This window comes from Streptomyces sp. CB02366, assembly GCF_001905905.1.
Taxonomy (GTDB): domain Bacteria; phylum Actinomycetota; class Actinomycetes; order Streptomycetales; family Streptomycetaceae; genus Streptomyces.
In genome coordinates, this window is record NZ_LIVT01000012.1 from 56,228 (window position 1) to 111,778 (window position 55,551).

The following is a 55,551-nucleotide window of genomic DNA, read 5'->3' on the forward strand; positions in this document are numbered from 1 at the left end:
ATCGCGGACCAGGCGGCCGGCGAGGCGGCGATCGCCCAGCTTCCGGCCGGTACGGCGCACGGCGCGACGGTCCCGCCGGTGCCCGCGCCGGTACGGTCCGCCAAGGGGCGCGCGGCAGGCCCCGGGGGGTCGGGCGACAGCGCGAAGGGGAGGAGCGCCGGGGGCGCGTCCCGGGGCGGGCGGTCCACCGGCACGATCAAGGCCCGCTTCGCCGGGCGCTGCCACTGCGGTCGGCCGTACGCGGCCAAGGAGCCGATCGCGAAGAATCCGAACGGCTGGGGCCACCCGGAGTGCCGTACCGCCTCCGCCTGATCACGCGACCGCCGGGGGCGGACCGCGGCTGCGCCCGGGGGAGGCCGGGGCCGCTCGGAAAGCGGCGGGGCAGGGAAGGTCCGGGCGCCCCGGGAGGTCCGCAGGGGCCGGAGAGCCCCGGGCGCGGCGAAGACCCCGAAGACCTCAGAGATCGGCCCAGACGAGCCGGCCCGTCAGCGCGGCCCGTGTGCCCCAGCGGGCCGCCAGCGCGTCGACGAGCAGGAGCCCCCGGCCGTCCTCGGTGAGGCGGTCGAGCGCGTCGTCGGCTTCGAGGTCGGCCGCCGCCGGGGCCTTCCCGACCGGCAGGCCGGCGGAGTCGGCCGGGGACGCCGGGGCCGGAATCCGGGCCCGGCCGCGGTTCCACACGCAGATGCGCACCCCCTCGGCGGAGCGCAGGAGGCGGCAGCGGATGCGCCGGGTGCTGGTGTGCCGCACGGCGTTGGCGACCAGTTCGGTCACTATCAGAGCCGCCGCATCGACCCGGTCGGCTGGTTCCCCCCAGTCCCGCATGGCTTCCTGAACCCGGTGCCGGGCCTCGGGGACGCCCCCGGGAAGACGGGGAACCCACCAGCTGTGCGCCCCCGGGGCGTCTTGGGCGCTTCCGTCATCGGGAGCGCGTTCCGCGCAACTGCCTATTTCCGACATGTATGCACTCTCGACGCAAAACGCATACTTTGCAAGCGACAGAGTGTGCAGTGCCCCGTCCCGGGGCCCGACGAAGAAGGTTTCCGCATGCGAGCCCGGTCCGGCCCCACCGTGGAACACCGCGTCCTCGCGGTCCGCCTCCGCCGGCTGCGCGAGCGCGCCGGGGTCAGCCTGCGCGCCGCCGCCGAGGCGCTGGACGCCCACCCCGCCACCGTCCGGCGCATCGAACGCGCCGAGACCGGACTCGACGCCCGGCAGGTCCGCGAACTGCTGCGCTGCTACGGCGTACCGCCCGCCGTGGCCGAGCCCATCATGACCGGCCTCACCGCCGCGAACCTCCCCGGCTGGTGGCACCGGTGGCGGGACGAGATGGAGGGCTGGCAGCAGGAGACCATCGGCATGGAGTCCTCGGCCGGCCTCGTGCGCACCTGGCACCCGGCCCTGGTCCCCGAACTGCTGCGCACCCCCGCCTACGCTGCCGCCCTCTACCGCACCCAGTACCCGGACGACGGTCCCGCCCGCCGGGAGCGCCGCGTGGAACTGCTGGAGGAGCGCCGACGCCGCCTGGACGAGCGGGGGGCCGCCCTGTGGGCCCTGTTCCCCGCGGCGGCCCTCCACACCCGGGTGGGCGACCGGGGGACCATGGACGGACAGCGGGCCGCCCTGGCCGAAGCGATGGAGGAACGGCACATCACCGTCCAGGTGGTACCGCTGGATCATCCGCCGCACCCCCTGACCGGGGTGCCGCCCCTGCACATCCTGCGGGTGCCCGTGCCCGAGATCGGCGACCTGGCGGTGCTGGAGACGCCGGGCGTGCGGGTCGACCTCGTCGACGACCCCGACGCCGTCACGGCCCACCGCATCCGGCTGGACGCCGCCTGCGCCGCCGCCCCCGGCCCCGGAACCCCGCTGCCGCCATGAGCCGGGACGGAGCCCGCCCGCCCCGCCGCACGCGGTCCGTCCCGGCCGTCGGGATGCGGACCCTCCCGGTTCCGTCCAGCGTGGGGGAGTGGTGCAGCCGAGCAGAGCCAAGTGGATCCCGTCGGGGATCATCGTGCTGGGCGTCGTCCTGGACCTGGTGACACCGGAAGGGGTCACCTCCGCCCCCCTCCTGGTGGCCGCCCCCGTCGCCGCCGCGCCCCTGCTCGCTCCGCGCGGCATCATCGCGATCGGCGCGCTCGCCATGGCCGCCCACGCGTTCCTCGCCTGGTTCGACGGCGCCTTCGGCTGGCAACGCGATGTCGTCGACCAGCTCACCCTTCTGGCCGTAACGGTGCTGGCCGTCCTGATCAACCGCGCCCTGGAAGGGCGGGACGCCCGGACCCGGCGGGCCCGGCAGATCGCCGCCGTGGCCCAGAGCGCGGTCCTGCCCCGGCCCCCCTCGCGCATCGGTGAACTGCGGATCGCCGCCCGGTACGTGCCCGCCGAGGACGAGGCCGTGATCGGCGGCGACCTCTACGTCGTCCAGGACACTCCGCACGGGGTCCGCGTGATGGTCGGGGACGTACGCGGCAAGGGCCTGGGCGCGGTGAGCGCGGTCTGCGCGGACCTGGGGGCGTTCCGGTACGCGGCGGACGAGGCGGAGGACCTGCCCGCACTGGTGGCCGCACTGGAGCGGGCGCTGCTGCGCGAGGGAGCCCGGCGCGGCGGCCAGGAGCAGGAGGAGGGGTTCACCACCGCGCTGATCGCCGAGTTCGCCGACGGCCTGGACACCGTTCGGGTGGTCAACCGGGGGCACCCGCCCCCGGTGCTGCTGGACGCCGAGGGGCGGGCGACCCCCCTCGGCCCCTCCGAGGAGTCGCCCCCGCTCGGCATGGGCGCTCTCGGGGCCTGGTCGTCGCCGGTGGACACGTTCCCCTTCCCGCCCGGGGCCACCCTCGTCTGCTACACGGACGGGGTCACCGAGGCCCGCGACGAGTCCGGGGTCTTCTACGACGCGGTCGTCCGGCTGCCGTTGCTCGTCCGGCACCGTGCCCCGGCCACCCCGGCGCGGATCCTCCACCTGCTGATCGAGGACGTCGGACGCCACACCGGCGGCCGGGTCCAGGACGACCAGGCGCTCCTCGCCCTGCACCGCCCGGCACGGAGCGACCGGCCCTCCGGGTCGACGGCGTACGGATGACGGAGGGCCCGGCCTTTCGCACCGGGGCCCCGCCCGGGGCCGGGCGGTGCGGCACAGGGCACGGCCGACCGGAGCATCCCCGGCCGCCCGGCCGGGGTCATGGAGGCGCAAAGAATCTCCGCCGTCCTACGACCCGTACGCCGCTTCGTGTTTGAGGGGCCGCTCGTCGGTCACCCGCACGGAAGACGCATACGGCGACTGACTTACCACATATCGACATCGGGAGTGAGCGGAGATGAGCAGCATGGAGAACTGGCGCATGCACGCCGCCTGCCGCGAGGAGGACCCGGACCTGTTCTTCCCCATCGGGAGCACGGGCCCGGCCCTCGTCCAGACCGAGGAGGCCAAGGCCGTCTGCCGGACCTGCCCCGTCCAGGCCGCCTGCCTGGAATGGGCCCTGGAGAACGGACAGGACTCCGGCGTCTGGGGCGGTCTGTCCGAGAACGAACGGCGCGCCCTGAAGCGCCGCAACCGCCGCCGGGCGGAGGCCCGGGGAGGCGGCGCGGCCTGATCCCCCTCCGCAGGGCATCCCCCCGCGGGGCGGGCGGGGCGCCCGGCTCGGAGCCCGGAGCGGGGACATCACCGCCACGGGTTCTTCATCCGGGAACCAGTGGGTAGACGATGAGCCATGGACTCCACCGTTTGGCTCGGTCTCGCCGCCGTGGCCGCGCTGCTCATGCTGGCCGTGGCCGTCGTCCTCCTCGTGCGGGTCTTCAGAGCCCGGAAGCTGCTGGTCGAGGCCGGAATCCCGCTGCGCAGCAAGGCCCTGGTCTGGGCGGCCGTTCTTTACACCGTGTCGCCGATCGACCTCCTGCCCGATCCGGTCTACCTCGACGACATCGGCTTTCTGCTCGTCGCCCTGCGCTCGCTGCACGCGGCCGCCTCGGCTGCGGGACTGCGTCAAGGCGCGGGCGACCGGGCGAAGACGTCGGCGGAAAGCCGCCCGGACGCGGTGTTCTAAAGCGCTCGTACCACCGCGGCAGCGCTCGTACCGGCTTCCGGCCCGACCGGTCCCACCGGTCCGTCCTCCGGCCTCCGAGGCCGGGTCGTTCTCCGGCAGCGGGAACGGGGTTTCGTCCCCAGCCCCGTGGCCGGATGCCGCCCTCCGGCCGCGGGGACCGCTCCGTTCCGCCGGGGAGGCCGTCGCCGACTTCCCCGGCGCCCCCGACGGACGACACCGGGCGAGTACCCGCGCGGGAAGGCCCCCGGCAGCCGCCGTGCTCCGGGGGCCTTCCCGCGCGCCCGGCCGCATCCGCCCGGCCCTCCTCCTCCCCGCGTCCTCCGGTTCCCGCGTCCTCCGGCGGGGCGGCGTCCGCCGGCCGCCGCGACGGAAGCGCCCCCGGACCTCCGTACCCGGCCCCCGGGGCGGCGGGGGCAGGGCGGAGGTCCGGGGGCGCGGGGTCCCTGGGCGGCGCGGCCTCAGCGGGCCACGGTCGCCAGGATGACCTTCCCCCCGCCGACCGTTTCGCGGATCCGCACCTCCTGCGCCAGCCGCTGGACCATCGGCCAGCCGAACCCACCGGTGCGCCCGGTCAGGTCGGGCGTGCGGTTCCGGGGGCGCGCCGGGCTCGGGTCGGTGACCCGGACATGGACACCCCTGCGGTCGGCGGTCAGCCACAGGGCGGTGACGGCGCCCGCGTGCCGGACGGCGTTGGTGACCAGCTCCGAGACGAGGAGCAGGAGGTTCTGCACCATGTGGGTGGTCGGCGCCGGATGCAGGCGGGCGACGAACGCGCTGACCGCGTCCCGTGCGTCGGCGGCCATCTCCGGGCGGCAGACGAAATCGGTACGGGTCTCACCGTCCGGTGACATGGTCATGAGCATGCGGTCGTTCATAGCGTTCACCCCGTCGCGTGAGCTTTCTGGCTGACGTTCGGGTACCCCGGAACCCGCCGTTCATGGAAGGGGCCCGCGGGGAGCACGTACGTTCCCTCGAACGGCTCAGCCCCCCCGCCGAGCCGGTCGCGCAGGACCCGCCGGGCCGGAACGGTCGGCCCCGCGCTCCTTTCGCCGGCCCGGGGCGGCGGGGGGCGGGGGTCGTCCGCAGCGCGCGCCCCCGGCCTCCGGGGCCCGTCGTCGAACTGCCCTGCCGGGCGACGGCGGCTCGATGGCAGGCCCTGAGGAGACAGCCCTTAGGCTGGACCGATGCGCTCCCCGTCCGCCCCGAGCGGCCCCCGTACGCACGTGAGCGGACCCGCCTCGCGCCCGAGCGGCCCCCGTGCGAACCGGCTCCGCCTGCCGTGACCAGCGAGACCCGGACGCTTCCCGCGCTCGCACCCGGTTCGGTGGAGACCCCGTTCGTCATCCAGGACTACGGCGAGGTCGTCTCCCACGACACGCGGTGGGACGCGCACTCCCACCCCTTCCACGAACTCCTCTGGAACGAGCGCGGCGCCTCCACCGCGGTGGTGGGCGAACGCGTCTGGATGATCACCCCCGCCCTCGGCCTCTGGATGCCCGCCGGCACGCTGCACACCGGCTCGGCGAGCGCCGGCACCCGGCTGCGGGCCAGCTTCTTCGGCTTCCGCACCACCGCGTCGATCTCCGACACCCCGGTCGCCGTCGAGATCACCCCGCTGCTGCGTCTGCTGCTGGAGAGGCTCGGGGAGCCCGCTCTCGCCGCCGCCTCGCGGGCCGCGACCGAGGCGCTGGTGCTCGATGTGCTCATCCCCTCGCCCCGCGAACTCCTCGTGCGCGTCCCCTCCTCGGCCCTGCTCCGTCCGATCGCCGACGCGGTGCGCGAGGACCCGGCCGACCAGCGGACGCTCACGGAGTGGGCCGCGGCGCTCGGCGTCAGCGCCCGTACCGTCACCCGTGCGTTCACCGCCGAGACGGGCGCCGGCTTCGCGCGGTGGGTGGCGGCGGTCCGCGCCCAGCACGCGATCGGCCTGCTGGCCGCCGGATGGGACGTGGAGAGCGTGGCCGAACAGGTCGGCTACCGCTCGGCCAGTGCGTTCGGCGCGGCCTTCCGGCGTACGACGGGACTCACCCCGGGGAGCTTCTGCCCGGAGTGAGCCGGGCGGCGGGTCCGGATCGGGACGCGGTCACCGGGGGGCGCCGCACCGGAGCGACGCCGCCCAGGGGGCGGTGGGGCGGCGCCCGCATGGGCGCACCCGTGGATGTCCGTTCCGCTACACGGGGTGTCCGTAACGCTTGATTGCGACAAGCGTGCCCCTCTCATAAAGTTCCAAGGCAAGCCTTACCTAAGTCGTTCATGCAGTCGTCGTCCAGTGCGTCACGCCGGGTACTCCCCGCCCCCGACGTGCGGGCCGTGGCGCCCCCGACATCCGGAAAGCCGGGTACACACCCATGTCTTCACACCGCCTCCCCCTGCTCATCGTGGCGGCCGCCCTCGTCGGCGTCTCCGCCTGCGGCGGCACCTCCGACGCCGGGACCAAGGGCGAGAGCCGCTCCGACGGCGCCTTCCCCCTGACCGTCGAGCACGCCCTGGGCACGACCACCATCCCGGCCAAGCCGAAGCGCGTTGCGACCGTCAACTGGGCCAACCACGAAGTGCCGCTCGCGCTCGGCGTCGTACCCGTGGGCATGGCGGCGGCCGACTTCGGCGACGACAACGACGACGGCGTGCTGCCCTGGGTCGAGAAGAGGCTCGACGAGCTGAAGGCCAAGACGCCGGTGCTCTTCGACGAGACGGACGGCATCGACTTCGAGGCCGTCGCCGACACGAAGCCGGACGTCATCCTGGCCGCGTACTCGGGTCTGACCAAGAAGGACTACGAGACCCTCAGCGAGATCGCCCCCGTGGTCGCCTACCCGGACGCCGCCTGGGCGACGCCGTGGCGCGAGATCGTCCGGACGAACAGCAAGGCGATCGGGCTGGCCGACGAGGGCGAGAAGCTGATCAAGAAGCTCGACGGGGACATAGCCGAGACCGCCGCCAAGTACCCGCAGCTCAAGGGCAAGTCGGCGATGTTCATGACGCACGTGGACCCGAACGACGTCAGCCAGGTCGGTTTCTACACCGCCCACGACACCCGTACGCAGTTCTTCCAGGACCTCGGCATGAAGATCCCCGGCTCCGTGGCGAAGGCGTCCGAAGGCACCGACAAGTTCGCCCTCACCAAGAGCGCCGAGCAGATCGACGCGTTCGACGACGTCGACATCATCACCGGGTACGGGGACGAGACCGGTGAACTGCTGAAGACGATCACCGAGGACCCGCTGCTCTCGAAGATCCCCGCCGTCGAGCGCGGCTCCACCTACTTCCTGCCCGGCAGCAGCAGCCCGCTGGCCACCGCCGCCAACCCGACGCCGCTGTCCATCGGTTACGTGCTGGACGACTACGCCGCCGCCCTCGCCGAGGCCGCGGACAAGGTCAAGTGACCACGCCCGACACCCGTACCCCGCCGGACGCCGTGACCAGGCGTCCGGCGGGCGTGCGCCTGCTCTGGGTCCTGCTCTCCGTGCTCGCCCTGGCCGCCGTCATGGTGGCCTCCGTCGCCCTCGGCTCCCGCGACGTACCGTGGTCCGACGTCGTCGCGGCCTTCGGCGGAGCCGACGACACCCTGGGCCGGGCGGCGGCGACCAAGCGCATCCCCCGTACGGTCCTCGCCGTCGTCCTCGGAGCGGCGCTCGGCCTCGCCGGCGGGGTGATGCAGGGCGTCACCCGCAACCCGCTGGCCGACCCGGGCATCCTCGGCGTCAACATGGGGGCCTCCCTCGCCGTCGTCACGGGGGTGGCGTTCTTCGGCCTCACCTCGCCGACCGGCTACATCTGGGTCGCCATCGCGGGCGCCGCCCTCTCCGCCCTGTTCGTCTACACGGTCGGCGCCCTCGGCAGGGGAGGGGCCACCCCGCTCAAGCTGGCGCTCGCCGGGGCCGCCACGTCGGCCGCGTTCGCCTCGCTCGTCAGCGCGGTCGTCCTGCCGCGCAACGACATCGCCGGAAGCTTCAAGCTCTGGCAGATCGGCGGAGTCGGCGGGGCGTCCTTCGAACGCGTCGGCCAGGTCGCGCCGTTCCTCGTCGTCGGCTTCGCCGTCTGCCTGCTCTCCGCCCGCGCCCTGAACTCCCTCGCCCTGGGCGACGAGCTGGCGGCCGGACTCGGCGAACGGGTCGCCGTGGCACGCGCCGTGGCCGCCGCCGGGGCCGTCCTGCTGTGCGGAGCGGCCACCGCCGTCGCCGGGCCGATCGGGTTCGTCGGCCTCGTCGTCCCGCACACCTGCCGGCTCCTCGTCGGCGTGGACCACCGCTGGCTCCTGCCGCTGTCGACCGTGCTCGGCGCGGTCCTGCTCACCGCCGCCGACGTCGTCGGCCGCATCGTGGCACGCCCCTCCGAGGTCGACGTCGGCATCGTCACGGCCCTCGTCGGGGCCCCGTTCTTCATCTACATCGTCCGCCGACAGAAGGTACGTGCCCTGTGAGCGCCCCTGTCCTCACCCGGCCCGCCTCCGTCGAGGCCGCCACCCGCCGCCGTGTCCGGGGCGCCTCGCGCCGCCGCCGCGTCGTCCAGGTCCTGGCCCTCCTCGTCGTCGCCGCGTTCGCCGTGACCCTCATGGCGGGCCGGACCTCCTACCCGCCCGGCGACGTGCTCCGGGTGATACTCGGCGAACAGGTGCCCGGCGCGTCGTTCACGGTGGGCCGGCTGCGACTGCCCCGCGCGTCCCTCGCCCTGATCGCCGGATTCAGCTTCGGCCTGGCCGGCGTCACCTTCCAGACGATGCTCCGCAACCCGCTCGCCAGCCCCGACGTCATCGGCATCAGCTCCGGGGCCAGTGCCGCCGCGGCCATCGCCATCGTCACCCTGTCCCTCGGAGAGGTGCAGGTCTCCGTCCTCGCCATCGCCGCCGGACTCGGCGTCGCCCTCCTGGTGTACTCCCTGGCGTTCCGGGACGGCGTCGTGGGCACCCGGCTCATCCTCATCGGCATCGGGATCTCCGCGATGCTCGACAGCATCACCTCCTACGTGCTGTCCCGGGCCGCCGAATGGGACCTCCAGGAGGCGATGCGCTGGCTGACCGGCAGCCTCAACGGAGCCACCTGGGAACAGGTGCTCCCCGCGCTCGCCGCCGCGGCCGTCCTCACCCCGCTGCTGCTCGGCCAGGCCCGCAACCTCTCCGCCCTCCAACTCGGCGACGACACCGCCTCCGCCCTCGGCGTACGGGTGGAGCGCACCCGGATCACCGTGATCGTCGCCGCCGTCGGGCTCATCGCCTTCGCCACGGCCGCCGCCGGCCCCGTCGCGTTCGTGGCGTTCCTCTCCGGGCCCATCGCCGCCCGGATCACCGGAGCGGGCGGCTCGCTGCTCCTGCCCGCCGGACTCGTCGGCTCACTGCTCGTCCTCGTCGCCGACTTCACCGGACAGTTCGCCTTCGGCGAGCGCTACCCGGTCGGCGTCGTCACCGGCGTCCTCGGAGCCCCCTACCTCGTCTACCTGATCATCCGCACCAACCGGGCGGGAGGCTCGCTATGACCACGCACCACCGACTGACCGCCGAAGGGCTCACCCTCGGCTACGGCGACCGCACCGTCGTCGACTCCCTCGACCTGGCCGTACCGCCCGGCCGGATCACCGTGATCGTCGGCGCCAACGCCTGCGGCAAGTCGACGCTGCTGCGCTCCATGTCCCGGCTGCTCGCCCCCCGGGCGGGGCGGGTCGTCCTGGACGGCAAGGAGGTGCACCGGCTCCCCGCCAAGGAGCTGGCCCGCACCCTCGGACTGCTGCCGCAGTCCCCCGTCGCCCCCGAGGGCATCACCGTCTCCGACCTCGTCGGCCGCGGCCGCCACCCCCACCAGTCCGTCTTCTCCCGCTGGAACGAGAAGGACGACGCCGCCGTGGCCGCCGCCCTGGAGGCCACCCACACCGAACCACTGGCCGAACGCGCCGTGGACGAGCTCTCCGGCGGCCAGCGCCAGCGCGTGTGGATCGCGATGGCCCTCGCCCAGCAGACCGATCTGCTGCTGCTCGACGAGCCGACCACCTTCCTCGACGCCAGCCACCAGATCGAGGTCCTCGACCTCCTCACCGACCTGAACCGCTCGCGCGGCACCACCATCGTGATGGTCCTGCACGACCTCAACCTCGCCGCCCGGTACGCGGACCATCTGATCGCCCTGGCCCACGGCGGCCTCCACGCCTCCGGCGCCCCCGCCGAGGTACTGACGGAGGAGACCGTACGGGCCGTCTTCGACCTCGACAGCCGCATCATCGAGGATCCCGTCTCCGGACGGCCCCTGATGCTCCCGATCGGCCGCCACCACGTCCTGGACCCGACCGGGGCTCGGCCCGCGGGGGAGGCGGCCCGCTGAGCGCCGGAGCGCGCGCCCCCCTGATCGGCTGACTGCACCGTGTCACTGACATGTTTCGAAGGGTGACGGGGGATGCAGGGGAGGTCGGGTGCCGGGCCCCCGCCCCGGCACCCCCCTTCCTCGAAGCGGTCATTGGGAGAACCTCGGTGGAGAACACCTCGGTGCAGAACAAGGAAACCGTACGGAGCTGCCCGTTCGACTACGCGGAGCGGCTGGAGTTCGACCCCCAGCTCAGGCGATTGCTGACCGAGGAGCCGGTGTCCCGTATCCGGATGGCGTACGGAGAGGGCGAGGCCTGGCTGGTCACCCGCTACGAGGACGTCCGCACGGTCACCACCGACCGGCGCTTCAGCCGCAGTGCCGTCCTCGGCCGGGACTTCCCCCGCATGACCCCGGAGCCCATCGTGCAGGCGGAGTCCATCAATCTCATGGACCCGCCCGCCAGCAGCCGCCTGCGCGGCCTGGTCGCCAAGAGTTTCACCCCGCGCCGCGTCGAGCAGATGCGCGGCGGCACCCAGCGCGTGGTCGACCGGCTGCTGGACGAGATGGCGGACGCGGGCTCACCGGCCGACTTCGTCGCCCGCGTCTCCGCACCGCTGCCGCTGATCACCATCTGCGAGGCGCTCGACATCCCCGAGGCCGACCGCCCCTGGCTCCGTGCCCACGCCATGACCATGATGAACGTCGGAGCCGCGGGCAAGCAGGACGCCGTACGGGCCAAGGCGGAGCTGCGCGGCTACTTCCAGGAGCTGACCGCCGACCGGCGCCGCTCCCCGGGCCAGGACCTCATCAGCACCCTCGCCACCGCCCGGGACGGCGCCGAACTGCTGGACGACGACGAACTGGCCGTCATGGCGATGGTCCTGCTCATCACCGGTCAGGACACCACCACCTACCAGCTCGGCAACATCGCCTACACCCTGCTCACCCGTCCGGAGCTGCTGCACTCCCTCCGGACCGAACCGGCGCGGCTGCCCCGCACCCTGGAGGAGCTGCTGCGCCACATCCCGTTCCGCAAGGGCGTCGGCATCCCGCGCGTCGCCCTGGAGGACGTGGAGCTCGGCGGCGTCCTCATCAAGGCCGGCGACGTGGTCCACGTGTCCTATCTGACGGCGAACCGGGACGCCGCCAAGTTCGACCGCCCCGACGAGCTGGATCCCGACCGCCCGTCCATCCCCCACATGACGTTCGGCTGGGGCGCCCACCACTGCCTGGGCGCGCCGCTGGCCACCATGGAACTGGAAGTGGCCTTCTCCACGCTGCTGACCCGCTTCCCGGCCCTGCGTCTGGACGTGCCGCCCGAGGACATCGAGTGGAACACGACGTCCATCTGGCGTTACCCGCTCGCCCTGCCCGTCACCTGGTGACGAGAGGCTCCGCTCCGAAGACCGAGGAGAACCCATGGCGACCCTGTGCAGACCCGCCATCGCTGTGCCCGAGCACGTCATCACGATGCAGCAGACCCTGGATCTGGCGCGGGAGACCCACGCCGGGCATCCGCAGCGCGACCTCGTCCTGCGGCTCATCCAGAACACCGGTGTCCAGACCCGGCACCTCGTGCAGCCCGTCGAGGAGACCCTGAAGCACCCCGGGTTCGAGGTGCGCAACCGGGTGTACGAGACCGAGGCCAAGGCCCGGGTTCCCGACGTCGTCCGCCGGGCCCTCGCCCACGCCGGGACCGAACCCGGCGAGATCGACCTCATCGTCTACGTCTCCTGCACCGGCTTCATGATGCCCTCGCTGACCGCGTGGATCATCAACACCATGGGGTTCCGGCCCGAGACCCGCCAACTGCCCATCGCCCAGCTCGGCTGCGCGGCGGGCGGCGCGGCGATCAACCGCGCACACGACTTCTGCCGGGCCTACCCCGGGTCCAACGTCCTCATCGTCTCCTGCGAGTTCTGCTCGCTGTGCTACCAGCCCACCGACATCGGCGTCGGCTCGCTGCTCTCCAACGGGCTGTTCGGCGACGCCCTCTCCGCCGCCGTCGTACGGGGCCGGGGCGGCACCGGCATGCGCCTGGAGCGCAACGGCTCCCACCTCGTCCCCGACACCGAGGACTGGATCTCCTACGCCGTCCGCGACACCGGCTTCCACTTCCTGCTGGACAAGCGGGTTCCCGGCACCATGGAGATGCTCGCCCCGGTCCTCCAGGACCTGGTCGACCTGCACGGCTGGTCGGTCCCGGACATGGACTTCTTCATCGTCCACGCCGGGGGGCCGCGGATCCTGGACGACCTCTGCCGCTTCCTGCACCTGCCGCCGGAGATGTTCCGCTACAGCCGGGCCACCCTCACCGAACGCGGTAACATCGCCAGCTCCGTCGTCTTCGACGCGTTGGCCAGACTCTTCGACGACGGCGGAGCGGCCGAGGACGCGCAGGGGCTCATCGCCGGCTTCGGGCCCGGCATCACCGCCGAGGTCGCCGTGGGCAGTTGGGCGAAGCACGACCTCCCGGCCGCCGCCGCGCACGACCTCGACGACCTGGAGCTGGCCGGCGGCGTTGCGCTGTCCGGCTGAACCCGCTAAGGCGGCTGGCGGACGGGGACGAAGGAACGGGTGTTCGCGCTTCGCGGACGCACTCGTTCCGTGAACGGACCCCCCACCCCGAGGAGACCGCATGCGCCTGCCCGCCCGATGGGCCACGGCCGCCCTGCTGCTGATCGTCCCGCTGATCGGCGCCCCCGCCACGGCCTCGGCCGACAGCGGACCGGAAGGGGTCCGGGTGGAGCAGTCCACCCGGGCCGTGCCCGGGCAGTACATCGTCACCCTGGAGCCCGGGCTCCCGTCGGACGCCGTCCTGCGGGAGCTCGGGCTCGACCCGTTGTTCCGTTACGGGAACGTCCTGCACGGCTTCGCCGCCTCGCTCACCGCCTCGGAACTCGAAGCGGTACGGACCGCCCCCGGCGTCCTCGCCGTCGAGGAGAACGCCGAGGTGACCGTGGACGCGCCCCGGTCCGGTGTCGTCTTCCGAGCCCCCGCCGCCGGCTGGGGCGCCGACCGCATCGACCAGCGCGCCCTGCCGCTGGACGGAGCCTTCACCACCACGGCCACCGGCAAGGGCGTGAAGGCGTACGTCGTCGACACCGGGATCGACGCCGCGCACACCGAGTTCGGCGGCCGGGTCGTGCAGGGGTACGACGCGGTGGGCGACGGCCGTGACGGCATGGACTGCAACGGGCACGGCACGCACGTGGCGGGCACGGTCGGCGGCGGGACGGCCGGCGTGGCCCGGGAGGCCTCGCTGGTCAACGTACGCGTCCTGGACTGCGAGGGCCGGGGCACCTGGGCCGGTATCCTCGCCGGATTCGACTGGGTCGCCGAGGACGCCGAACGCACCAGGACCCCCGCCGTGCTCAACGCCTCGCTCGGCGGGGCCCGTTCGACCTCCGTCGACGCGGCGGTGGAGTCCGTCGCCGCCGCCGGCGTCCTGCCCGTCGTGGCCGCCGGGAACGACGCCCGGGACGCCTGCGACGTCTCCCCGGCCGCAGCGGACGGCGTGGTCGCGGTCGGGGCGAGCGACCGGCAGGACCGCGCGACCTCCTTCAGCAACCGGGGCCCCTGTGTCGCGCTGTACGCACCCGGCGCCGACATCGTCTCCGCCCGGCTCGGCGGCGGCGCCGTCTCGCTGAACGGCACCTCCATGGCCAGCCCGCACGTCGCGGGCGTCGCCGCGCTGTACAAGCAGGAGAACCCCTCCGCCGCCCCCGCCTCGGTCGCGCGGTGGCTGACGGACACGGCCACCCCGTCCGTGCTCTCCGGCCTCGGCCAGGGCTCGCCCGACCGGCTGCTGTTCACCGGCGGCCTCTGACGGGCCTCCCGGCCCGCCGGCCCACCGGTCGGCCGGACCGCCCGCGGGCGGGGAGCGGCGAACGGCGGAACCCGCTCCCCGGCCCTGGAACCCGGCCCCCGCCCCGCCGGGCCCGCCCCACCGGCGCCGCTCCCGCGGTGGGCGCCGCCAGGATCGCGGGGCGGGCGCGGCTGCGGCACAGTGGGCACATGGACGACCTCAACGCACTCGCCGAGGAACACCTGGCCGCCGCCCGCGCCTCCGCGCACGGCCGCAGCGCCCACCTCCTGCTCCAGCAGCCCCCCTTGCGGCAGACGGTGATCGCCCTCACCGAGGGGACCGCGCTGGACGAGCACAACGCGCCGCCCGCGGCATCGCTGCTGGTCCTGCGCGGCAGCGTCCGCGTCACCGCCGCCTCGGGCGACGCCGACCTGCCGGCCGGGGTCCTGTACCCGGTTCCGCGGGAGCGGCACGGGATGCTGGCGCTGCGGGACGCGGTGGTCCTGCTCACCGCGGTCAACGACTGACCGCGCCCCCGCCCGCGCCCGCGCAGCGCGGGCGCGTCGGAGGGGGAGGGGTGTACACCGGTCGGGGCGAGGCAGGAGAGGATCGAGCGGAGTCGGCGCGTCCGGAGAGGGACGAGCCGCGCCGCCCGCCGCACCCGTCCACGTACCCGGAGTACCAGCTTGCCGACCCAGACCGCGTCCGCCGCGGACAGCACCGCCCCCGCCGGACGCACCGCACCGCACCGGCGCTGGTTCACCGCCCTGGGCCGCACACCGGTCTCGCTGTGGAACGACGACGTCACCGACTGGGCCGCGGCCCTGACGTACTACGCCATCCTCGCCCTGCTGCCCGCGCTCCTGGCCACCGTGTCCGTCATCGGCCTGGCCAACCCCGACGCGACCAGCGCCCTGATCGCCGACATCACCGCGTTCGCCCCCGCCGAGTCCGGCGAGGCGCTGCGCAGGCCGCTGGAGGCGGCGACCGAACAGCGCTCCGCCGTCTGGCTGCTCGTCGCGACCGGGTCCGTGAGCGCCGTGTGGTCCGCGTGCAGCTACCTCGCGGTCTTCCGCCGGGCGATGCACGCCATGCACGGCGTCCGGGACACCCGTCCGCCGCTGCGCCAGGCGCACATCATCGTCGTCTCCGCCATCGGCCTGCTCCTGCTGCTGATGACCAGCGCCTTCGCCCTCGTGATGACGGGCCCGCTGGCCCGCTGGCTCGGCCGCCGCGCCGGTCTGCCGCACGAGGGGGAGACCCTGTGGGCGGCGATGAAGTGGCCGCTGCTGGTGTTCCTCGTCGCCTGCCTGATCATGGTCCTCTTCAGCACCGGCCCCCGTTCCGCGCGGGGCGTCCGCCGGGGCCTGCCCGGCGGGATCCTCGCCGCGTTCTGCTGGCTGGCCGCCTCGGCGCTGTTCGCCCTGTACGCCACCCGGGTCGGCAGCTACAGCAGGCTGTACGGCTCGCTCGCCGGACTCGTCGTCTTCCTCATCTGGGTCTGGTTCGCCAACCTCTCGCTGCTGGCCGGAGCCCAGTTCAACGTCGAGCTCCAGCGGCAGCACCCGGGGCGCGCGACGGGGGAGGCGGAGCCCGCGGCAGCGGAGGGGAAGCCCGTCACGGCCGCAGAATGAGCCGGAGCGGGTCGCCCTCCTTGGTCTCCATCCGCCGCACCGCCGACGCCGCCTCGTCCAGCGGCAGGACGTCGGTGATCGACCGGGAGAAGTCCAGCCGGCCGCCCTCGGCGAGCCGGACGAGCTGCCTCACATGGTGGCCCTCCGAGCCGTAGTGGCCCAGGATCCGCTGCTGGAAGTAGCTGAACAGCGTGCCCTGGGAGACCGTCAGCGGCTGATCGGTCAGCCCCACCAGCACCAGCCGCCCCTTCGGGGCCAGTACGGTCAGCGCCTGCTCGCGGGCCGGGGGAACCCCGGCGAAGTCGAACGCGGCCGACAGCCCCACGCCGTCGCTCACCCCGAGCACCTTCTCGCGCAACCGCGGATCGGCGGGGTCCAGTGCCAGGTCCGCCCCGAACTCCCGAGCCCGCCGCCGGGCCGCCGGAGCGGGGTCCACCGCGACGACCGGGTACGCGCCGACCGCCCGCAGCAACTGCACGGCGTGCGCGCCGAGACCGCCCGCGCCCCAGACGCCCACGGCCTCCGCCGGCCGCACCCCGCCGGTGGCGGTCACCGCAGCCCACGGCGTCGAGACCGCGTCCGGGATGATCGCCGCCTGCTCGAAGGGGAGCGAGTCGGGGAGGGCCACGAGGGTGGACGCGGTGGCGAGGGCGTACTCGGCCCAGCCGCCGTCGTAGTCGACCCCCCGGGTGTACGTCCGGCCCCGGCGCTCCTCGCCCGCCTGGAGCACCACCCGCGCCCCCGGGGACCAGCCGGCGACGTCCGGCCCGGTCTCCGCCACGGTCCCGGCCACCTCGTGGCCCAGGGTGACCGCGTCCCCTTCCGCGTACATCGGACGCAGCGTGCCGTCGACGAGGTGCACGTCGGAGAGGCAGACCCCCGCGGCCTCCACCTTCACCAGCACTTCGCCGGGTCCGGGGACGGGCCTGTCCACCTCCTCCACGACGAGGGAGCGGCTGGAGAGGTGGAGACGCGCGGCGCGCATGCGTTCCATGACGGGTCCTTACGGTTCGGATCGGCGGACTATCGCAAGTCGCCTTGCTTTAAAACGTAAAGCGGTCCTGCTACTAAAGCAAGTGAGCTTGCGATACGGTGCGCGGATGAGCGCCGAGCACATCCCCGCCCCCCTGCGCCGCCGGGGCGAACCCATGCGGCAGGCTGTCCTGGCCGCGACCGTGGACCTCCTCGCCGCCGAAGGGCTCGCCGGTACCACGGTCGCGGCGGTCGCCCGGGCGGCAGGGGTGCACGAGACCTCCGTGTACCGGCGGTGGAAGACCCGCGAGAACCTGCTGCTGGACGCCCTCGGCTCGCACGCCGACGACGCGCTGCCCGCACCCGACACGGGGGACGTGCGCCGGGACCTGGTCCAGCTGATGTCGGCGGTCGCGGGCTACCTCTCCTCGCCGCAGGGCGCGGCCCTGCTCCAGCTCGGCGCCTCCCCCGACGCGGAGGCCGTCGCGGCGGAGCGCCTGCCCTACTGGGACGCCCGGCTCCGGCACGGCGAGGACATCGTGCGGCGCGGGGTCGAGCGCGGGGAACTGGACCCGGACACCGACCCCCGGCTGGTGGCCGAGATGCTGGCGGGGCCGCTGTTCGCCCGGGTCCTGCTGACCGGTGCACCGCTGGAGGAGGGGCTCGCGCGCCGGATCGTGGGCCTGGCGCTGGACGGCGCGCGACCCCGTACCGGCTGACGCGCCCTCCGGGGCGGCCCGGGGGTCGCCTCTGCCGCGAGGAGACGCTCCCGCCGGGCCCGTGCGGAGCGATACGCCGGCGCCCGGGGCCGCTTTCGGGGCCGCGTGCACAGGGGGTCGGCTCCCTTCGGGAAAGGGTCGGCACAGGACACCGGTCGATGACGTTCGGTTGTCAATTCTTAACACTCGGTAATGATTTCCGTGCGTCGTGGCAGGGCCGGCCGCCCCTCGTTTCCTCTCCGGCCGCAGGGGTGCGCCCGCAAGGGGGTGGGCAGGTACAGGTGTGCGAACTCGCGCGAGCGGTACGGCAGTCGGCGGTAGAAGGGCGTGTGTGACGTGACGGAGCAGAGCGAATGGCGGTTCTCCGACGACCGGGGCCGGCAGTCGTCGGCACCCCGGCCGCCCGGGCGGGTGCTGGCCTACGTCCAGGCGGGCGCCACCCTCTGGGACCTGGGCGTCCGGCCGGTGGGAATCTTCGGATCCGACCACGACGGGCCGGCCCCCGACCCGGCGAAGACCGGAACCCTGCCGCTCGACGAGGTCGAGTACGCTGGTGCGGGCGGCGCCCTGGACGCCGAGCGGCTGCTGAGCGCCGGGCCGGATCTCGTGGTGGCCGTCAGCTATGGCGGCGGTCACGTCTACGGGCTGGCCCCCGAGACGGCCGAACACCTGGAGAAGCGGGTGCCGGTGGTGGTCCTCGACGTCGGCCGGGACCGTACGTTCGGGGAGATCGGCGACCGGTTCGCCGCACTGGCCCGTTCGCTCGGCGCGACGGACCGGCCGGGCGCGGACCGGGAACTCGACGCCGCCCGGGAGCGGCTGCGCGCTGTCGCCGCGCATGCCGACGCCCCCCGGGTGCTCGCGCTCTCCCCGGCGGGCCCGGACCGGGCGTACGTCGCACGCCCCGGAATGTGGCCCGAGCTGCGGGTGCTCACCGACCTGGGCGTCCGGGTCGTGGAACCGGCCGGGGGGCCGGGGGCCAACTGGGCCACGCTCGACCGCGCCGACGTCTTCGGCCTGCGCCCCGAGGTGGTCCTGGCGGACGTCCGCGCCCACGCCGCCCCGTGGGAGGAGTGGCGAGGGGACGAGGCCGCGTCGGCCCCCGTCGTCCCGTGGAACCCCGAACCCCTCTACGGGCCCCGCGACCACGCCCGGTTCCTGGGACTGGTCGCGGACGCCCTGGACGCGGCGCGGGCGAGCTGAGCCGGGACGCCCTCGCCGGGCGTCGTCAGGAGGCGGGGACCAGGCCGTCCGCGACCAGGCCGGCGAGCACCGCCTCGCCCAGCGCCTGGACGGCGGACCGGGGCCGGACCATCACGGTGAACTCCTTGATCCGGCCCGCCTCGTCCAGGTGCAGCAGGTCGATGCCGTGAATCTCCTTGCCGCCCACCGTCGCCCGGAACAACAGGACCGCCGACGGGGCCTCGGCTCCGTCGGCGCTCGTCTGCGAGACGCCCCTGAGCTCGCCGACGTAGCGGAAGTCCTCGAACGTGCGCAGCAGGACGCCGAAGAGGCCCAGCACCGCCGGGCGGCCCTCGAACGGGGTGAACTTCACCGGGCTGTAGAGCCGGACGTCCTCGGTGAAAAGGCCGTCCAGGGCGGCCAGGTCGCGATCGTCGACGGCGGTGCGGAAGCGGTCCACTGCGGTGGTCATGTGTCCTCCTCGGTGCGGTGCGTCCTCGGCGGGCGCACGGCGGAGCCGATGCGCTGCTTGGTCATCAATCTGACTGGTCAGTTTCATGACTACCATGAGAGCCGGTGTTCCGGACAGGGGCGGCCCGGCGGGAAGGGCCGGGGGCGCATCCGGGCCGGACGGAGAGGGAGGCGGTCCGATGGCGTTGCGGCATGCGGTGCTGGCGGCGCTGCTCGACGAGGAGTTGAGCGGTTATCAGCTCGCCAAGGTGTTCGCGGCGGGCGTCGCGAACTTCTGGCACGCCAAACCGCAGCAGGTCTACGCGGAGCTGGCGAAGCTGGAGAAGGGCGGGCTGGCGGCGGGTCGCCGGGTCGCCCAGGAGGGCCGCCCCGACAAGCGGCTGTTTTGTGTCACCGCGGCGGGGCTGGCCGAACTGGAGCGCTTCGCGTCCGCGCCGTCCGCGCCCTCGTTCCTGCGGGAGGACCTGCTGGTCCAGGTGCAGGCCGCCGACCATCTCGACACCGACGTGCTGATCGACCGGCTCGCCGAGCGGTACGCCCGCGCCGAGGCCAAGGCCGCGCTGTTCGAGGCGCGGTTGCGCGCGATGCGGGGGGAGTTCGACGAGGCGGAGTTCCTGCTGCGCGGGGCGCGCGTGGGCCCGTACCTCACCTGTCGCCGGGGCAGGGACTTCGAACGCGCCAACCGCGACTGGTGCCGGGAGGTGGCGGAGGTGCTCCGGGCGCGGCGGAAGGCCCGCCCCGGGGCCTGACCGGCCTCGGCATCCGGGCTCCGCCCGAGGAGCGCGGGCCGCCTCCCAAGGTGTCCGCGACTTTCCCGAAAATATTCTGCAAAATTACTTTGGGAAAGTGTTCCGGCTGTTCTACGCTGCGGTCATGGACAGCGAAGCCGGTCGTCGCACACTCGATCCCGTGGAGGACGGGGCCGCCTTCAAGGCGCTCACCCACCCCCTCCGCCTCACCCTGCTCGGGCTGCTGCGGCAGCACGGCCCGGCCACCGCCAGCGAGCTGGCGGCCAGGACGGGGGAGTCCTCGGCTTCCACCAGCTACCACCTGCGCGTGCTCGCCAAGTACGCGTTCGTCACCGAGGCCGACCACCGCGACGGCCGCGAACGCCGCTGGAAGTCCGTGCACGCCATGACCTCGTGGAGCAACGAGGCGATGCGCCGCAGCCCCGGCGGCAGCGCGATCCTCGACGTCCTGCACCGCCGCCAGATCGAGCACCTCCAGCAGTCGTTGGACCGCCACGAGGCGGACCTGGAGAGCGGCCTGCTGGCCGAGGAGTGGCAGGAACCCTCGGGCATCAGCGACCTGATGCCCCGGCTCACCCCGGAGTCCCTCGCCGAACTGTGGGAGGCGATCCGGGCGAAGACGGACGAGCTGGCCGCCCGCGACGCCGAGGACCCCCGCGCCGAACGGGTCGTCCTGTTCACCGCCGGACTGCCGCTGGCCTCGGATCCGGCGGCCGGTGCGGCGCCGGGGACCGCCCCGGACCGCGCGGACGCCTCCGCCGGCCCTGAGGCACCGGACGCCGGAAGACCGGACGCCGCCGCCGGAGACACGCCATGACGCGCCGACCGGTCCTCCCCGCCGCCCACGGGAGCGGCCTCGACGAGGCGACCGCGCGCCGCCGGTACGCAGCGGTCTCTTTCCTCTTCTGGTTCCCCATCGGCATGTCCATCGCCCCCGGAGTGCTCCTCTTCACCGAACGGGGCATGGGCCTCGCCGCCATCGCGGGCTTCTACGCCGTGCACTCCCTCACCGCCGCCGCGATGGAGCTGCCCACCGGCGGCCTGTCCGACGTCATCGGGCGACGCCCCGTCCTGGCCGTCGCCGGACTGCTCAACCTCACCGCCTTCACCCTCATCGGCCTCGGCGCGGCGGGCTGGGCCATCGCGCTCGGCATGGGGCTGATGGGACTCGCCCGCGCCCTGTCCAGCGGACCCGCCGAAGCCTGGTACGTGGACACCGTCCACGCCCACGCGGGGCCCGGCGCCGACCTGCGTACGGGCCTGGCGCGCGGCGGATCCGCCACCTCGGCCGCCCTCGCCCTCGGCACCCTGCTCGGCGGCGGACTGCCCTGGCTGCTCGGGCTCGCCCCCGGCACGGGGGAGCGGCTGACCGAGGCGACCGGCGGGCTCGTGATCCCGCTCTCCCTGCCGGCCCTGTCCGGTGCGCTGGTCGAGCTCGTCTTCGTCCTCTACGTACTCAGCTCCCTGCCCGAGCCGCCCCGGCCCCGCACCACCTTGCGCCGCGTCGTGGGCGGGGTGCCCGCCGCCATCGCCGCCGGTCTCCGGCTCGGCGCCCGCGATGCCCTGATCCGGCGCATCCTGCTGACCGCGAGCGCCGCCGGGGCCGCCCTCGCCGCCGTCGAACTGCTCACCCCGGGCCGGGCCGCCGCCCTCATGGGGACCGCGGAATCCGGGGCCCTGGTCTACGCCGGGCTCGCCTGCGCGGGATTCCTGTGCTCCGCGATCGGCAGCCAACTCGCCCCGCTCGTCGCACGGTTCTCCGGCGGCAGTGAGCGCGCGGTGCTCGTGAGCCTCGGCTTCACGGTGCTGGGGCTGACCCTGCTCGGGATCACCGCGCACACGATGAGCGCTCCCGCCACGGCGCTCGCCGTCACCGGCTACGGGCTCGTCTACCTGGGACTCGGAGCGGCGGGCCCCAACGAGAACGACCTGCTGCACCGCCGCGTCGAGGCCTCCGGGCGCGCCACCGCCCTCTCCGTCCAGTCGCTCTCCCTGCAACTGGTCGCCGCCGGGGCGGGACTGGGCGCGGGCGCCCTGCCGCCGGGCCCGCTGCCCTGGCTGATCGCCGCCGCCGCCGTGCTGGCCGGCGCCCTCCTCTGGGTGCGCCGGGCCGCTCCCGCGAAGCCGCTCCCCGACGCCGCTCCCCGTACAAAGGCGGCGGCGGTGAACCCGTAGGGCGCGACGCCCCGGTGAAATGTGCAGGAATCCTGTCCGGCGGAACCTCCGACACCGCCGCCCCCTCGTGCCCCCCTCTTGAGGAGAACCGCCCCCATGCCCGACCACGGCGAACTGCTGGTCATCGGTGAATGCGTGGCCGACATCGTCCAGCTCCCCGGCGAGGCCCCCCGGGTCCACCCGGGCGGCAGCCCCGCCAACGTCGCGTACGGCCTGGCCCGCCTCGGCCACCGCACCACCCTGCTCACCCAGCTCGGCCCGGACGGCAACGGGCGGCTCATCCGGGAGCACCTGGCCTCCGCCGGGGTCGAGGTGCGCACCGACGGCTCCGCCACCGCCACCCCGTCGGCCCTCGTCACCCTCGACGCGGCCGGACGGGCCACGTACGCCTTCGACGTCGCCTGGGACCTCTCCCCGGTCGCCGCCGCACCCGCGCCGGCTCATGTGCACACCGGGTCGATCGGGGCGGTGGCCGAGCCCGGATCGACCACCGTCCTGGGTCTCGTGCGCGAGGCCCGGGCCGCCGCGACCGTCAGCTACGACCCCAACGTGCGGCCCGCCCTCATGGGCGACCGCGCGAGGGCCGTCCGCCGGGTGGAGGAGTGCGTGGCGCTGAGCGACCTGGTCAAGGCGAGCGACGAGGACCTGGAGTGGCTGTACCCGGGGGAGCGGCCGGACCGGGTCGCGGAACGCTGGCTGGGGCTCGGCCCCGCCGCCGTGCTCGTGACCCGGGGCGGTGAGGGGGCGCTGGCCGTCCTGCCCGGCGACCGGATCGCCCTCCGGGCGCCGGCGGTCGAGGTCGTCGACACCGTCGGGGCGGGCGACGCCTTCATGTCGGGAGCCCTCCACGCCCTCGCCGCGCACGGGCTGATCGGCCGGGGCGCGCGGGAGCGGCTGCACGCCGTGGCCCGGGACGCCGTGGCCGACGTCCTGCGCCACGCGGTCGCCTCCGCCACCGTGACCGTCTCCCGCGCCGGGGCCAACCCGCCCGGCGCGCACGAGCTCCACGAGGCTCTCACACACAACTGACACCCCGTCATGACCCGTTCGGCGCAGTCGAACGCATCCTCGTGAGACGTTCCGCCGTTCGTCAACCGGATGCAGTACGACAACGGGATCGGGGCGACGGGTGGCGAGGAGACGGACGGCCGGCGGCGGTACGGGGCCGGGAGCGCGGGCGGGCGCCTTAGCGGCCGGAGCGCGCACGGCGGTGCTGCAGAGCGTGGCCGGCTGGGTGCCGGGCGCACCGGTCCCCAACGACCGGCTCCCCGCCGGCTGGGAGGTGGACGACGCCTGGGTCCGGCGCCGGACCGGCATCGGCAGCCGGCACCGCGCCGGACCGGACGTCGCGACGGGCGACCTCGCCTACGAGGCGGCGGCCCGGCTGCTGGCCCGCGCCTCGGAGAGGGGCGAGGTGGACGCGGTGGTCCTCGCCACCGCCACCCCAGACCACCTCTGTCCGGGCACCGCGCCCGCGCTCGCGGCCCGGCTCGGGCTCGGCACCGTACCGGCCCTGGACATCGCCGCCGTCTGCAGCGGCTTCGTCTACGGCCTCGCCGTCTGCCACGGCCTGGTCGCCTCGGGGCTCTACGAACGCGTCCTGCTGGTCGGCGCCGACGTCTACTCGACCTGGCTCGACCCCGCCGACCGCTCGGCGGGCGTCGTCTTCGGCGACGGGGCGGGCGCCGCCCTCGTGGCGGCGGGGCTGCCGGGCGACCCCGGGGAACTGCTCGCGTTCGACCTGGGCAGCGACGGCACGGGCTACGGCCTGATCACCGTCCCCGCCGGCGGCGCGCGGGCACGGGCGAGCGGCAAGCCGCCGGACCTGGGCGACGCGTACTTCCGCATGCAGGGCGCCACCGTCTACCAGCACGCCGTCGAACGGATGACGGGCTCCTGCCGGACGCTCCTGGAGCGTGTCGGATGGGAACCGGCCGAGGTCGACCGCTTCGTGCCGCACCAGGCCAACGCCCGCATCCTGCGCGCCGTCGCGGAGCGCGTCGGCATCGCCCCGCAGCGCTGCGTGACCCATCTGGAGCGGGTCGGCAACACCGGCGCGGCCTCCATCCCGCTGGCCCTGGCCGACGCGGCGGACGAGGGCCTGCTCCACCCCGGCGACCGGGTGCTGCTCACCGCCTTCGGGGGCGGATTGACCTGGGGCTCGGCGGCACTCCGCTGGCCCGGGACCCCGCAGACCATGTGCACGGATTCGATGGAAGGAACACAGCATGTCACTCCCCTCTGATCAGGGCGCCGGAGCCCGGACCCGCGCCGCCGTCGCGGTGACGGGCATCGGCCTGGTGACACCCGCAGGGGCGGACGAGCACAGCTTCTGGGAGGGACTGTGCTCCGGGCACTCCACCGCCCGGCGGTGCGAGGAACTGGCCGGGCTCCCGGTCGACTTCGCGTGCCCGGTCGACGGCATCGACCTGGACGCGGCGGTGGGCGGCCGGTCGGTGTGGCGGATGGCCCGGTTCGTGAAGCTGGCGGTGGTGGCCGCCCGGCAGGCCGTCGCCGACGCCGGTCTCGACCCGGCCCGCTGGGACGGCGGCCGGGTCGGCGTGGTGCTCGGCGTGGGCGTCGGCGGCGTCTCCGTACTCGTCGACAACGCCGCCAAGCTGGCGGCCTCGGGGCCCGACGCGGTCTCCCCGCTGCTCGTCCCGATGATGATCCCCAACGCGGCGGCGGGCGAGGTGGCCATCGCGCTGAAGGCGGGCGGCCCGAGCCTCGCCCCCGCCACCGCCTGCGCCTCCGGGGCCACGGCGCTCGCCGTCGCCCGTGATCTGCTGCTGAGCGGAGACTGCGACGTGGTGGTGGCGGGCGGCGCGGAAGCGGTCCTGACCCCGCTGGTGGTCACCGCCTTCGCCCGCATGGGCGCGCTGTCGACCCGCGCGGGGGATCCGGCGGCCGCCTCCCGCCCGTTCGCCGCCGACCGGGACGGCTTCGTCATCGGCGAGGGGGCGGCCCTGCTCGTCCTGGAACGCGAGGAAGGGGTACGCGCCCGCGGCGGCCGTCCACGCGCCCTGCTCACCGGGGCCGGCTCCAGCACGGACGCCCACCACCCCACCGCACCGGCCCCCGACGGCCACGGCGCCCAGCGGGCCGTCCAGGCGGCGCTGGACCAGGCGGGCTGGGCGCCGGGCGACGTCGACCACATCAACGCCCACGGGACCTCCACGCCCCTCAACGACGCCATGGAGACCGCCCTCGTCTCCCGGCTCTTCCCGCACCGGCCTTCGGTCACCGCCCCCAAGGGCGTCGTCGGGCACACCCTGGCGGCGGCGGGCGCGATCGAGGCGGTGGCCACCGTGCTGACGCTGGAACGTTCCGCCGTTCCGCCGATCGCCAACCTGGACGCGCTGCCCGACGCCTTCCCGCTCGACTGCGTGACGAAGGAACCCCGCCACCAGCGGGTCGAGACGGCGCTCAGCCACTCCTTCGGCTTCGGCGGCCACAACGTCGCCCTCGCCTTCCAACGCGCCTGATATACGAGGGCATTTCAGGACGGCGGGGGGTGTCCTCGCCGTTCCTTGATCGTTACTGTGTTGTGACCGTACCCAAGAACGACGCGGCCTCGCCGTCCACGAACGACCTGCTCACCGCTGTGCTCTTCGGGCCGAACTTCGGCCGGGAGCACGGTTGCTGGCGTCGCCTGCTGACTACAGAACCGTTTCGCCGCTCCGGTGGCGGCACCCCTGACGAACGACTCGCCCTCTCCTACCACCGGTTGCGCATCCTCAACAGCACGCTCGACAGCGGCGCGAGGGTGGCCGCCGACCCCCGCGCGCTGTCCGCCCTGCACGAATGGCTCGGCCCCGTCGACCCGGCGTTGACCACGGTGGCGGGCATCCACTACAACCTCTTCCTCGGCAGCCTCCTCGACCACGACGCGGACACCCCGCGCGACCTGTCCGACTTCCTCGCCCTGCGCCGCGTGGGCACCTTCCTCTGTACGGAGGTGGCGCACGGCAACGACGCGGCGGCGATCGAGACGACCGCGACGTACGACCGCGAACGCGACGGCTTCGTGCTCCACACCCCGCACGCCGGGGCGCAGAAGTTCATGCCCAACACCAGCCCCGCCGGCGGCCCCAAGTCCGGTGTGGTGGCGGCCCGGTTGATCGCCGACGGCGCCGACCACGGGGTCTTCCTCTTCCTCGTCCCGCTCACCGACGCCCACCGCCCCCTCCCGGGCGTGCGGGTGCGGCGGCTGCCCGCCCGGATGGGCTCCCCGGTCGACCACTGCCTGACCTCCTTCGACCGCTGCTTCGTCCCGCGCGACGCGCTGCTCGCCGGGCAGCAGGGGCGGATCGGCGAGGACGGCCGCTTCCGCAGCGAAGTCCCCAACCGCAGAAGGAGGTTCCTCGCCTCGATCGGCCGGGTCACCCCCGGCAAGCTCTCCATGAGCGCCTGCGCGGTCGGCTCCGCCCGGGTCACCCTGGCGATCGCCGTCCGGTACGCCGGGCACCGGATGATCTCCGCGTCCCGCGCCGCCCGGCAGGTCCCGGTGTACGCGCACCGCACCCACCACGGCCCGCTGGCCGCCGCGATGGCCACCGTCTACGCGATGAGCCTGCTGCACCGCAGGGCCCTGGACCGCTGGGAGTCGGCCCCCGAGTCCGACCGGGACGACGCCGAACGCCTGGTCGCCGTCGCCAAGGGGTGGATCACCTGGCAGGCCCGTGACGTCATCGTCGAGTGCCGCGAACGGTGCGGTGCCCAGGGGCTGTTGGAGAACAACGGGATGACCGAGCTGTTCACCGGCATCGAGGGCGCCATCACCGCCGAGGGCGACAACCTGGCGGTGCACGCCAAGGCCGCCGCCGAGATGCTCTTCAGCGCCACCGAACGGGAGGCCGTCGGGGGCGACGGGCCCGGCGACCTGGCGGACCCCGCCTTCCTCGGCCGTCTGTTCGGGGTCGTCGAGGACCTCTGGTTCGCCCGCGCCCGCGAGCGGATGAGCGCCGCCCCGCCCGGCGATCCGCTCGACCGCTGGAACGCCGCCTCCCCGGCCGCCCTGCGCGGCGTCGAGGCCCATGCCTACCGCCAGGCGGACGAAGCGTACGGCGAGGCCGTGGCCGGGCTTCCCGAGGGCGAGGCGCGCGAACGCCTCGCCGAGCTGCGCCGGCTCTTCGCGCTCCGGTGGATCGACCGCAACAGCGGCGACCTGCTCGCCGCCGGACGGCTGACCGCCGACCAGGTCGCCTCTCTGCCCGACGCGGTGGAGGAGGCGGTCGCCGTCGTCGCCGGACACACCCCCTCGCTGGTGGCGACCTTCGCCCTTCCCGAGCGCCTGATGTCGGACTGGCCGATCGCCGGTCCCCGGTACGCGGACGTCTACGACGACCCCGAGGGCCCCTGGCACCGGAGGCGCAGAGCGGGGGTCCGGGGGCGGGCGGCGGACTTCCGGCGGCCCGTCTGCGGCAGCAGGAGGCGCCCCCTGCGCGAGAAGGTCGCCGCGCTCGGCACCCGGGGGGTGCTGCTGGCGTACTGGGGGACCGCGTCCGTGCTCGCCCGGTGGTTCGAGAAGCCGCAGGTGGGCGCTGACGAATCGGTTCACCGGAAGGCGTAACCGGAATATCTTCATCCAGTTATTTCGGAAGACGGGCCGGCGCGTCCGCCCGCCCCTCGCAGTACACCGCACACACCCATGGAACGCCGACGAGAGGAATCGCCATGACCACCATCCACCCCAAGATCACCGAGGTGCTGACCGGGACGTTCAAGGTGCCCGCCGCCGAGATCCTGCCGGAGTCCACCATGGACAGCCTGGAGATGGACTCCCTCGCGGTCGCCGAGTTCGCCGTCATCATCAAGGAGACCCTGGGCGTCACCGCCGACTCCGAGAAGCTCTACAAGGACGCCACGCTGGCCGACATCACCGCGTACATCGACGCGGCCGTCGGCAGCGCGGCCGAAGCGACGGTGCCGGTGAGCAACACCCGATGAAGCGACCCGCCATCGCCGTCACCGGGCTGGGAATGATCACCCCGGTCGGCCACACCACCGACACCACCTGGGACGGGGTCCTCGCCGCCGTCTCGCCCGCCGCGACCGTCCCCGGACTGGACGGCTGCGCCGTCGACTTCGCCTGCACGGTCTCCGGTATCGACCTCGACGAAGCGGTCGGCGGCCGGTCCGCGTTCCGGATGGGCCGGTACGTCAAGTTCGCCCTCCTGGCCGCCCGCGAGGCGGTCGCCGACGCCGGGCTCGACCCCGCCCACTGGGACGGCGCCCGGGTCGCCGTCGTCGTCGGCACCAGCAGCGGAGGATCCGCCGGGCTCACCGAGCAGGCCGTCGTGCTGGAGCGCCGCGGCCCCGAGGCCACCTCGCCCTCGGGCATCCTGCTGACCATCCCGAGCATGCCCGCCGCCGAGATCGCCATCGACATGAAGGCCACCGGCCCCAGTCTCGCCCCCTGCACGGCCTGTTCGTCCGGGGTGACCGCGCTCTCGGTGGCCCGGGACATGCTGACGCTGGGCCACTGCGACATCGCCCTCGCCGGCGCCACCGAATCGATCGTCTTCCCGGTCGCCATGACCGGCTTCGGCCGCTCCGGCGCGGCGGCACCGCGGGACGGCGACCCCGCCCGGCTCTGCCGCCCCTTCGCCGCCGACCGGGCCGGGCTCGTCATGGGCGAGGGCGCCGCCGTCATGGTCCTGGAACGGGCCGAGGACGCCTGGGCCAGAGGAGCCGCCCCGCGCGCGCTGATCGCCGGGACCGGCGCCACCACCGACGCCCACCACCCCACCAGCCCCCACCCCTCCGGCGCGGTCGCGCGGGAGGCCGTGGACGCGGCCCTGCGCGACGCGGGCTGGCAGGCCGAGGACGTCGACCACGTCAACGCGCACGGGACGTCCACCCCTCTCAACGACGCCACCGAGGCCGCGCTCATCGGCCGGGCCTACCCGCACCGGCCGCCCGTCACCGCCCCCAAGGGCGTCCTGGGCCACTGCATGGGGGCGGCCGGCGCCATCGAAGCGGGACTGACGATCCTCACCCTCCAGCACGGGGTGATCCCGCCGATCGCGAACCTGGACGCCCCCGAGCCCGGGTTCGCCATCGACTGCGTCACCAAGACCCCGCGCGTGACGCCCGTACGACGGGCCGTCAGCCACTCCTTCGGATTCGGCGGCCAGAACGCGGTGATCGCCCTCCAGGCCGCCCCCTGACCCAGGGGCCTCCCGCCCGGGCCGGGTGGACCACGGACTCCGGCGCCCGGGCGGAACCCCCGGGCCGGTGCGGCGGGCCGATCCCACGCCGCACCGGCCCCGCGCACCGGGCCGCCGCACCGCGACCGATCCGCGCGACGGTGCGTGATAGCTTGCCGGGGCCAGTCGAACCCCAGCGACGGGGTCAGGGAATCCGGTGCGAATCCGGAGCTGACGCGCAGCGGTGAGGGGGACGGGCGGGGCCACGGCCACTGGAGCGCACCCGCGCTCCGGGAAGGCGCCCCGCCCGGACGAACCCGAGTCCGAAGACCTGCTGGCGCCCCTGCCCGTACCCGGGCACGGGAACCGTACGACGGGCTCCGCGACAGGGCCCAGAGACACCGAGGTCCTTCGTGCTGCCCACAGCCGCCCCCGCCCCCATACGGACCGCCGCCCTGCTTGCGGCGGGACTCCTCGCCCTCACCGCCTGCGGCGGCCCGGGCGCCGGCCGGGCCGCCGCAGGCGGCCGGACCGACGGATTCCCGCTCACGTTCGAGAACTGCGGGCGCACCGTCACCGTGCAGGCCCCGCCCGAGCGGGCCGTCTCCGTCGACCAGGGCTCGACCGAGATCCTGCTCTCGCTCGGCCTCGCCGACAGGATCGCCGCCACCGCCACCTGGACCGACCCGGTCATGAAGGGGCTGGAGAAGGCGAACGCCGGCGTCGAACGGCTGTCGGACAACCGCCCCTCCTCCGAGAAGGTCCTCGACCAGGAGCCCGACTTCCTCTCGGCGTCCTTCACCTCCACCCTCGCCAAGGGCGGTGTGGCGCCCCGCGAGCAGTTCGAGAAGCTCGGCGTCCCCACCTACGTCTCGCCCGCCGACTGCACCGCCAAGGACGACAGCGTCGGCGGCGACGGCGCCCGGACCGCGCCGCTGACGATGGAGGCGGTCTACGACGAAGTGCGCGAGCTGGCCCGGGTGTTCGACGTCCCCGAGCGCGGCGAGAAGCTGGTGGAAGAACTCCGGGCACGGGTGGCGAAGGCCAAGAAGGGCGCCGGCGCCTCCGACGCCTCCCTCCTCTACTGGTTCTCCGACTCCAAGACGCCCTACCTCGCGGGTTGTTGCGGTGCCCCCGGCGTCATCACCGAAGAACTCGGCGCGAAGAACGTCTTCGACGACACCCACGAGGAATGGCCCCAAATCAGCTGGGAGACCGTCGCCGACCGCAACCCCGACGTCCTGGTCGTCGGCGACCTGACCCGTACGACGCAGACCGCCGAGAGCGCGGCGAAGAAGATCGAGTTCCTGGAGTCCCACCCGGTCACCAGGACCATGGACGCGGTCAGGAACCACCGGTACGTGCTGCTCAGCGGACAGGCCATGAACCCCACCATCCGGACCGTCGAGGGACTGGAGACCGTCGCGGCCGGCCTGCGCGACTTCGGGCTCGCCGGGTGAGCGCCGGGAACCCGGCGGTGGAGAACCGCCCGCCCGGCGGTGGGGAGCGGACGTCCGGAGCCCCCGTCGCCCCGTCCGGCCCGGCAGAACGCCCCAGCGCTCCACCCGGACCGGCGGGGGAGGCCGCCTCCCGCGGACCGCTCCGGAAGGGCGGCCGGTCCGGCGCCCCGCTCGCCGTGCTGCTGTGGGGCGGCGCCGTCCTGCTCCTGCTGCTCTCCGTCGCGGCCGCCGTCACCATCGGGCCCGCCCGGATCTCCGTCCCCGACGTGTGGTCCGCCGTCGCCGCGCACCTCGGCTTCGGCGTCGGCGGCCTCAGCCCGATCCGGGACGGCATCATCTGGAACCTCCGCATGCCGCGCACCCTCCTGGCCGCCGTGTGCGGGGCCGGACTCGCCGTGTGCGGCACGGTGATGCAGTCCCTTCTGCGCAACCCGCTCGCCGACCCCTTCGTCCTCGGCGTCTCCTCCGGAGCCTCGACGGGGGCGGTCGTGGTGGTCGTCCTCGGGGTCGGCGGGGGAGCGGTGTCCCTGTCGGCCGGGGCGTTCGCCGGGGCGCTGGGCTCGTTCGCCCTGGTGATGCTGCTCAGCCATGTCCTCGGCGGCTCCACCGACCGGGTCGTGCTCTCCGGGGTCGCCGCCATGCAGCTCTTCTCCGCCCTCACCTCCTTCGTCGTGATGACCTCCGCCGACGCCGAGCAGACCCGGGGCGTGCTGTTCTGGCTGCTCGGTTCGCTCGGCGGGGCCGGCTGGAGCGAGGTCGCCGTCTGCGCCGCCGTCCTCGCCGTCTGCCTGACGGCCTGCCTGGCCCACGCCCGCACCCTGGACGCCTTCGCCTTCGGGCAGGACGCCGCCGCCGCGCTCGGCGTGAACGTCGCCCGAGCCCGGACCGTGCTGCTGTGCGCCACCGCCCTGCTGACCGCCGCCCTGGTCAGCGCGGCAGGGGCGATCGGCTTCGTGGGCCTGGTCCTGCCGCACGCCGCCCGCGCCCTCACCGGCTCCGGGCATCGCAGGCTCCTCCCGGTCACCGCGCTCGCCGGGGCGGTCTTCCTGGTCTGGGTCGACACCCTCGCCCGGACCGCCCTGGACCCGCAGGAGGTACCGGTCGGCGTCGTCACCGCCCTGATCGGCGTCCCCGCCTTCGTCCTCGTCCTGTACCGCACCCGGAGCGGCCGATGACGAGCCCCGCCGGCCCAGGCGGCGTCCCCACGGAGGCCCCCGGGGGGTTGCGCGCCGAGCGCGTCGGGCGGGCGGCGGGCGGCCGGCTCATCCTCGACGGCGTGTCCATCACCCCGCCGCCCGGCGCGACCATGGGGCTCCTGGGCCCCAACGGGTCCGGCAAGTCCACCCTGCTCCGCGTCCTCGCCGGGCTCCTCGCCCCGGACACCGGCGTCGTCACCCTGGACGGGAACCCCCTCGCGGGGCTCGGCCGCCGTACCGTCGCCCGCCGGATCGCCGTCGTCGACCAGCACGCGGCCACCCAGGTCGACCTCAGCGTCCTGGAGGTCGTGCGTCTGGGCCGCATCCCGCACCGCCGCGCCTGGTCCGCCCCGGACCGCGCCGACGAGGAAGCCGTCGCCGACGCCCTGCGCCGCACCGGGCTGACCGACCGGGCCGGGCAGTCCTGGCACACCCTCTCCGGCGGGGAGCGCCAACGCGTCCAGATCGCCCGCGCCCTCGCCCAGAGGCCCCGCGAGCTCCTCCTGGACGAGCCGACCAACCACCTCGACATCCAGCACCAGCTGGACCTGCTCGCCCTGGTCGCCGCCCTCCCCGTCACCAGCGTCGTCGCCCTGCACGACCTCAACCTCGCCGCGATGTTCTGCGACCGGATCACCGTGATGAAGGCCGGCCGGGTCGTCGCCGGGGGCACCCCCGCCGAGGTCATCACCGAGGAGCTGATCCAGGACGTCTACGGGGTCCGCGCGGTCGTCGCCCCCGAGGGGCCGGACGGCCGCCCCTCGGTGCGGTTCCTGCCGCGCCGTTGAACGACCGCGCCGGACAGCCCGCCGGGCGGGCCCGTGGAACGGGTCCGCCCGGCGGCCGAGGACATGGGAGCGGCCTGTCGGCCACCTGAGGGTTCAGCTCAGCGGCGTCGCCCCTGGCCGAACTCGCCGCCGGCGTCCTTGCCGGTACCCGTGTCCGTCCCGTCCGCGTAGTCGATCTTCTCCTTGCGGACCTCGGCGGAGACCTCCTTCTGCTCGGTCACCCGGTTGGTCTCCAGCCGGACCCGCTCCACCGGCACGGCCTCCTTGCGTACGGTGGCGCGTTCCGCGTGCAGCGTGACCTCGACGTCCTGCTCGCCGAAGTCCGTGGTCCCGGCCGTCTTGTCACCGGGCCGGAGCGGTTCGCGGACCACCCGGACCTCCTCGTGGGAGACCGGAACCGTCCGGGTGACCTCCTCGGTCACCACGTACTTGTGCAGCCGGGCCCGGCCGCTCTCGTACTCCTCCTTGCCGACGTGCAGCTCCTCCTCGGAGCGGATCATCTCCTCCTTGCCGCGCTGCTCGCCCGCGCGGGACGTGCCCGCCCCGGCGCCCGCCAGCGGGCGTGAGGTGGTGGAGGCGTCCGTGTCACGGTGCTTGCCCGTGCCGGCCGTCGTGGCCTTCCCGGTCCCGCGGGCCGTGCCCGCGGCGCCTGCCGCGCCCATCGCCCCGGTGCCGGCGGCGGTCGGCGCGTCCATGCCCTGTGACCGGTTCCCGGCGAGGTTACCGGTCTTCCTGGTCAGGCCGTAGTGCCGGTACAGCTCCTCCTCCTCGGCCACGGAGAGGTGCGCGTCCGCGTCCACCCGAGGCGCGTCCTTGACGCTTTCCTTGGGATGGGCGACGTGCAGGTCGGAGCCCACCCGACGGGCTCCGGCGAGCGGGACGAAGCTCTCCTTCATGCCGAACAGGCCGGTCTTGACCGTGATCCAGTCGGGCTTGCCGGTGTCGTCGTCGACGTACACGCGGCCCACACTGCCGACCTTCTCACCGTCGTTGTCGTACACGGTCAGACCGTCGAGCTCTCCGGAATCCGTGAAACCGTCAGCGGCTCCCATAACCGATTCCTCCTCTCGGGCACGCCCTGTGGGTGGCTCCACCAGAGGTGGCGCGTCCGGATTCCATCGCGCCTCACCCGCCCCACCGGTGCAACCGCCCGCCGACCCGGATTCCGGCGTGCGGAAGGCCGGGGCGGGCCGTGGGCCCTTGCGCGGAGGGGTCGGGCCGCCCGAGAGCCAATTAGGCCAATCGGGTGAGTACCCGGGCGCCGCATATGATCGGCGGACAGGGCGGCCGCGGTGCGGACCACCGCGGCCCGCCGGCCGACCCGCCGAGCCACCAGGGGTGCGCCATCTCCTCCGTACGCCTCCGGCCGCCCGCGCGACGCGGCGAACCCCGCGCCGAACTCCGCGACCGGCACGAGGACGGACACCGCCTCCACCACCTGCTGTGGCGGCTGGGGCCGGGTTTCCGGGTCTGCAGCAGCGCGGTCCTCGGCGGCGGCATCGGCCCCCGCGCCTGGGTCCTCAACGCCCAGGTCCCCGGGGGCTACCCGCGCCTCGACCCGGACCGCCACCTCGCCGAGATCGCCGCCGCCGAAGGGCTGGCCGGCATCGGCGCCGGGCTGATGACGGCCGCCGAGGTCGCCGCGTACACCACGGCGCACGACGGCGGCGTCACGGCGACCGTCACCACCGGCCTCGGCGTACGGGGCTGGGCGGCGGTCCCCGAGACCACCCCCCGGCCCGCCTGCGCCCCGACGGCTCCGTTCAGGCCCGGCACGGTCAACATCGTCCTCACGCTGCCCGTGCCGCTCTCCGACGCCGCCCTCGTCAACGCCGTCGCCACCGCCACCGAGGCCAAGGTCCAGGCCCTCCTCGACGCCGGACTCGACTGCTCGGGCACCCCCACGGACGCCGTCTGCGTCATCGCCCCCGAACCGGGCCCCGACTCCGGGGAAGCCTTCGCCGGACCCCGCTCCACCTGGGGCGCGCGCATCGCCCGCGCCGTGCACACCGCCGTCCTGACCGGGGCCCGCCCGGCGCCGTGACGACGGCCGAGCGGGATCTGCCCGGTCTCGGACGACCAGGCCCCTGCGGGGTCCTGGGAGCCCCGCTCCTGGGGGACGTGACCTGCGGGGACGGAATCGAGGGCGGGCCCCTGGGGCTCCCGGCCCGGGGCGGTGTCGGTCCGGGCACGGGCCGCGGGCCGCCGCTCGGCAGCCGTGGAAGCGCCCCGCCCGCTCGCCAGGAACCCCCAGCGGCCCGTCGCATCCGGCCACACGACGGCGACGAAGGGGCGGCGCCCGTCATACGGCGGCCACGCACGCCCGTCCCGCCCGGCGGCTTCGGAGGCGAGGGCGTCCTCCCACCCGCCGCCGGTCGCGGAAACGCCGCACCCGCCGCGGGGCATGCGGCGGGTGCGGCGGGGAACTCCTTCGGCGGGCGGCCGGTACCCGGGCGAGCGAGCGGTCGGCCTGCGCGGGAAACGGCTCGGGGGCGTCGCCCGCCGGTGCGCGGTGCGCTCACTCCTGGACGAGCATCCCGTCCCGCAGCCTGCCGAGCATCCGGCTCAGCAGCCGGGACACATGCATCTGGGAGATGCCCAGCTCCGCGCCGATCTGCGCCTGGGTCATCTCCTGGCCGAAGCGCATGTCGATGATCCGGCGCTCCCGCTCGTCCAGTTCGTCCAGCAGGGGGGCGAGGGCGTGGAGGTTCTCCACGGTCTCCATGGCGGGGTCGGGTCCGCCCAGCACGTCGGCGAAGGTCCGCGCCCCGCTCTGGCCCGGCCCGTTCTCCGCGGTGTCGGTCGGCATGTCGAGGGAGCCGGCCGTGTAACCGTTGGAGGCGACGATCCCCTCGGTGACCTCGGACTCCTCGATGCCCAGGGCTTCCGCCAGCTCCCGCACCGTGGGGTCGCGGTCCAGCTCGGCGGCCAGCGCCTCCTTCGCCTTGGCGAGGTCGACCCGCAGCTCCTGGAGGCGGCGCGGCACGTGCACCGCCCAACTCGTGTCGCGGAAGAACCGTTTGATCTCCCCGACGATGTACGGAACGGCGAACGAGGTGAACTCGACCTCCCGCGAGAGGTCGAAGCGGTCGATCGCCTTGATCAGCCCGATGGTGCCGACCTGGACGATGTCCTCCATGTCGCCGCTGCCCCGGTTGCGGAAGCGGTTGGCGGCGAACCGGACCAGGGACAGGTTCATCTCGATGAGGGTGTTGCGCGCGTACTGGTACTCGTGCGTGCCCTCCTCCAGGACCTGGAGCCGGTCGAAGAAGAGGCGCGAGAGCCGGCGCGCGTCCATCGGGGCGACCTTCCCGGCGTCCTCGATCCAGGGAAGGTCCTCGGCGGCTCCCACACCCTCCACGCCGGCCGTCCGCACGGACTGTGCGGTCTGCGAGGTCTGCACGGTCATGTCGCTTCACGCTCCCTGGTTCGAAGGCCCTCAGGGTTGTTCGCCTTCCCGGGACCATGACTCCCATGCGTGGGAGAACGAGTTGATCTGCGGACGCCGGGGGAAACGGCCGAAAGCAGCGCGTGTTCACCGCTGAGACGGTGTCAAGGGCGGGGCGGAGAGGGTGCGAGTCGGGAGCCGAGGAGGGCGGGGCGGAGCTCCGGAAGGGTCCGGTGGTATCCCGGCGGAATACCGCAGCGCTCGCGGAGACGCAGAGAACCGCCCCACCGGTACGGGGGAGCCCGGTGGGGCGGTCGCCACCAGAGTGCCACAGCCGGGGAGCGGTTGGGAGCGGAGCGGCGCGTATCGGCCTACGGATGAGTCGAATTGGTCGCTCGCCCTCGCGCTGCCGGGGCGGGCGGCCGGGCTCCGGGACCAGGCGCGCGGCGCCCGGCGGCCCGTATCCGAGAGTCACAGTGCCGTGAACGGCCGCGCCCGGCGGAATACCCGCCCCGTCCACGAGGCTTCCCCCCACGGTGGGTGCGTCGCTTCGACCGCCGAGCACCCGCCGACGAGAAAACGTGCGGTGGACGGAACGAGGAAGACGATGCCCCGGAACGACGCCCCGGCCGATGCCGGACCCCCCGCCCCAGCCCCTTCCCGACTCCACCCGCTGGACAACCCGACCCGGTCCTCCCTCACCGGTCCGCACGCCCGCTTCGCCGAGCGGTGTGGGCGTATCCTGCGCTACCCCCCGGACGTCACCCCCTGGGTCGCGCTCCCCGACGCCCCGGAGGCCCCGGAGTGGAACGACGTCGCGGCGCTGGCCGGGCCGGGGGGCGTCGTCGCCCTGGCCGCGTTCCAGGAAGCGCCGCCGGCGGACTGGGAGATCGTCTTCCGGGCCGAAGGCGTCCAGCTCGTCGACGTGTCGGTGGACGCCGCGCCCGACCCCGAGGCGGTCCGGCTCGGCCCCCGGGACGTTCCGGAGATGCTGGAACTGGTGGCACGCACCCGCCCCGGCCCCTTCCTGCCCCGCACGGTCGAACTGGGCCCCTACCTCGGCATCCGCCGGGACGGCGTCCTGGTGGCGATGGCGGGGGAGCGGCTGCACCCGCCGGGCTGGACGGAGATCAGCGGCGTCTGCACGGACGCGTCCGTACGGGGCCGGGGGCTGGCGGGCCGCCTGGTCCGGGCGGTCGCGCACGGGATCCGGGAGCGCGGTGAGACGCCGTTCCTGCACGCGGCCGCCTCGAACACCAGCGCCATCCGGCTCTACGAGGCGCTCGGCTTCCGGCTCCGCCGGCGTACCGAATTCCTCTCCGCCCTCGTTCCCGCCACGCTCCCGGCGGCGGGAGGGAACCGGGGGCCCTCGCCGCGCTGACCGCCCCTCCGCCGGACCGGCCCCGGGCCCCGTCGAGGGCGTACCGGCCCTCCGTACCCGTACGACGGGACCTGCGGCGTCCCCGCCACCGGCCGGAGGCCCCGGGCCGAAGGTCCCGGACGGGACCTTCGGCGGCGGCTCGGGCCCTAAGCCCTCCTGCGCGCGCGCCCGTGCCCCGGTCAACTGGAAGGGGCTGTCCGGACCGCGGGCGGCGCCGAGCGAACAGCAGGAGGACAGGCCGTGCCCATGAGGTTGCTGGACATGGCACAGAAGCGGAGCGGAACCCGGCCCCGAAACGCTGCCGCACCGGCGGCGGACCCGGGTATCGCGGCGGTGTCCCGGAGCCGGATCGGCAACTGGGCGCTGGTCGGCGGTCTCGCCCTGCTGACCGTGCTGGTCGTGCTCCTCGACGCCACGACGGGCAACGACCTGAGGGTCGTGCCGCTGCTCGTGGTCGTACCCGCCCTGGCCTCCGTCTACTGCAGCCTCCGCCAGACGATCTGGATCGCCGTGTGGATCACCACGGTCGTCGTCGGGTTCCGGGCGGGGGCGGACGGCACCTTCTGGGACTTCGTCTTCGGCATCGGCTTCACCGCACTGGCCTGCGCCCTCGGGGTCGCCGCCTGCGCGGCACGCATCCGGCACGCCACCGAGATGGCGCGGCTGCGGTCCGCCGCCGTCATCCTGCAGCGCCAGATCCTGCGACCGCTGCCCGTCACCACCGGGCACGTCCTCGCCCACGGCCTGTACGTGCCGATCGAGGAGGACCGCTTCGTCGGCGGAGACGTCTACGAGGTCGTCGAGTCGCCCTACGGAACCCGGGTGATCATCGGGGACGTCCAGGGCAAGGGGCTCGCGGCGATCGGTGCGGGGTTCGCGGCCATCGCCGCGTTCCGCGAGGCGGCGATCCGCGAGGCCACGCTCACCGGAGTGGTGGAGGCGCTGGAGGACGCCGTCGTCCGGCACAACGCCTTCTCCGCCCAGACCGGCGAGGCCGAGCGCTTCGTGACCGCGCTCGTGCTCGGGTTCGACGGGAGCGGCCGGGTGGAGGCCGTGAACTGCGGCCATCTGCCGCCGTTCCTGCTGCACGACGGCCGGGCCGAGGCCGTCCGGCTCCGACAGGCGTACGTCCCGCTCGGCCTCGCCGGACTCAGCCGGGAGACCCGGACGACCGAGTCCTTCGACTTCCCGCCGGGCGCGACGCTGCTCGTCGTCACCGACGGGGTGACCGAAGCCCGCGACGCCGCCGGAGCCTTCTACCCGCTGGGCGAGCGCGCCGGGGCGTGGGCCGCCCACGGGCCGCGGGAACTGCTCGACGCGCTGCACGCCGATCTGGAGGGGTTCTCCGGTGGCGTCCGGCGCGACGACATCGCCGCGCTGGCCCTGCGCCGGGCCCCGGTCGAGACGGGGCGGCGGCCCGCGAACCCCGGAGCCGCCCCTGTCGTCCCCGCGCCCGCCCCCGCCGCCCCGGACCCGGGCGGCGGTCTGATCACCACCCCCTGAACGTCCCTGGGAACAGACTGATGTCCCTGGGGGCAGAAGGGCCTGAGCGCCCCCGTGAGCACCGGGCCCAGGACCGCCCCCGCCCACGACCGCCCCGCCCCCGACCGTCCGGCCTCCCCGCACCCGGCCGGACGGCACGGCCGAGCCGGCCGCCTTCCCGCTCTCCGACGGGAATCCCTCATCACCGCGGCCACCCCCTGGCGGACGGCCGCCGCTCCGCCCCGTGACGCGGGCCCCGAGTGGCGCGCGGGGGAGACGGGGGCGACAAAGGAAGCACGCGAGGGAAAGAGCGAGGAGACCCCATGAAAGCCGTCCAGTACCGAGCCGTCGGCGCCGCCCCCGAGGTGGTCACCGTCCCGGATCCCGAGCCCGGCCCCGGCCAGGTCCTGCTGAAGGTCACCGCCGCGGGCGTCTGCCACTCGGACATCGCCGTGATGAGCTGGCCCGCCGACCAGATCCCCTTCCCGCTGCCCCTGACGCTCGGCCACGAGGGTGTCGGCACGGTCGCCGGGCTCGGCGACGGGGTCGACGCCTTCGAGGTCGGCGACGCCGTGGCCGTGTACGGGCCCTGGGGCTGCGGCACCTGCGTGAACTGCGCCGAGGGCAAGGAGAACTACTGCCTGCGTGCCAAGGAGCTCGGCATCATGCCGCCCGGCCTCGGCGCCCCCGGCGCGATGGCCGAGTACATGATCGTCGACGACCCCCGCCACCTGGCCCCCATCGGTGACCTCGACCCGGTGAAGACGGTGCCCCTCACCGACGCCGGACTGACCCCCTACCACGCCATCGTGCGCTCGCTGACGAAGCTCGTACCCGGCTCCACCGCCGTCGTCATCGGCGCCGGCGGCCTCGGCCACGTCGCGATCCAGCTGCTGCGCGCCATGACGGCCGCGCGGGTGATCGCCCTCGACGTCAACGAGGAGAAACTCGACCTGGCCAGGACCGTGGGCGCGCACGAAGCGGTCCTCTCCGACGAGAAGGCGGCCGCGCGCGTCATGGAACTGACCGGCGGACTCGGCGCCCAGGTGGTCCTCGACTTCGTCGGGGCGCCGCCCACCGTGCAGACCGCCGGAGCCGTCTCCCGCGTGGACGGCGACGTCACCATCGTCGGCCTCGGCGGCGGCGCGCTCCCGGTCGGCTTCGGGGCCCTCCCGTACGGCACCACCGTCTGCGCCCCCTACTGGGGCTCGCGCAAGGAACTGGCCGAAGTCCTCGACCTGGCCCACGCCGGAGCGGTGGACGTCCACGTGGAGACGTACCCCATCGACGAGGCCCCGCTCGCCTACGAGCGCCTGCACGAGGGCAGGGTCAAGGGCCGGGCCGTCATCCTCCCCCAGGGCTGATCCCCCGGTCGGCCCCACGGCCCTCCCCGCCCCCGGCCCGACAGCCGGCCCCCACCGGCCGCCCGCTCCCCGTCCGGCCGTTCCGGGACCCGCCCACCGGGCCTTCCCCGGCGCATCGCCCTCCGCCCCCGGCCGCCCCGCGGCCGGGGGCGGAGGACGGACAACCCCGGCTCCGGGCGCCGCCAACCCTTAGACTGGCCGCCATGGGCTCGTACTACTTCCCCTTCTTCCGCTGATCCCCGGCCCGGACGGCCGCAGCGCGCCGCACCGCGCGTCCCACCGGGACGCCCCGGTGCCGATCACCCGGTGACGTCCACGTCGCCCCTGCGCCCGCCGCCGTCCCCTCCGCCGTCCGGCGCCCACGCCCCGCCGCCGTGCCTCTGTGCGCGCCGCCGCGGGCCGCAACCAGGGAGAAGGCACCCATGCATCCCCAGCACGACCACGCCCAACTGGCCCTGAAGGACGTCTCCAAGGCGTACGGGGACCGCCCCGTACTCGACCAGGTGACCCTCACCGTCCGGCCCGGCGAGAAGATCGCCGTCATCGGCGAGAACGGTTCCGGGAAGTCGACCCTGCTCCGCCTGCTGGCCGGGGCCGTGGCCCCGGACACCGGTGAGGCCACCGTCCGGTTCCCCGGCGGCGTCGGCCACCTCGCCCAGACGCTCGACCTCGGCCCGGCCGACACCGTGCAGGACGTGGTCGACGCGGCCCTCGCGGAGCTGCGCGACCTCGAACACCGCATCCGCCGGGCGGAAGCGGGACTCTCCGACCGCGAGCCCGGCGGCCCCGCAGCCGCCGAGGCGCGACTCGCCGCCTACGGAGACCTCCTCGCCGCCTATGAGGACCGCGACGGCTACCGGGCGGACGCCCGCACCGAAGCGGCTCTGCACGGCCTCGGCCTCGCCCACCTCACCCGCGACCGCGCGCTCGCCACCCTCTCCGGCGGCGAACAGTCCCGGCTCGCCCTCGCCTGCGTCCTGGCCTCCCGGCCCGAACTGCTGCTGCTCGACGAGCCGACCAACCACCTCGACGCCCGCGCCGTCGCCTGGCTGGAGGACCGGCTGCGGGCGCACCGGGGCACCGTCGTGGTGATCACCCACGACCGGGTCTTCCTGGAGCGCGTCACCTCGGTGGTCCTGGAGGTCGACGGGGACCTGCGCACGGTCACCCGGTACGGGGACGGCTGGGACGGCTACCGCACCGCCAAGGCCGCCGCCCGCCGCCGTCGGGCCCGGGAACACGAGGAGTACCTGGCGGACCTGGCCCGTACCGAGGAGCTGGTCGCGGCGGCCGGGGCGCGGCTCACCGCCACCGGAGGCGACCCGAAACAGGGCTTCGGCAAACACCGCCGCTCGCACGAGGCCAAGCTGTCCGGCCGGGTCAGGGCGGCCAGGACCCGGCTGGAAGCGCTGCGGCGGTCTCCCGTGCCGCCCCCGCCCCCTCTGCTCGCCTTCACCGGCGGCCGGACTCTCGCCCCGGGGCCCGGTACGCCGGACCGGGCGGGCGTCACTGACGGGACGAGGCCGGCCGGCCGGGCCGCGGGCGCCCCCGTGAGCGGTGCGGCGGAGCGCCGCAGGACGCTCGTGGAGCTGGAATCCGTCTCCGTCGGCGATCGCCTGCACCTCCCCGCCCTCCGGGTGGAGGCGGGCGCCCGCCTCCTGGTGACCGGCGACAACGGTGCGGGGAAGACCACCCTGCTCCGGGTCCTCGCGGGCGACCTGGCCCCCGACAGGGGCACGGTCACCCGGCGGGCGCGCATCGGCTACCTCCCACAGGATCTGCCCGCCCGCCCCACCCGGCGCACCCTGCTGGCCACCTTCGCGGCCGGCCGCCCCGGCTTCCCCGACGAGTACGCCGACGACCTGCTGGCCCTCGGCCTGTTCCGCCCGCAGGACCTCGACGTGCCCGTGGCGTCCCTCTCCGCGGGCCAGCAGCGCAGGCTGGCCCTGGCCCGCCTGGTGACCCGGCCGGCCGATCTGCTGGTGCTGGACGAGCCGACGAACCACATCGCACTGAGCCTCGTGGAGGAGTTGGAGCAGGCGCTCGACGCGTACCGGGGCGCGGTCGTCGTCGTCTCGCACGACCGCGGCTTCCGGTCCCGCTTCACGGGCGACGTGCTGGAGCTGCGGGCGGGCCGCCCGGTGGACGCGGTCCCGGCCTACGCGTCGGGGGAGGCGGCCCTGCGGCGCACCTGAGTACGCAGCCGGTCGACGAAGACCCGCTGGCCGGCGATCAGCCGCTCCGCGGCCTGCTCCGGCGTGCACCAGGCGAACCGGTCCATCTCCGGGAACTCCTGCTGCACGCCGGAACCCCGCGGCCACTCCATCGTGAACGTCCCCGGTACGACGGACGCCACGTCCAGCTCCGCCTCCAGGGCCCAGACGCTCACCGTCTTGCCGCTGCGCTGGCGGGACTCGCCCAGCGCGATCCACTCACCGGGCGGGACCGGTACCCCCAGCTCCTCCACGAACTCCCGGCGGGCGGCCTCCTCCGCGCTCTCCTCCGGTCCGTACTCGCCCTTCGGGACCGACCAGGCGGCCGCCTCCCGCCCCGCCCAGAACGGCCCGCCCATGTGCCCGATCAGCACCTCGACGTCCCGCCCGCCCGTCCCCTCCGCGACCCGGAAGAGAAGGAGCCCCGCACTGCGCCTGCTTCTCGACATGCCGTCAAGTCTGCGACCGCGGGAGGTGCGGCGCCAGGCGTGGGCCGGAGGAGGGCGCCCCGGGCGACCGGTACAGCCGGGACGGACGTCTTGCACGCCCCTGGCCGGGCGCCCCGCGTCCAGCCGGGCCCGCCGGCCTCGGGACGGACATCCGCACGCCGTGGAACGACGACCCGTCCGGCCTGCCGGGCGGGTCGCCTCACGTCTTGCGGTAGCCGTACGCCTCCGATGCCGCGGCCTCCACCGCCGCCAGGTCGCCGCCCGCCGAGGCCGTCACGACGGCGGCCACCGCGCCCTCCACGAAGGGGGCGTCCACGAGCCGGGTGTTCTCGGGCAGCTCGTCGCCCTCGGCCAGCATGGACTTCACCGTGAGGACCGCGCTCCCCAGGTCCACCAGCACCGCGACGCCCGCCCCCCGGTCCACCGAGGCGGCGGCCCGGCCGATCAGCTCCGCACTCGTACCCAACCCGCCGTTCGGCAGCCCGCCGGCCGGGGCCACCGGGGCGGTCGCCCCTCCGGCGGCGAGGCCCCGGGCCAGCTCGGCGACCGACTCGGCCACCGGTCCGCTGTGAGAGACCAGCACGATGCCCACCTGCCGCTTCCCGCTCACGCGCTCTCCCCGTCCGCCGTCGCCGCCAGGGCCTCCACCAGCAGCGCCGACGACGTCGCCCCCGGATCCTGGTGCCCGACGCTGCGCTCGCCCAGATAACTGGCCCGCCCCTTGCGCGCCCGCATCGGCACCGTCGCCTCCGCGCCCGCACGGGCCGCGTCCGCCGCGCCGTCGAACGAGAGGGCCAGCGCCTCCGCCGCGGGCAGCAGCGCGTCGAGCATCGTCTTGTCCCCGGCCTGGGCCCCGCCCAGCTGACCCACCGCCGCCACCCCCGCCGCGAACGCCTGGGCGAACTGCTCCCGGGTCACCTCGGCGCCGTCCCCGAGCGCCTTGCCCGTACGACGCAGCAGCGTCCCGTACAGCGGGCCGGACGCGCCGCCGACCGTGGAGATGAGCTGTCGCCCGGCCAGGGCCAGCACCGCGCCGGGCGTGTCCGGGGCGTCCTCCTCCAGCACCGCCGCCACCGCCGCGAAGCCGCGCTGGAGGTTGCTGCCGTGATCGGCGTCCCCGATCGCCGAGTCCAGTTCGGTCAGACGGGCCGCCTCCCGGTCCACGGCCTCCGCGGCGGCGGACATCCAGCGGCGGAAGAAGTCGGTGTCGAGCACAAGGTCTCCTGTTCCTCGATCCTGCCGGGACGGGGCGCCCCGGCGGTACGGGCCCGGTACGGCCGGTCCGCGCCGCGCGCCCGGTCACGGAATCCCGTCGGCGGCTCAGCGGCCCCAGCGGAGCGCGGCCGTTTCCACCGGCGCGTCCCACAGCCGCAGCAACTCCTCGTCGACCTGGCACAGGGTCACCGAGCAGCCTGCCATGTCGAGCGACGTCACGTAGTTCCCCACGAGCGTACGAGCCACCGGGACGCCTCGCTCGGACAGGGCGCGGTGGACCTCGGCGTTGAAGCCGTACAGCTCCAGCAGCGGAGTCGCCCCCATGCCGTTCACCAGCGCCAGCACCGGGCCGGTGGGACGCAGGTCCTCCAGGACCGCGTTCACGGCGAAGTCGGCGATCTCCCCGGATGTCATCATCGGCCGCCGCTCCCGCCCCGGCTCCCCGTGGATGCCGATGCCCAACTCCAGCTCCCCGGAGGGCAGGTCGAAGGTGGGACTGCCCTTGGCCGGGGTGGTGACGGCGCCGAGGGCCACCCCGAAACTGCGCGCGGCCCCGTTCACCCGGCGCGCCACCGCGGCCACCTGGTCCAGCGGGGCGCCCTCGTCCGCCGCGGCTCCGGCGATCTTCTCGACGAACAGCGTCGCTCCCGTGCCGCGGCGCCCGGCGGTGAACGTGCTGTCGCTCACGGCCACGTCGTCGTCCACCACGACCTGGGCGACCTGGACGCCCTCGTCCTCGGCCAGTTCGGCGGCCATCTCGAAGTTGAGCACGTCACCGGTGTAGTTCTTGACGACGAACAGGACCCCGGCCCCGCTGTCGACGGCCGCGGCGGCCCGCACCATCTGGTCCGGAACGGGCGAGGTGAACACCTCGCCGGGGCAGGCGGCCGACAGCATCCCGGGCCCCACGAAGCCGGCGTGCAGCGGCTCGTGCCCCGAACCGCCCCCGGAGACCAGGGCCACCTTCCCCGCCACCGGCGCGTCCCGCCGGACGACGACCCGGTTCTCCACATCCACGGTGAGCTCGGGATGCGCGGCGGCGATGCCCCGCAACGCATCGGCGACCACGGTCTCGGGAACATTGATCAACATCTTCACGTGTGTCTCCTGGGGAGCGTGGCAGAGAACTCGTCGACCTGTGTTTTCGCTGATGGGGGGCTGGAAGGGACGCCTGGTCGGCCCCGGTGGTTCCTGGTGCCCAAGACGCCCTCCGGCGGCACCGGCGCCGACCTGCGGCTGAGTTTACCGACGGCCCGGCGCCTCGGGGGGCGAGGCGCCGGGCGGGAGCTGTGGAGCAGTGACGCGCTTTCACCATCATGCAGACGCTTCACGGGTCGCGCAGGCTGAACCCGTCCACCGGCGGAAACCCCCGTCCGGGAGGCCGGGCACGGTCCCTCCCCGATACGCGGCGCAGGCGGCCGGCCGCGCGTCAGGATGCGTCGGCTTCGAGCGCCGCGAGACGCCGTGCCGCGGCGCGAGCCGACCGGGGACGGCCGAAGGCGTGTTTCCACGGGTCCTCGTCGATCCGGTCGGCCATCGACGCGACGGTGAAGCTCCGCGCGTGGATACGCCCGTCCTCGACCTCGTCCCAGGCGAGCGGTGCGGCGACCGGCGCCCCGGGGCGGGCGCGTACGGCGTAGGGGGCGACCGCGGTCTGGGCGTAGGCGTTGCGTTGGACGTCGAGGTAGAGGCGTCCGCCCCGGGCCTCCTTGCGAGGCGCGGTGGTGAGCGCGTCGGGGGCGCGGGCGGCCAGGAGACCGCTGATCCGGCGGGCGAGATCGCGCACCTTGTCGAAGTCCGCCCGGCGGTCCAGCGGTACCACCACGTGCAGACCGCGCGAACCCGTGGTCATCACCGCCGACGGCAGCTCCAGTTCGTCGAGCAGGCCGCGCAGGCTCAGGGCGGCCGTGCGGACCGAGCCGAAGTCGTCGTCGGACGGGTCGAGGTCGAACACCATCCGGTCGGGACGGTCCGGCCGGTCCGCCCGCGAGAGGAAGCGGTGAGGGGTGACGCACGCCTGTCCGGCGAGGTAAACGAGAGCTGCGGGTTCGTCGCACACCGCATAGGTGACCGTCCCGTCCGCCTTGGGCAGTTCGACACGGTGGAACCAGTCCGGGAAGTGGTCCGGCACCTCCTTCTGCATGAAGGACGGGCCTTCGACGCCGTCGGGGTACCGCTCCATCATGAGGGGCCGTCCGCGCAGGTGGGGCACCATCGCCCCGGCGACGAGCCGGTAGTAGTCCGCCAGAGCGGCTTTGGTGATCCCGTCCGCCGGGAACAGCACCTTGTCCGGCCGGGCGATGACGACGGTACGGCGGCCCACCCGGATGCGCTCGTCCCCGCTCACCGGTTGTCCTCCCCCTGCTCGTCCTCCACCTCCACCTGCTCCAGGGGCTGTGTCGCCGGTCCCTGGAGCACCGCGCCGTCGACGCCGAACCTGGACCCGTGGCACGGGCACTCCCAGGTCGTCTCCGCCTCGTTGAAGGAGACCAGGCAGCCGAGGTGGGTGCACCGCGCGGAGACGGCCCGCACCGTGCCGTCCTGGCTCCGGTGGACGGCGCAGCGCCGCCCCCCGACCCGTACGACCGCTCCGCCGCCCGGCGGGATGGCGTCGACCGTCTCGACACGCGTCACGCGCAGCCGGTCGCCGGCGAAGTGCTTGGCCACCTCGACCTGCTGCCCCAGGAGCGCGGAACCCTCGCGCAGCACGCCCGCGATACGCCGCGGGTCGTACAGCTCCGCCCAGGCCGGACGAGGGCCCGAACCGGTGATCAGGGCGGTCAGCAGACGACCGGCCAGGACACCGCCCGTCATCCCCCAGCCTCCGAAGCCGGTCGCCACGTACGTATGGCGGGCCCCGACGTGAAAAGGGCCCACGAGGGGAACCGTGTCGCTGGGATCGTTGTCCTGCGCCGCCCACCGGTAGGCCGTGGGCCCCACCGGGAAGCGTTCGTGCATCCAGGCGTCCAGGCGGCCGAAACCCTCCTGCGGATCACCCGTTCCGGGCGTGAAGCTCTCGCCGGTGACGATGAGCAGGCGGCGGCCGTCGTCGAGCGGGGCCGTACGCACCGAACGTTTCCCCTCGTCCTCGGTGATGTACATGCCCTGCGGGGCCTCGTCGGCGGCGATGGGGGCGGCCACCACCAGTTCCCGCCGGGGCGAGAGCCGCGCGAAGAGCAGGGCGCGGTCGAAGACGGGGTAGTGGGTGGCGACGACCACGTCGCGGGCGGTGACCCGCCGGCCGTCCTCGGTGGTCAGACGACACGGCTGCCCCTCCGAGAGCCGGGTGACCCGGGTCTGCTCGTGGACGAGGCCGCCCCGCTCCAGCAGGTCCTCGGCCAGCGCCGCGAGGTATTTGCGCGGGTGGAACTGGGCCTGTCCGTCGAGGCGGACCGCGCCCGCGACCGGGAAGGGCAGCTCCGTCCGGGTGACGTAGGAGACGTCCAGGCCCGCCTCGGCGGCGGCGCGGGCCTCCGCCTCCACGGCTTCCCGCGTGTCCGGCCCGGCGGCGTAGGAGTAGGCGCTCACCCGTTCCAGATCGCAGTCGACGCCCACCTCGTCGACGATGGCGGCCAGCCGCTCCACCGCGTCCCGTTGCGAGGCGGCGTACAGGCGCGCGGCCTCCGCGCCCCGGGTCCGCCGCAGCCGGTCGTACACCAGCGAGTGCAGCGCCGAGACCTTGGCGGTGGTGTGGCCGGTGACGCCGGAGGCGAGGCGGTCCGCCTCCAGCACCACGACCCTCCGGCCGGTCCGGGCCAGCTCCCACGCCGTGCTCAGCCCCGCGATCCCACCGCCCACCACGGCGACGTCCACGTCGATGTCCTCGGTCAGGGGCGGGTGCGACGGGAAGGGGGCGGACTCCATCCAGTAGGACTCCGGGAGCCCCGGCAAGGAGCGGGGGAGGGCCATGACGTGTTCTCCCTACGTAGGTCGCGCGCCGACGGGCTGCCGCGCCGTCCATCCCCGCAGCGCTCCCGTGCGGCGCGGCGGGCGATCCGGCTCCCGCCGGGTACCACGGGGGCCGGGCGCCAAACGCCGTGGCCGGGCGGTTCGGACGGACGGCGACGGCAAGCCCCCCGCCCCGGCCCGGGTCCGGCCCGGGGCGGCGGGGAAGGCGCCCTGCTCACATTCCGCGCGCTGGGCCTCGGCTCCGAAGTGCCCACCGGAGTGCCTCCGCCTCTCGACGCCGAACAGGTGAAATCCGGGGGAGAGGGTAAGGACTGTCCCGCGATTCCCGGCGGGTGCGCGACGACGGCTACGGCACCTCGCCGCGTTGTCGGAACATCCCCGTACATCCGGTATGCGGATGCCCCTCCGCCTTGCGGTGCACCGCATCCGACGCCGCGCGCTGATCCACCGGAAATCGCGGGACACCCCTTGGGGGGCGTGCCGGGTGGTGCGCCGGCGCGATTTGCATGAACCACGCCCAGGTGGGAAAAGTGACAGTGGAGGTCAGGAAGCGGCCTGTACGAACCCGCTGCCGTCCTCCACCAGGGTGGGCGGTGAGGTTCCCGCACCACCTGTGACCCACTCCTTCGCGAGTCCTGCTTTCCTTCTGCGCCCCGGGGCGGTCCGATGCCCCGGGGCGGTCCGGCCGCGCCCGAAGAGGTCCGCGGCGCCGGTCCCCCCTGTTCCTCCGCTCCCCGCCGGCCCCGTCGGCGTCCCCTTGCGAGAGAAAGGCCGAGTGCGATGCTGTTGGCCCACCCCGCGGTACTCGAAGAGCTGCTGCGTCGTTACGACGAACTGACGGCCGGACGCGGAGAGGACGCCCAGGAGGCGAACCGGCGTCTGGAAGACGTGAGCTACACCTTGTGCGTGACCACCGGCACCCGGGACATCGCCTCGGCTCTCGTGACCGCCCGTGAGCGACTGCGCCGCCCGGCCCCGGAGACGGCGTCCGCCGCCCTGTCCTGAGCCCCCGGACGGAGAGGGATCCCGTGTTACGCGTCGGGAACAAGGGGTACCCCTAGGCGGGACAAACCGACCCCGGACGCGTGCGGAACGAGGATCACATGCAGGTGGGATACAAGCTGGCGGCGGAGGCGTTCGGCCCGGCGGAGCTGGTCAGACAGGCCGTACTCGCCGAGGAGGCGGGCTTCGACTTCGTGGAGATCAGCGACCACTACCACCCCTGGCTCGACAACCAGGGGCACTCCCCGTTCGCCTGGGCGGTGCTCGGAACCATCGCCGCCAAGACGTCGCGGATCGGTCTGGCGACCGGGGTGACCTGCCCCACCGTGCGCTACCACCCCGCGATCATCGCCCAGGCGGCCGCGACGCTCGCCCTGCTCTCGGAAGGCCGCTTCGTCCTGGGCGTCGGTTCGGGGGAGCGGCTCAACGAGCACGTCGTCGGCCCCGGCTTCCCCGAAGCGGTCAGCACCCGGCACGAGCTGCTCAAAGAGGCCCTGGAGATCATCCGGCTGCTGTGGAGCGGGGGATACCGGTCCTACGAGGGCAAGCACCTGCGGCTCCACGACGCCCGGGTCTTCGACCTGCCCGACGAGCCGCCCCTGATCGCGGTGGCGGCCAGCGGGCCGAAATCGGCCCGGATCGCCGCCGAACTGGGCGACGGCCTGTTCGCCACGGAGGACAAGCCGAGCATCGTGCGGCACTACCGCGACGCCGGCGGCAGCGGCCCCCGCTACGCCGAGGTCCCGATGGCCTGGGCGCCCGACGCGCAGACCGGCGCACGCGCCGCTCTGGAGACGACGCGCTGGGCACTGACCGGGTGGAAGGTGATGAGCGAGCTGCCCAACCCGGTCAACTTCGACGCGGCGACCGCCACCGTCCGCGAGGAGGACGTCCTGGGGAAGTTCGCCTGCGGCACGGACCCGGACCGGTACGCCGAAGTGGCCCAACCGTTCGTCGACGCGGGCTACGACCGGCTGGTCATGCAGAACGCGGGCCCCGACCCCGACGGCTTCATCGACTTCTACCGGCGTGAACTCGACGGCCGCATCCGACAGCTGAAGCCGAACAGCCCGTGAGCCCCACGCCGTGAGCGGCTGCGCCGCGGCAGCGCCCGCTCCGGCCTCCGGTACGCGCCGACCGATGAATCGAGGATGACCATGGCCGCCAGACACCACCTCATCGACCGCTCGCCCTCCGCTGTGTGGACGGTCCTCGAAGACGCACGCCTGTACGGCAGATGGGTGGTGGGAACCTCCGAGTCCCGGCCGGAACAAGGCCACTGGCCCGAAGTGGGCTCCTCACTCGTCTACTGCGTACGGCTGGGGCCCAAGGAATTCACCGGCCGCACGGTGGTGCGACGCATCGAGAAGCCGAGCACGCTGGAGCTGGAGGCCGAGGCCGGTGCGCTCGGATCGGCGCGCATCGCGCTGGAAGTCCGGCCGTGGGGGGACAAGACCCTCGTCACGGTCGACGAACACCCGCTGCGCGGTATCGGCGGCACGCTCCACAACTTCCTGCTGGACTGGCTGATCCAGATCCGCCACCGGGCCATGCTCGCGCGCCTCGCCCACCTGACCGAGCACCTGACGCCGCCGGGAGCGTCCGCCGCCGCCCGCCGCCCCGCGTCGACCGGCTGACCATGGACGCCCACCGGGAACGGGACGCCCCTCCTGTGGCGGGGCCTCCGCGACTGCAACGGAAGGCGAGGCCGCCATGGTCGACGCGGTAGTGATCGGCAGTGGACCGAACGGCCTGGTCGCGGCCAACCTGCTGGCCGACGCCGGCTGGTCGGTGGAGGTGCTGGAGGCCCAGGACGAGCCGGGCGGCGCCGTTCGCAGCGACCGCGGGGTCCACCCCGAGTACGTCAACGACCTGTTCAGCTCGTTCTACCCGCTGGCCGCGGCCTCCCCCGTGCTGTCCGGGCTGGACCTGCACCGGGACGGGCTTCGCTGGAGCCACGCCCCCCAGGTCCTCGCCCATCCGCTGCTCGACGGCAGGTGCGCCGTGCTGGACCGCGACCGGACGGCGACCGCCGCCGGCCTCGACCGCTTCGCCCCCGGCGACGGCGAGGCATGGCTGGAGCTCTGCCACATCTGGGACCGGCTGGGCGACGGAATCGTCGACGCCCTCTTCGCGCCCTTTCCGCCCGTCCGGGCGGGGGCCGTCCTGGCGGCGCGGCTCCGGGCGGCGGGCGGGCTGCGGCTGGCCCGCAGCCTCGTCCTCCCGGTCCGCAGACTGGGCGAGGAGGAGTTCGCCGAGGAGGGAGGGCGACTGCTGCTGGCCGGCAACGCCCTGCACGCCGACCTGGCCCCCGAGGCGGCGGGCAGCGGCGGCTTCGGCTGGCTGATGTCCATGCTGGGGCAGTCCCACGGTTTCCCCGTCCCCGTCGGAGGGGCCGGAGCCCTCACCGCTGCCCTGGTGAAACGGTTGCGGCGGCGTGGAGGAAGCGTCCGGTGCGGCCAGCGGGTCACCGAGGTCGTCGTGCGCCGGGGCCGCGCCGTAGGCGTCCGTACGGAGACGGGGGAAGGGGTTCCCGCCCGCAGGGCCGTCCTGGCCGACGTCTCCGCCCCCAGCCTCTACGGATCGCTGGTCGCCGCCGAACACCTGCCCGCCCGGCTCCTGGACGACATGCGGCGTTTCCAGTGGGACTTCGCCACCTTCAAGGTGGACTGGGCGCTGAACGGCCCCGTTCCGTGGAGCAGCCCCGAGGCCGCGTCGGCGGGGACCGTCCACCTCGTGGAGGGGGTCGACGAGCTCACCCGGTGGGCCTCCCAGATCGCCCGGGGCCTGATCCCCGACCGTCCGTTCCTGCTGTTCGGGCAGATGACCACGGCGGACGCGTCCCGGTCGCCCCGGGACACCGAAGCGGCCTGGGCCTACACCCACGTGCCGCACACCGTCAAGGGCGACGCGGGCGCCGCCGGGCTGACCGGCGGGTGGGACGCGGGGGAGGGGGAACGGATGGCGGACCGGGTCGAACAGCAGGTGGAGCGGTACGCCCCGGGCTTCCGCAGCCGCATCCTGGCACGGCGGATCCTCACCCCGACGACCTTCCAGAGCGCGGACGCCAATCTGTGCAACGGGGCCATCAACGGCGGTACGGCCGCGATGCACCAGCAGCTGGTCTTCCGGCCGGTGCCGGGGACGGGCCGACCCGAAACGCCCGTCAAGGGGCTGTACCTGGCCTCCGCGTCGGCCCACCCCGGGGGCGGGGTGCACGGCGCACCGGGGGCCAACGCCGCTCGGGCCGCCCTCCGCTCCACCCGGGCCACCGCCGCCGCCCTGTCCGCCGCCCAGCGGCTGCTGGCCCGGCGGGACCGGGTCGGCGAGATCACCCCCGTACGGGGCGAACGGCCGTGACCCCACGCCGCCACCCGGCCCCGACGCCGGACCGCGGCCGCACCCCGGGCCGCCTACCGGTCGGGCGGGGAGGAGCCCCGGGAGGCCCGGAAGGAGTGCCAGTCGGCCCGGCCCCCGGCGCCCAGCACCTCGATGGGGGAGGACATCTCCTCGCTGGGGCGGGCCCGTAGTTCGCGGCGGGCGGCCCACCCCACGAGGGTGGGGAAGAGCGGGCGCAGCGGCTGGCACCAGCGGAGCCACGGCGGGGCGTAGATCTGCGGGGCACGGCGGGCGATGCCCCGCGTGAGCCACTGGGCGACCTGACCGGGGGGATGGACCCGGCGGGCGGGACGCGGCTGGTTGCGGCGCAGGGCCGCGAGGACGGGGTGGTCGTCGATGCCGGTGAGCATGTCGGTCCCGGTCCAGTGCAGGTAGGCGACGCCGACCTGGACCCCGTCGGGTTCGACCTCGCCGCGCAGGGCGAGCGCGAAGGACTCCACCCCGGCCTTGGACGCGCAGTAGGCGCTCATCATGGGGGCCGCCCCGAACGCCGCGGTGGAGGCGATCTGGAGGAAGTAGCCGCGCGTGGCGGTCAGATGGGGCAGGAAGGCGCGGGCGGTGGAGGCGGACCCGGTGAGGTTGACGTCGATGACGCGCTGCCAGAGATCGGCGGCCGTACGGTCGAACGGGCCGCTCACCGCGATGCCCGCGTTCGCTACGACCACCGAGGCGGGCCCCAGGCCGGTTTCCACCGACCGTGCGGCGTCCGCCAGCTCCGCACGGTCGGTGACATCGCACTCGACGCAGAGGGTGGGGCCGGGGAGCGTCTCGGCGGCCTCCCGCAGGGTCGCCCGCTCCCGCCCCAGCAGCGCGACCCGCATCCCGGCCTCGGAGAGGCTCCGGGCGAGCGCCTCGCCGACGCCGCGAGCGGCGCCGGTGACGACCGCGACCCGCCCCTCCAGCGGGCGGGCGGGGCCGGGAGGGTTCCGGCGGATGCCGCGCACGTCCGGGATGTCGGGCATCGTCTCTCCTCGCTCCCTGGTCGGCCTGGCGGCCGGGACGCCGTCGGGCCGGCGGCTTCCCGTACCACCGTCGGGCCGCGGGACGGCCACCGCAACCGGACTCCCCGGGCTACGGCGGTCGGCATGTTTGATCCGGGGACGAGCGGTCAGGCGGGGGGAGACCGCGAAGCCGAACACAGCAAGGTGCGTGAATGCCATGGGTGCCGATCAGAAGGCTCAGGCCAAGACCGACCAGGCCAAGGGCAAGGCCAAGGAAGCGGCGGGACGCACCGTCGGCAACGAGCGCCTCGTCGCCGAGGGCCGTGCCGACCAGACCAAGGGCGACGCCCGCCAGGCCAAGGAGAAGGCCAAGGACGCCCTCAAGGACTGAGGCCGTCCGAGCAGCGCCGTCCGGCCCCGCGGAGCATGGCTCCGACGGGGCCGGACGGCATCCGTGCGCAGGCGGGGCGGGACCAGACGGGAAGGGCCGAGGGCCGGGGCCGCCGGGCCGGACAGGGAGCACCGGCGCCGCCGAGGAAGGGCGGCTGCCGGTACCGCCGGACCGGCGCCGGCCGCCACGACGTGGTCGACGGCCCCCGCCCGTGGCCGCCGGGGGCCTCTTCGCGGAGCAGAGGGACTGTTCGGGCGCGCTCACGGCCCCGGCCGCTCGGCGGGGAGGAACGCTCCGGCCGTCCCGCCCGTTCGGCCCTCAGACCCCTATGGCTCCCGCGGCCCGGGGGCGTGCCCCTCACCGCACGCGAGAAGCGCCCCGGTCCGAGTCGCCCCCGTCGTCCTCGTCGGAATCATCGTCGTCGCCGGGGATGTGGACGTCGAACACGACGATGTTGATCTCGACGACCTCCAACCCCGTCATCGTCTCCACGGCATCGGTGACGTTGGACCGGATCCGGTCGGCGAGTTCGTGGATCGGTATGCCGTACTCCACCTCGATGTCGACGTCGATCGCGGCCTGCTTCTCGCCCACTTCCACCTTGACGGCGCGGCGTGCGCCGGAGGCGCCGGACCTGCGTCCGGTGACGGCGCCGAGCGCCTTGGACGCCCCCCGCCCCACGGAGTGGACGCCATCGGTCTCGCGAATCGCGATGCCCGCGATGGTGGAGACGACGTTGTCGCTGATGGTCGTCTTTCCGCGACCGCCGGATCCTCCGGACCGCCCGCCGGTCGCCCTGCTGTCGCCCTGGGTGTCGATATCGGCCATGTCCGCCTCACAGAGAGTCGTTGCCACGGGCCGCGGATCGGCCCGTTCGGGCCCCTCTCCTCACTCTGCTCCTGGTCGGCCGCGTACGCCATTCGAGTGCCGGACCGACGGGTGCCCTCAGTCGCGGGGCAACAGGGTTCCGAGCGGCCCCAGATCGAGGTTGAGGTCCTCGGGGCGTACGCCGTGCTGCTCGCAGAGCTCCTTCATCCGCTGGTCGAGCAGCATGAGCGTGGTCCCGATCTCCTCGACCTGTTCGTCGCTCAGATCGCCCTGCTCGACCCGGCGGATGGCCTGGCGCTCCATCAGCTGCCGCAGCAGCTCGACCACGGTCAGGACCAGCGCCACCAGGTCCCGCCCCATCCGCTCGGAGTCCAGCTCGACGCGTGAACCCGTCACAGCGGCCCCCCGTCGCTCCAGGGCGCCGGTACCCGCTCGTTGACCGACGAGAGCAGCGCGTGCAGCGACAGCCGGACGAGGGGGACGTCGGCGATGGCGATGACCAGGTCGCCGCTGACCACCACCCCCGTCGCCAGGACCCGGTCCAGCAGGTCGACGAGCGGCACGCCGAGAGGGCCGCTCAAGGGCTCCGGGCTGTCCCAGGGCACCACCTCGTGCGCCATGGTCACACCTCTCCGACGAAGGAATACGGCGCCCAGGGGCCCGACAGCTCGATCTGCGCTCCGGTGCGGTCACCCAACACCGCGACCAATCGGCGGACTTCGTCCGCCCGCTCGTCGGCGACGAGGTACGTGGCGTTGAGCACGTGCATCCGGCGGTCGCCCGAGAGCGCCGCCCCGTGCGTCCGCAGCCGTCGCGACGCCGCGGCGAGCCCGCGCAGTTCGGCGTCGATCGCCTCGGCGACGTCCAGTGCTTGTTCCCGGCGCCTCTCCCGCAGCGCCTGGGCGCCCCGCTTCCGGTTCAGGTAGGCGAGGCCGGCCCCGGGAGCACGGCCGCCGA

Annotated in this window: 55 protein-coding genes, 1 pseudogene and 1 riboswitch (2 of these 57 only partly in view); of the genes and pseudogenes, 39 read left to right on the forward strand and 17 right to left on the reverse strand. The window is 74.4% G+C overall.

Going from position 1 to position 55,551, the window contains the following annotated elements:
• On the forward strand, positions 1-312 hold the 3' end of the coding sequence (locus tag AMK24_RS26255; protein WP_073771363.1) for a ribonuclease H family protein. Its footprint begins 405 nt before the window's first position; the window shows 312 of its 717 coding nt (coding positions 406-717); its start codon lies beyond the left edge, outside the window; the stop codon is at positions 310-312.
• 144 nt (positions 313-456) lie between these two features.
• Here the strand turns inward: AMK24_RS26255 and AMK24_RS26260 are convergent, their stop codons facing one another.
• A complete protein-coding gene (locus AMK24_RS26260; protein WP_242435259.1) occupies positions 457-822 on the reverse strand; it encodes an ATP-binding protein in 366 nt (121 codons plus the stop codon).
• Positions 823-1,044: 222 nt separating this feature from the next.
• On the opposite strand from AMK24_RS26260, the gene AMK24_RS26265 reads away from it, so the two are divergent.
• From AMK24_RS26265 to AMK24_RS26280, 4 genes are all read left to right on the forward strand, one after another.
• Complete coding sequence (locus AMK24_RS26265) at positions 1,045-1,878, forward strand: Scr1 family TA system antitoxin-like transcriptional regulator (protein ID WP_073771365.1); 834 nt, start codon at positions 1,045-1,047, stop codon at positions 1,876-1,878.
• A gap of 88 nt (positions 1,879-1,966) precedes the next feature.
• On the forward strand, positions 1,967-3,079 hold the full coding sequence (locus AMK24_RS26270) for a PP2C family protein-serine/threonine phosphatase (protein ID WP_073771366.1): 1,113 nt from the start codon (positions 1,967-1,969) through the stop codon (positions 3,077-3,079).
• Positions 3,080-3,323: 244 nt separating this feature from the next.
• A complete protein-coding gene (locus AMK24_RS26275; protein ID WP_073771458.1) occupies positions 3,324-3,590 on the forward strand; it encodes a WhiB family transcriptional regulator in 267 nt (88 codons plus the stop codon).
• A gap of 117 nt (positions 3,591-3,707) precedes the next feature.
• The gene (locus AMK24_RS26280; RefSeq protein ID WP_073771367.1) at positions 3,708-4,040 is read left to right on the forward strand and encodes a YkvA family protein; all 333 of its coding nucleotides are present in this window, start codon (positions 3,708-3,710) and stop codon (positions 4,038-4,040) included.
• A 458-nt stretch (positions 4,041-4,498) separates the two neighbouring features.
• Here the strand turns inward: AMK24_RS26280 and AMK24_RS26285 are convergent, their stop codons facing one another.
• On the reverse strand, positions 4,499-4,915 hold the full coding sequence (locus AMK24_RS26285; RefSeq protein WP_073771368.1) for an ATP-binding protein: 417 nt from the start codon (positions 4,913-4,915) through the stop codon (positions 4,499-4,501).
• 404 nt (positions 4,916-5,319) lie between these two features.
• Here AMK24_RS26285 and AMK24_RS26290 point away from each other — a divergent pair, with 404 nt between their 5' ends.
• From AMK24_RS26290 to AMK24_RS26335, 10 genes and pseudogenes are all read left to right on the forward strand, one after another.
• Positions 5,320-6,093, forward strand: a complete 774-nt coding sequence (locus AMK24_RS26290; protein WP_073771369.1) for a helix-turn-helix transcriptional regulator — start codon at positions 5,320-5,322, stop codon at positions 6,091-6,093.
• A 295-nt stretch (positions 6,094-6,388) separates the two neighbouring features.
• Positions 6,389-7,423 carry an iron-siderophore ABC transporter substrate-binding protein gene (locus tag AMK24_RS26295; protein ID WP_073771370.1) on the forward strand — a complete coding sequence of 345 codons (1,035 nt, stop codon included), beginning with the start codon at positions 6,389-6,391 and terminating at the stop codon, positions 7,421-7,423.
• Entirely contained in the window at positions 7,420-8,460 is a 1,041-nt protein-coding gene (locus tag AMK24_RS26300) for a FecCD family ABC transporter permease (RefSeq protein ID WP_073771371.1), read from the forward strand. The genes AMK24_RS26295 and AMK24_RS26300 overlap by 4 nt, the downstream gene beginning before the upstream one ends.
• Entirely contained in the window at positions 8,457-9,509 is a 1,053-nt protein-coding gene (locus AMK24_RS26305; RefSeq protein WP_073771372.1) for a FecCD family ABC transporter permease, read from the forward strand. The genes AMK24_RS26300 and AMK24_RS26305 overlap by 4 nt, the downstream gene beginning before the upstream one ends.
• Entirely contained in the window at positions 9,506-10,345 is an 840-nt protein-coding gene (locus AMK24_RS26310; RefSeq protein WP_073771373.1) for an ABC transporter ATP-binding protein, read from the forward strand. The genes AMK24_RS26305 and AMK24_RS26310 overlap by 4 nt, the downstream gene beginning before the upstream one ends.
• Before the next feature lie 146 nt (positions 10,346-10,491).
• A complete protein-coding gene (locus tag AMK24_RS26315; RefSeq protein WP_073771374.1) occupies positions 10,492-11,712 on the forward strand; it encodes a cytochrome P450 in 1,221 nt (406 codons plus the stop codon).
• A 25-nt stretch (positions 11,713-11,737) separates the two neighbouring features.
• A pseudogene (locus AMK24_RS26320) lies at positions 11,738-12,865 on the forward strand (type III polyketide synthase); the annotation flags it as partial.
• 100 nt (positions 12,866-12,965) lie between these two features.
• On the forward strand, positions 12,966-14,156 hold the full coding sequence (locus tag AMK24_RS26325) for a S8 family peptidase (RefSeq protein ID WP_073771376.1): 1,191 nt from the start codon (positions 12,966-12,968) through the stop codon (positions 14,154-14,156).
• 188 nt (positions 14,157-14,344) lie between these two features.
• Positions 14,345-14,662 carry a cupin gene (locus tag AMK24_RS26330; RefSeq protein WP_073771377.1) on the forward strand — a complete coding sequence of 106 codons (318 nt, stop codon included), beginning with the start codon at positions 14,345-14,347 and terminating at the stop codon, positions 14,660-14,662.
• Between the two features lie 159 nt (positions 14,663-14,821).
• Positions 14,822-15,769 (forward strand): YihY/virulence factor BrkB family protein, encoded by a 948-nt coding sequence (locus AMK24_RS26335; RefSeq protein ID WP_073771378.1) that lies wholly within the window; start codon positions 14,822-14,824, stop codon positions 15,767-15,769.
• On the opposite strand, the gene AMK24_RS26340 is transcribed toward AMK24_RS26335, so the two are convergent.
• Positions 15,753-16,763: a zinc-binding dehydrogenase gene (locus AMK24_RS26340; protein WP_073771379.1), complete on the reverse strand. Its 1,011-nt coding sequence runs from the start codon at positions 16,761-16,763 to the stop codon at positions 15,753-15,755. The genes AMK24_RS26335 and AMK24_RS26340 overlap by 17 nt on opposite strands.
• Positions 16,764-16,869: 106 nt before the next feature.
• Here AMK24_RS26340 and AMK24_RS26345 point away from each other — a divergent pair, with 106 nt between their 5' ends.
• Positions 16,870-17,460, forward strand: coding sequence for a TetR-like C-terminal domain-containing protein (locus tag AMK24_RS26345; RefSeq protein ID WP_079190645.1), 591 nt, complete (start codon positions 16,870-16,872; stop codon positions 17,458-17,460).
• 336 nt (positions 17,461-17,796) lie between these two features.
• Complete coding sequence (locus tag AMK24_RS26350) at positions 17,797-18,663, forward strand: ABC transporter substrate-binding protein (protein WP_073771380.1); 867 nt, start codon at positions 17,797-17,799, stop codon at positions 18,661-18,663.
• Between the two features lie 25 nt (positions 18,664-18,688).
• Here the strand turns inward: AMK24_RS26350 and AMK24_RS26355 are convergent, their stop codons facing one another.
• A complete protein-coding gene (locus AMK24_RS26355; RefSeq protein WP_073771381.1) occupies positions 18,689-19,114 on the reverse strand; it encodes a nuclear transport factor 2 family protein in 426 nt (141 codons plus the stop codon).
• Between the two features lie 178 nt (positions 19,115-19,292).
• Between AMK24_RS26355 and AMK24_RS26360 the strand changes: the two genes are divergently transcribed.
• The 12 genes from AMK24_RS26360 (at position 19,293) to AMK24_RS26415 (ending at position 32,632) form a co-directional block, all read left to right on the forward strand.
• On the forward strand, positions 19,293-19,862 hold the full coding sequence (locus AMK24_RS26360) for a PadR family transcriptional regulator (protein ID WP_073771382.1): 570 nt from the start codon (positions 19,293-19,295) through the stop codon (positions 19,860-19,862).
• Positions 19,863-19,986: 124 nt separating this feature from the next.
• Complete coding sequence (locus AMK24_RS26365) at positions 19,987-20,679, forward strand: helix-turn-helix domain-containing protein (protein ID WP_073771460.1); 693 nt, start codon at positions 19,987-19,989, stop codon at positions 20,677-20,679.
• Entirely contained in the window at positions 20,676-22,037 is a 1,362-nt protein-coding gene (locus tag AMK24_RS26370; RefSeq protein ID WP_073771383.1) for an MFS transporter, read from the forward strand. Before AMK24_RS26365 ends, AMK24_RS26370 begins: the two co-directional genes overlap by 4 nt.
• A gap of 96 nt (positions 22,038-22,133) precedes the next feature.
• Positions 22,134-23,066, forward strand: a complete 933-nt coding sequence (locus tag AMK24_RS26375) for a carbohydrate kinase family protein (RefSeq protein ID WP_073771384.1) — start codon at positions 22,134-22,136, stop codon at positions 23,064-23,066.
• 181 nt (positions 23,067-23,247) lie between these two features.
• Positions 23,248-24,282 (forward strand): beta-ketoacyl-ACP synthase 3, encoded by a 1,035-nt coding sequence (locus AMK24_RS26380; protein WP_073771385.1) that lies wholly within the window; start codon positions 23,248-23,250, stop codon positions 24,280-24,282.
• On the forward strand, positions 24,266-25,522 hold the full coding sequence (locus tag AMK24_RS26385) for a beta-ketoacyl-[acyl-carrier-protein] synthase family protein (RefSeq protein ID WP_073771386.1): 1,257 nt from the start codon (positions 24,266-24,268) through the stop codon (positions 25,520-25,522). Before AMK24_RS26380 ends, AMK24_RS26385 begins: the two co-directional genes overlap by 17 nt.
• A gap of 62 nt (positions 25,523-25,584) precedes the next feature.
• Positions 25,585-27,609: an acyl-CoA dehydrogenase family protein gene (locus AMK24_RS26390; RefSeq protein ID WP_073771387.1), complete on the forward strand. Its 2,025-nt coding sequence runs from the start codon at positions 25,585-25,587 to the stop codon at positions 27,607-27,609.
• A 104-nt stretch (positions 27,610-27,713) separates the two neighbouring features.
• The gene (locus tag AMK24_RS26395) at positions 27,714-27,986 is read left to right on the forward strand and encodes an acyl carrier protein (RefSeq protein WP_073771388.1); all 273 of its coding nucleotides are present in this window, start codon (positions 27,714-27,716) and stop codon (positions 27,984-27,986) included.
• Entirely contained in the window at positions 27,983-29,209 is a 1,227-nt protein-coding gene (locus tag AMK24_RS26400) for a beta-ketoacyl-[acyl-carrier-protein] synthase family protein (protein WP_073771389.1), read from the forward strand. Before AMK24_RS26395 ends, AMK24_RS26400 begins: the two co-directional genes overlap by 4 nt.
• A gap of 145 nt (positions 29,210-29,354) precedes the next feature.
• Positions 29,355-29,541: riboswitch (cobalamin riboswitch) on the forward strand.
• A 60-nt stretch (positions 29,542-29,601) separates the two neighbouring features.
• Positions 29,602-30,648 carry an ABC transporter substrate-binding protein gene (locus AMK24_RS26405; RefSeq protein ID WP_073771390.1) on the forward strand — a complete coding sequence of 349 codons (1,047 nt, stop codon included), beginning with the start codon at positions 29,602-29,604 and terminating at the stop codon, positions 30,646-30,648.
• Between the two features lie 17 nt (positions 30,649-30,665).
• Positions 30,666-31,823: a FecCD family ABC transporter permease gene (locus AMK24_RS26410; protein ID WP_073771391.1), complete on the forward strand. Its 1,158-nt coding sequence runs from the start codon at positions 30,666-30,668 to the stop codon at positions 31,821-31,823.
• The gene (locus AMK24_RS26415; protein ID WP_073771392.1) at positions 31,820-32,632 is read left to right on the forward strand and encodes an ABC transporter ATP-binding protein; all 813 of its coding nucleotides are present in this window, start codon (positions 31,820-31,822) and stop codon (positions 32,630-32,632) included. The genes AMK24_RS26410 and AMK24_RS26415 overlap by 4 nt, the downstream gene beginning before the upstream one ends.
• Positions 32,633-32,730: 98 nt before the next feature.
• Here AMK24_RS26415 and AMK24_RS26420 read toward each other — a convergent pair whose 3' ends face one another.
• Positions 32,731-33,684 (reverse strand): PRC and DUF2382 domain-containing protein, encoded by a 954-nt coding sequence (locus AMK24_RS26420; protein WP_073771393.1) that lies wholly within the window; start codon positions 33,682-33,684, stop codon positions 32,731-32,733.
• Positions 33,685-33,899: 215 nt separating this feature from the next.
• Between AMK24_RS26420 and AMK24_RS26425 the strand changes: the two genes are divergently transcribed.
• Positions 33,900-34,676 carry an adenosylcobinamide amidohydrolase gene (locus tag AMK24_RS26425; RefSeq protein ID WP_079190646.1) on the forward strand — a complete coding sequence of 259 codons (777 nt, stop codon included), beginning with the start codon at positions 33,900-33,902 and terminating at the stop codon, positions 34,674-34,676.
• Between the two features lie 474 nt (positions 34,677-35,150).
• On the opposite strand, the gene AMK24_RS26430 is transcribed toward AMK24_RS26425, so the two are convergent.
• On the reverse strand, positions 35,151-36,041 hold the full coding sequence (locus tag AMK24_RS26430) for a SigB/SigF/SigG family RNA polymerase sigma factor (RefSeq protein ID WP_073771394.1): 891 nt from the start codon (positions 36,039-36,041) through the stop codon (positions 35,151-35,153).
• 586 nt (positions 36,042-36,627) lie between these two features.
• Here AMK24_RS26430 and AMK24_RS26435 point away from each other — a divergent pair.
• From AMK24_RS26435 to AMK24_RS26450, 4 genes are all read left to right on the forward strand, one after another.
• Positions 36,628-37,401: a GNAT family N-acetyltransferase gene (locus AMK24_RS26435; protein WP_073771395.1), complete on the forward strand. Its 774-nt coding sequence runs from the start codon at positions 36,628-36,630 to the stop codon at positions 37,399-37,401.
• 261 nt (positions 37,402-37,662) lie between these two features.
• Complete coding sequence (locus AMK24_RS26440; protein WP_073771396.1) at positions 37,663-38,904, forward strand: PP2C family protein-serine/threonine phosphatase; 1,242 nt, start codon at positions 37,663-37,665, stop codon at positions 38,902-38,904.
• Between the two features lie 302 nt (positions 38,905-39,206).
• Positions 39,207-40,247: an NAD(P)-dependent alcohol dehydrogenase gene (locus AMK24_RS26445; RefSeq protein WP_073771397.1), complete on the forward strand. Its 1,041-nt coding sequence runs from the start codon at positions 39,207-39,209 to the stop codon at positions 40,245-40,247.
• A 422-nt stretch (positions 40,248-40,669) separates the two neighbouring features.
• The gene (locus AMK24_RS26450) at positions 40,670-42,442 is read left to right on the forward strand and encodes an ABC-F family ATP-binding cassette domain-containing protein (RefSeq protein ID WP_073771398.1); all 1,773 of its coding nucleotides are present in this window, start codon (positions 40,670-40,672) and stop codon (positions 42,440-42,442) included.
• Here AMK24_RS26450 and AMK24_RS26455 read toward each other — a convergent pair.
• From AMK24_RS26455 to AMK24_RS26480, 6 genes are all read right to left on the reverse strand, one after another.
• A complete protein-coding gene (locus AMK24_RS26455; RefSeq protein WP_073771399.1) occupies positions 42,406-42,909 on the reverse strand; it encodes an NUDIX domain-containing protein in 504 nt (167 codons plus the stop codon). The two genes, AMK24_RS26450 and AMK24_RS26455, sit on opposite strands and share 37 nt — an antisense overlap.
• Positions 42,910-43,108: 199 nt before the next feature.
• Positions 43,109-43,519, reverse strand: a complete 411-nt coding sequence (locus tag AMK24_RS26460) for a PTS-dependent dihydroxyacetone kinase phosphotransferase subunit DhaM (RefSeq protein WP_073771400.1) — start codon at positions 43,517-43,519, stop codon at positions 43,109-43,111.
• A complete protein-coding gene (gene dhaL, locus AMK24_RS26465; RefSeq protein ID WP_073771401.1) occupies positions 43,516-44,124 on the reverse strand; it encodes a dihydroxyacetone kinase subunit DhaL in 609 nt (202 codons plus the stop codon). The genes AMK24_RS26460 and dhaL overlap by 4 nt, the downstream gene beginning before the upstream one ends.
• Before the next feature lie 105 nt (positions 44,125-44,229).
• On the reverse strand, positions 44,230-45,222 hold the full coding sequence (dhaK, locus tag AMK24_RS26470) for a dihydroxyacetone kinase subunit DhaK (RefSeq protein ID WP_073771402.1): 993 nt from the start codon (positions 45,220-45,222) through the stop codon (positions 44,230-44,232).
• A gap of 331 nt (positions 45,223-45,553) precedes the next feature.
• Entirely contained in the window at positions 45,554-46,471 is a 918-nt protein-coding gene (gene ligD / locus AMK24_RS26475) for a non-homologous end-joining DNA ligase (protein ID WP_073771403.1), read from the reverse strand.
• Complete coding sequence (locus tag AMK24_RS26480) at positions 46,468-48,033, reverse strand: FAD-dependent oxidoreductase (protein WP_073771404.1); 1,566 nt, start codon at positions 48,031-48,033, stop codon at positions 46,468-46,470. The genes ligD and AMK24_RS26480 overlap by 4 nt, the downstream gene beginning before the upstream one ends.
• Positions 48,034-48,813: 780 nt before the next feature.
• On the opposite strand from AMK24_RS26480, the gene AMK24_RS26485 reads away from it, so the two are divergent.
• The 4 genes from AMK24_RS26485 to AMK24_RS26500 all read left to right on the forward strand — a co-directional run bounded on the left by AMK24_RS26485 (position 48,814) and on the right by AMK24_RS26500 (position 52,395).
• Positions 48,814-49,038: a DUF5133 domain-containing protein gene (locus AMK24_RS26485; protein WP_073771405.1), complete on the forward strand. Its 225-nt coding sequence runs from the start codon at positions 48,814-48,816 to the stop codon at positions 49,036-49,038.
• Positions 49,039-49,136: 98 nt separating this feature from the next.
• Positions 49,137-50,111, forward strand: coding sequence for a TIGR03557 family F420-dependent LLM class oxidoreductase (locus AMK24_RS26490; protein ID WP_073771406.1), 975 nt, complete (start codon positions 49,137-49,139; stop codon positions 50,109-50,111).
• Between the two features lie 81 nt (positions 50,112-50,192).
• The gene (locus AMK24_RS26495) at positions 50,193-50,672 is read left to right on the forward strand and encodes an SRPBCC family protein (protein ID WP_073771462.1); all 480 of its coding nucleotides are present in this window, start codon (positions 50,193-50,195) and stop codon (positions 50,670-50,672) included.
• A gap of 76 nt (positions 50,673-50,748) precedes the next feature.
• A complete protein-coding gene (locus AMK24_RS26500) occupies positions 50,749-52,395 on the forward strand; it encodes a phytoene desaturase family protein (RefSeq protein ID WP_073771407.1) in 1,647 nt (548 codons plus the stop codon).
• A 53-nt stretch (positions 52,396-52,448) separates the two neighbouring features.
• Here the strand turns inward: AMK24_RS26500 and AMK24_RS26505 are convergent, their stop codons facing one another.
• A complete protein-coding gene (locus tag AMK24_RS26505) occupies positions 52,449-53,396 on the reverse strand; it encodes an SDR family oxidoreductase (RefSeq protein ID WP_073771408.1) in 948 nt (315 codons plus the stop codon).
• 196 nt (positions 53,397-53,592) lie between these two features.
• Here AMK24_RS26505 and AMK24_RS26510 point away from each other — a divergent pair, with 196 nt between their 5' ends.
• On the forward strand, positions 53,593-53,766 hold the full coding sequence (locus AMK24_RS26510) for a CsbD family protein (RefSeq protein WP_073771409.1): 174 nt from the start codon (positions 53,593-53,595) through the stop codon (positions 53,764-53,766).
• A 357-nt stretch (positions 53,767-54,123) separates the two neighbouring features.
• Here the strand turns inward: AMK24_RS26510 and AMK24_RS26515 are convergent, their stop codons facing one another.
• The 4 genes from AMK24_RS26515 to AMK24_RS26530 form a co-directional block, all read right to left on the reverse strand.
• Positions 54,124-54,594 carry an Asp23/Gls24 family envelope stress response protein gene (locus tag AMK24_RS26515; protein ID WP_073771410.1) on the reverse strand — a complete coding sequence of 157 codons (471 nt, stop codon included), beginning with the start codon at positions 54,592-54,594 and terminating at the stop codon, positions 54,124-54,126.
• A gap of 117 nt (positions 54,595-54,711) precedes the next feature.
• Positions 54,712-54,990, reverse strand: coding sequence for a gas vesicle protein K (locus tag AMK24_RS26520; RefSeq protein WP_073771411.1), 279 nt, complete (start codon positions 54,988-54,990; stop codon positions 54,712-54,714).
• Positions 54,987-55,214 (reverse strand): gas vesicle protein, encoded by a 228-nt coding sequence (locus tag AMK24_RS26525; RefSeq protein ID WP_073771412.1) that lies wholly within the window; start codon positions 55,212-55,214, stop codon positions 54,987-54,989. The genes AMK24_RS26520 and AMK24_RS26525 overlap by 4 nt, the downstream gene beginning before the upstream one ends.
• Positions 55,215-55,216: 2 nt before the next feature.
• On the reverse strand, positions 55,217-55,551 hold the 3' end of the coding sequence (locus AMK24_RS26530; protein WP_073771413.1) for a GvpL/GvpF family gas vesicle protein. The gene runs 496 nt beyond the window's last position; the window shows 335 of its 831 coding nt (coding positions 497-831); the start codon falls outside the window, past its right edge — the gene reads right to left on this strand; its stop codon occupies positions 55,217-55,219.

Coding starts and splice junctions, on each gene's coding strand:
- AMK24_RS26260 (WP_242435259.1), bottom strand. CDS start 822: ATGCGGGACTGGGGGGAACCAGCCGACCGGGTCGATGCGGCGGCTCTG.
- AMK24_RS26265 (WP_073771365.1), top strand. CDS start 1,045: ATGCGAGCCCGGTCCGGCCCCACCGTGGAACACCGCGTCCTCGCGGTC.
- AMK24_RS26275 (WP_073771458.1), top strand. CDS start 3,324: ATGGAGAACTGGCGCATGCACGCCGCCTGCCGCGAGGAGGACCCGGAC.
- AMK24_RS26280 (WP_073771367.1), top strand. CDS start 3,708: ATGGACTCCACCGTTTGGCTCGGTCTCGCCGCCGTGGCCGCGCTGCTC.
- AMK24_RS26285 (WP_073771368.1), bottom strand. CDS start 4,915: ATGAACGACCGCATGCTCATGACCATGTCACCGGACGGTGAGACCCGT.
- AMK24_RS26295 (WP_073771370.1), top strand. CDS start 6,389: ATGTCTTCACACCGCCTCCCCCTGCTCATCGTGGCGGCCGCCCTCGTC.
- AMK24_RS26310 (WP_073771373.1), top strand. CDS start 9,506: ATGACCACGCACCACCGACTGACCGCCGAAGGGCTCACCCTCGGCTAC.
- AMK24_RS26325 (WP_073771376.1), top strand. CDS start 12,966: ATGCGCCTGCCCGCCCGATGGGCCACGGCCGCCCTGCTGCTGATCGTC.
- AMK24_RS26330 (WP_073771377.1), top strand. CDS start 14,345: ATGGACGACCTCAACGCACTCGCCGAGGAACACCTGGCCGCCGCCCGC.
- AMK24_RS26340 (WP_073771379.1), bottom strand. CDS start 16,763: ATGGAACGCATGCGCGCCGCGCGTCTCCACCTCTCCAGCCGCTCCCTC.
- AMK24_RS26345 (WP_079190645.1), top strand. CDS start 16,870: ATGAGCGCCGAGCACATCCCCGCCCCCCTGCGCCGCCGGGGCGAACCC.
- AMK24_RS26355 (WP_073771381.1), bottom strand. CDS start 19,114: ATGACCACCGCAGTGGACCGCTTCCGCACCGCCGTCGACGATCGCGAC.
- AMK24_RS26360 (WP_073771382.1), top strand. CDS start 19,293: ATGGCGTTGCGGCATGCGGTGCTGGCGGCGCTGCTCGACGAGGAGTTG.
- AMK24_RS26365 (WP_073771460.1), top strand. CDS start 19,987: ATGGACAGCGAAGCCGGTCGTCGCACACTCGATCCCGTGGAGGACGGG.
- AMK24_RS26370 (WP_073771383.1), top strand. CDS start 20,676: ATGACGCGCCGACCGGTCCTCCCCGCCGCCCACGGGAGCGGCCTCGAC.
- AMK24_RS26375 (WP_073771384.1), top strand. CDS start 22,134: ATGCCCGACCACGGCGAACTGCTGGTCATCGGTGAATGCGTGGCCGAC.
- AMK24_RS26385 (WP_073771386.1), top strand. CDS start 24,266: ATGTCACTCCCCTCTGATCAGGGCGCCGGAGCCCGGACCCGCGCCGCC.
- AMK24_RS26395 (WP_073771388.1), top strand. CDS start 27,714: ATGACCACCATCCACCCCAAGATCACCGAGGTGCTGACCGGGACGTTC.
- AMK24_RS26400 (WP_073771389.1), top strand. CDS start 27,983: ATGAAGCGACCCGCCATCGCCGTCACCGGGCTGGGAATGATCACCCCG.
- AMK24_RS26415 (WP_073771392.1), top strand. CDS start 31,820: ATGACGAGCCCCGCCGGCCCAGGCGGCGTCCCCACGGAGGCCCCCGGG.
- AMK24_RS26420 (WP_073771393.1), bottom strand. CDS start 33,684: ATGGGAGCCGCTGACGGTTTCACGGATTCCGGAGAGCTCGACGGTCTG.
- AMK24_RS26425 (WP_079190646.1), top strand. CDS start 33,900: ATGATCGGCGGACAGGGCGGCCGCGGTGCGGACCACCGCGGCCCGCCG.
- AMK24_RS26430 (WP_073771394.1), bottom strand. CDS start 36,041: ATGACCGTGCAGACCTCGCAGACCGCACAGTCCGTGCGGACGGCCGGC.
- AMK24_RS26435 (WP_073771395.1), top strand. CDS start 36,628: ATGCCCCGGAACGACGCCCCGGCCGATGCCGGACCCCCCGCCCCAGCC.
- AMK24_RS26440 (WP_073771396.1), top strand. CDS start 37,663: ATGGCACAGAAGCGGAGCGGAACCCGGCCCCGAAACGCTGCCGCACCG.
- AMK24_RS26445 (WP_073771397.1), top strand. CDS start 39,207: ATGAAAGCCGTCCAGTACCGAGCCGTCGGCGCCGCCCCCGAGGTGGTC.
- AMK24_RS26450 (WP_073771398.1), top strand. CDS start 40,670: ATGCATCCCCAGCACGACCACGCCCAACTGGCCCTGAAGGACGTCTCC.
- AMK24_RS26455 (WP_073771399.1), bottom strand. CDS start 42,909: ATGTCGAGAAGCAGGCGCAGTGCGGGGCTCCTTCTCTTCCGGGTCGCG.
- AMK24_RS26480 (WP_073771404.1), bottom strand. CDS start 48,033: ATGGCCCTCCCCCGCTCCTTGCCGGGGCTCCCGGAGTCCTACTGGATG.
- AMK24_RS26485 (WP_073771405.1), top strand. CDS start 48,814: ATGCTGTTGGCCCACCCCGCGGTACTCGAAGAGCTGCTGCGTCGTTAC.
- AMK24_RS26490 (WP_073771406.1), top strand. CDS start 49,137: ATGCAGGTGGGATACAAGCTGGCGGCGGAGGCGTTCGGCCCGGCGGAG.
- AMK24_RS26495 (WP_073771462.1), top strand. CDS start 50,193: ATGGCCGCCAGACACCACCTCATCGACCGCTCGCCCTCCGCTGTGTGG.
- AMK24_RS26500 (WP_073771407.1), top strand. CDS start 50,749: ATGGTCGACGCGGTAGTGATCGGCAGTGGACCGAACGGCCTGGTCGCG.
- AMK24_RS26505 (WP_073771408.1), bottom strand. CDS start 53,396: ATGCCCGACATCCCGGACGTGCGCGGCATCCGCCGGAACCCTCCCGGC.
- AMK24_RS26510 (WP_073771409.1), top strand. CDS start 53,593: ATGGGTGCCGATCAGAAGGCTCAGGCCAAGACCGACCAGGCCAAGGGC.
- AMK24_RS26515 (WP_073771410.1), bottom strand. CDS start 54,594: ATGGCCGATATCGACACCCAGGGCGACAGCAGGGCGACCGGCGGGCGG.
- AMK24_RS26525 (WP_073771412.1), bottom strand. CDS start 55,214: ATGGCGCACGAGGTGGTGCCCTGGGACAGCCCGGAGCCCTTGAGCGGC.